Raw genomic sequence first — 57,671 nt, forward strand, 5'->3', positions numbered from 1 at the left:
TAGATTATTAAAGTACGCAAAAGAAAAAGGATTTGTTCAAATTAGCATAGCCGATCCGTTTGCTGATTTAGATAACGTTGGGAATTTACTTAAAGAAAAGTACAACCTGTTAGAAGCGCATGTCGTATTTTCTCCAGTACCAGAATATGCAACGATTACGGAGTATATTAGTAAGTATGCTGCTGAGTATATGGAAAAGACCGTGAAAACTGGTGATATCGTTGGTGTAAGCTGGGGAATGACGATGTATGAAATCGCTAGAAAAATTGTGCCGCAACATGTGAAAGGTGTAGAGGTTGTCCAATTAAAAGGTGGCATTAGTCACTCAAGTGTAAATACATATGCGAATGAGACGATTGCTTTATTTGCAGATGCTTTTCAAACGACGCCAAGAAATCTACCCCTTCCAGTTATATTTGATAATGCAGTGACAAAAGAATTAGTGGAGCAAGATAGACATATTCATCACATTATCGAAATGGGAAAACAAGCGAATATTGCAGTTTTCACTGTTGGAACAGTGCGAGACGAAGCGCTATTATTCCGATTAGGATATTTCGATAAGGATGAAACGAACATTTTGAAAAAACAATCGGTCGGTGACATTTGTTCACGTTTCTTTGATGGAGACGGAAATATTAGTAGCGAAGAAATTAATAAGCGTACAATTGGAATTGAGTTAGAGGAACTTAAATTAAAGAAACGTTCTATTTTAGTTGCAGGTGGTAATAGAAAAGTAAAAGCAATTGATGGTGCGTTACGTGGCGGGTATGCAAATGTATTAATTATCGATCAGCATACGGCGAAGGAATTGTTACATTATCAAAAAGGTTAGAAATAAAAGGCTTTCTCAAAATATTAATTTTGAGAAAGCCTTTTATTTTGTTATGTATAAATGATAGGAGTCCTTCTTGGAACACAAACTTCCTTTTTAAAAATAATTATGGATATTGAGATACATACTACCAGTGTTAACATAAAAGTTTTGATTTCAACTTGTGATGTATATGAATTGTTTCTCAGCTAGAATGCACCGTATCTACTACAAGAAATTCCCTTTTGTAAAAGAGTGAACAAAATTTCAAAAGTGTATTTACATTTGTTCAACTAAGAGTTAGAATGAAGTTGTTAAAAGATATGAGGAGTGAAGATAATGAACATTGCAAAGTTAATTGACCATACAATTTTAAAACCAAATTCTACTAAAGAAGATGTTATGAAAGTAATCGAAGAGGCAAAGCAATACAAATTTGCTTCAGTTTGTATTAATCCTACATGGGTAAAGCTAGCTGCTGAAGAATTAGCTGGACATGATGTAGACGTTTGTACTGTAATCGGTTTCCCATTAGGAGCAAGCACTACTGAAACAAAAGCATTCGAAACAAAAGATGCTATCGCAAAAGGTGCAACTGAAGTTGATATGGTAATCAACGTAGGTGCTTTAAAAGATGGCGACAATGAGTTCGTTGAGAAAGACATTTATGAAGTAGTACAAGCAGCAAAAGGAAAAGCTCTTGTAAAAGTAATCATTGAAACTTGCCTTCTAACAGATGAAGAAAAAGTTCGTGCTTGTGAATTATCAGTAAAAGCTGGTGCTGATTTCGTAAAAACTTCAACTGGATTCTCAACTGGCGGAGCAACTGCAGAAGATATCGCATTAATGCGTAAAACAGTTGGACCAAACGTTGGTGTAAAAGCATCTGGCGGCGTTCGTACACGTGAAGATGCAGACAAAATGGTAGAGGCTGGAGCTTCTCGCGTTGGAGCAAGTGCTAGTGTTGCAATCGTATTAAATGATGCAAAAGGTGCTACAGATAACTACTAATCAATAATGAAGTAAAGGGCAATAGATACACATTTAAAGTAAAGTGTATCTATTGCTTTAACAATTGAAAAAGATGTAAGCGGATACGAATGGGAGGAGACGGCTTATGAAATACTTAATCGGTGTTTTAGGCCTCGTATTGATTTTAGGTATCGCTTGGCTTGTTAGTAATGATAGAAAGAAAGTCAAATATCGCCCAATCATAACGATGGTTATATTACAATTCATTTTGGGGTTTTTATTATTAAATACAAGTGTAGGGAATATATTAATTAGCGGAATAGCAGATGGTTTTGGAGAATTATTAAAATATGCCGCTGATGGTGTGAATTTCGTATTTGGTGGATTAGTAAATCAAAAAGAGTTTTCATTCTTTTTAAGCGTATTAATGCCAATCGTATTTATATCAGCTTTAATAGGTATTTTGCAACACATTAAAGTATTACCTATTATTGTGAAATCTATCGGTCTAGTATTAAGTAAAGTAAATGGAATGGGGAAACTAGAATCATATAACGCGGTAGCTTCTGCGATTTTAGGACAATCTGAAGTGTTTATTTCAGTTAAGAAACAACTAGGATTATTGCCAGAAAAAAGAATGTATACATTATGTGCATCTGCGATGTCTACCGTTTCTATGTCTATCGTTGGATCCTACATGGTGTTATTAAAACCGCAATATGTTGTAACCGCTTTAGTGCTTAACTTATTCGGTGGCTTCATTATTGCTTCTATTATTAACCCGTATGAAGTTACAGAAGAAGAGGATATGTTAGAAGTACAAGAAGAAGAGAAAAAGACCTTCTTTGAAGTATTAGGGGAATACATTATAGATGGGTTTAAAGTTGCGATTACAGTAGCAGCTATGTTAATCGGTTTCGTTGCTCTTATCGCCTTTATTAATGCAGTATTTAAAGGTGTAATCGGTATCTCATTCCAAGAAATTCTTGGTTATGTATTTGCACCATTTGCATTTATTATGGGTGTACCTTGGCATGAAGCAGTTAATGCCGGAAATATTATGGCAACAAAATTAGTATCGAATGAATTTGTCGCTATGACAGATTTAGCACAAGGAAACTTTAATTTCTCAGCTAGAACGACAGCGATTATATCTGTATTCTTAGTATCGTTTGCAAACTTCTCTTCAATTGGGATTATTGCAGGGGCAGTTAAGAGCTTAAATGAAAAACAAGGGAATGTAGTCGCAAGATTTGGTTTGAAATTACTTTTCGGTGCAACATTAGTAAGTTTCTTATCAGCAACAATCGTTGGCTTATTATTTTAACAGATTCATATAATATAAAAAGGAATGGTGATTGTAATGAGAATGGTAGATATTATTGCGAAAAAACGTGATGGAAAAGAATTAACGACTGAAGAAATTAATTTCTTTATTAATGGATATACAGATGGAAGTATTCCTGATTATCAAGCGAGTGCACTTGCAATGGCAATCTTCTTCCAAGATATGACGGATCGTGAACGCGCAGACTTAACAATGGCAATGGTTGAATCTGGAGAAACAATCGACTTATCAGCAATTGAAGGCATTAAAGTAGATAAGCATTCAACTGGCGGTGTTGGTGATACAACAACATTAGTATTAGGACCATTAGTTGCTGCTTTAGATGTACCAGTAGCAAAAATGTCTGGTCGTGGTTTAGGACATACGGGCGGGACAATTGATAAATTAGAAGCAGTGGAAGGATTCCACGTTGAAATTACGAAAGAGCAATTCATTGATATTGTAAACCGTGATAAAGTGGCTGTTATCGGACAAACAGGAAACTTAACACCTGCTGATAAAAAAATCTATGCACTTCGTGATGTAACAGGAACAGTAAACTCGATTCCTCTAATCGCAAGTTCAATTATGAGTAAAAAAATTGCAGCTGGTGCTGATGCGATCGTACTTGATGTGAAAACAGGTGCTGGTGCATTTATGAAAACAGAAGAAGATGCAAAAGAATTAGCTCATGCAATGGTACGTATCGGAAATAATGTTGGACGTCAAACGATGGCAGTAATTTCAGATATGTCACAGCCTCTTGGTTTTGCGATTGGTAACGCTCTAGAAGTGAAGGAAGCAATTGATACTTTAAAAGGTGAAGGTCCAGAAGATTTAACAGAATTAGTACTTGTATTAGGTAGCCAAATGGTTGTACTTGCGAAAAAAGCAAATACATTAGAAGAAGCTCGTGAAATGCTAATTGAAGTTATGAAAAACGGAAAAGCAACTGAGAAATTTAAAGAGTTCTTAAGCAATCAAGGCGGAGACAGCTCGATTGTAGACAATCCAGAAAAAATGCCACAAGCGAAGTATGTAATTGATGTACCTGCAAAAACTTCAGGTGTTATTTCAAACATTGTTGCAGATGAAATCGGTATCGCAGCTATGTTACTTGGTGCAGGTCGTGCAACGAAGGAAGATGAAATTGATTTAGCTGTAGGTTTAATGTTACGTAAAAAAGTTGGCGACGCAGTAAAAGAAGGTGAGCCATTCGTAACGATTTACGCAAATCGTGAAAATGTAGAAGATGTAAAAGCAAAAATTTATGAAAATATTTCTATCTCTGAAACAGCAGTGGCTCCTAAATTGGTTCATACAGTTATTACTGACTAATCATAATTACATTTACTTTGAGGAGGAAATAATATGGATAAGAAAAAATATATTGAAGAAGCAAATAAGATGTTATCAAAAGCGTATATTCCGTATTCAAAATTTCCTGTTGGTGCAGCGTTAGTTACGAAAGAAGGTAAAATCTATACTGGTTGTAATATAGAAAATGCTTCTTACGGTTTATGTAACTGTGCAGAAAGAACGGCAATCTTTAAAGCAGTATCAGAAGGTGAGCGCGACTTTAGTTACTTAGTCATTACAGGAGAAACTGACGGACCGATTTCACCATGTGGCGCTTGTAGACAAGTTATTGCTGAATTTTGTGATCCGAAAATGCCTGTATTACTAACGAATGTAAAAGGTGATGAAAAAGAAGTGACTGTGGAGCAGTTATTGCCTGGTGCCTTCTCAATTGAAGATTTAAAATAAGTTAGAAGGCCATTCCACAATTAATAGTTGTGGAATGGCCTTTTTATTTTCAAGAAATAAAAAACCAAACTAACAATGTAATACTCTGTTCATATTCCGTTCATAAACTTTGCGTAAAATGATTGCAGTGAATATGGAAAGTGACGATATTAATTGTCGTTCTACAGCAGGAGGAATATAATGAAGAAATTATATAATGCAGCATTCATTTACTTAATTATTGGTTTATTATCAGGTGTATTTGCTAGAGAGTATACAAAAGCGCAAGGAATTAAAGGATCCACTATGTTGCAATTAGTGCATACACACGTATTAGTGCTCGGCTTCGTATTCTTTTTGGTCGCTTTGGCTCTATTTAAAGTATTTAATGTCCGTGAAACAAAAAGTTTTCGTGCATGGTTTGTTGTGTATAACATAGGATTAATTTTTACAATCGCTACAATGGTATTTAGAGGTATTTTACAAGTAAACGGAACAGACTTTAACGGTTTAAGCCATATGGCTGGATTAGCTCATGTCATTATAAGTGTCGGGCTTGTTTGGTTTATGATTTTGCTCAAAAAGTCTTTTAAATAGATAGGGGTGGAGAGTATGAGTTTAGCACTTTTATCAAGTATCGTAGCAGTTTGCATGGCCGTTGGAGTAATGTTTCTTCGATTTAAGTCAGCGAAAAAACCGGTAACGAAAAAGAAAATTATATTACCGCCAATCTTTATGAGTACTGGCGCATCGATGTACTTCTTATCAGAGTTTCGGTTAACATCGTTAGAAATAGTAGAGGCAATTAGTATAGGACTTATTTTCTCTATATTTCTTATTAAAACATCTAAGTTCGAAATAAAAGGTGAAGACATATATATGAAACCGTCAAAAGCGTTCATATTTATTTTAGTTGGATTATTAGCTGTACGAGTAGGACTTAAATCATATTTAAGTCAATCGATTGATTTAGCACAATTAAGCGGGATGTTTTTCTTACTTGCCTTTGCGATGATCGTATCGTGGAGAATTGCTATGTATCGCTCGTATACTAAATTAGAAAAGACAATAAAAAGAGCTGGAATTTCTATATAGGAATTTCAGCTCTTTTTATGTTTTATTGAAATTCTTTAGTGCGGAGCTCATTCGCTAAATTTCAAACGGTCTTGGGCATGCTGTAAAGCAAGTGGAGTAATATTTTCTCCGCTAGAATCTACAATTGTTGTATTTAGTAAAATGGAATCTAAACTTCCGCGGAATTCTTTCGTATAGCTTTTTCTTAGTGTTTGTTGCTCTTGTTTTTCTGCACTATTTAATCCTAAAGTTTTTTCTTTTTTTGCTAATTCATTAATACGGAATAAAATGTTTTTCATTTCTTTCACCTCTAAGATTTTTATTTTAAATTAGTAACTTACTAATTTATAGTTATTGTAACCTATCTTTTATAAGGTGTCAATGCCTGTAAAAAATCAACTCTTTATACTGTATATAAAATAGTATGGAGAAACTAAGTAGATAAGTAATACTTGAAATATGAAAATTATTTGTATACAATACCTAAGTAGGGTATAAAAAGGTTCTTTGTATTGACCGCATTTATACAAGCATAATGAAAAGAGATAATAAAAGGAGTATGTAATAATGGATTCAGTAATTTCAAGGAAAGAGACAATTATTTCATATAGCATTGCAGTTCTATTTATATTAGCGATGGTTACAGCAGGTGTTTTATTAAATGATCCAGAAGTAATTTTGCCGGAAATAGCTGCGATGGCAATAGCTTTATGGGCATATCGTGAGCCGGGATGGCTAAGACAACCAGAAAAAATCTTTATTGCGCCGTCAATAACAGCTGTTATTGGTTTTGCAGTGAATCAAATGGATATTTCCTATATAGGAAAAGTTAGCGTAACACTTATATTAATGATGCTATTTTTACGTGTTATTCAATCCAATTTAGCGCCATCTATTGCAACTGGTTTATTACCATTAGTAACAAATGCGACTGAATGGTCATTTGTTATATCGGTCTTCATTTTGACATTCATATTAATGCTAGGTGTTCTTATATTTAAACTGAATAACGGTCTTAAGAGAAAAGTGAAAATACAATATAAATATATGGTAGTATTTCTAATACTAAATTTCGTATGGATAAGTTTATGTTGGATAACTGGTTATGAACAATTAGCGGTCATTCCACCTATTTTAGTCGTTGTGTATGAATCGCTTCAAAAGCCGATGTACAATGAAAAAATGGCATGTAAACAAATACTAGTATTAACTATATCGGCAACTGTTGGAACTTTATTGTACTTAGCAATCGATTCATGGATTGTAGTTACTTTATTAAATATGATATTGATGCTTATTTTGTTAAAAATTGTTGGGGTACGTATTCCAGCAGCTTACGCATTTCCATTACTTCCGCTCGTATTTCCTGATGAAATGATAAAAATGTTACCAGTTGGTTCATTCATTGCGGGGGTATTCTTATTTGGTGCAGTACTACTTTATAAAAAGTGGGAGATGAAGCAAAAGGGAATGCAAATGTAGAGAAGAAAATACAATCTTTAGTTAGCATAATAAATAGACACCCGCGGGTGTCTATTTTCATTAAATGAAATTTAGCTTAATTCATTTAAGTAATTAACAAGTTCTGTTGTTTTAGAAAAGAATGGTGAATGATCAGCTTCCAAAGTAATTATTTTCGTGCAAGGAGTTTCTGTATTCATTCGGCGCTGAAAATCAATCGGAATCGCTCTATCTAGAGTTGTTTCGATATAAATACGATTTACAGTTCCAAAGTTCTCTTCTGATATTTTTAGCTCTTGTTGGAACGGTCCTAGCGGTTGAGGACGCATTTGATTAAAAGATGTTTCTTTAATAGAACCGTCTTCTGTAGCATTTAAAAATGTTTGTTCAATCAACTCTGGTATAAGTTCTGCAGTCAAGTCTTTCTCATTTATAGAGAATTGTGGTCCGGTTTCGCCATTTAATTTACTACCAAGACTTTCACCGTTTTGTGGTAAGAATGCGCAAAGATAAACTAATTTATCGATTTTATTTGGTATATATTCAGCTGCTTGTGTAATAACAATGCCGCCCATACTATGTCCAACGAGAATAACATTTTCATTTTGTTGATGTATCGCATTCGTTACTGCATTAACATAGGAATCTAACGTTACATTCTGAGAAGGAGTCGTATCTTTACCACTTCCAGGTAAGTCTAGTGTAATAACTGTATGTCCGAAAGCCTCTAACTGAGGTTTTACAAATTCCCATGCCCATTCGCCTTGCCATGCTCCATGTACTAAAACGTAAGTACTCATTGAATCAACACTCCTCTAATGTTTATATGCTTATTTTTTCGTAATATTGATGATGTATAATTAGTGTATATGAAGTGGGTTGATAAATATAATGAAGCTTATTTATAGATGATATAAATATCTTTTATATAAGGAGAACAGAATGAACGTTTTTGATTTTAAAGTTTTTAAATACGTGGCTCGTTTGAACAGCATTAGTTTAGCAGCTAAGGAATTACATATGACACAACCAGCAATAACGCATATCATTAACAAATTAGAGAAAAGATATGCTTTAACTTTATTCGAGCGATCTAGACAAGGAACGGTGTTAACTGAAAATGGAAAAGAATTTTTAGTTTGTGTAGATCGACTTCTAATGGAGTATGAAAATCTTGAAGAAACAGCTTTACATTTGAAAAATAAGAGCTTGTATAAGATTGTATTAGCTACATATCCTTCCGTTACTGTATATTGTTTGGCAGAGTGTATCGAATTAGGTAATGTTGATCAAAGTCAGTATGTACTTGCAGTTCGAGAGGGAAGTTATCAAGAAGTGTTAGATTGGTTGTCTTCTGGAAGTGCAGATTTTTCTATTTCTATAAAAGAAAATTTACTACCAGGATTTCATTATGATGTCATTGGTGAAGATCCGTATGTTATGGTTTCTTCTAAGTCAGTTCCATCTGATCTTACAAGAAAAGAGTTGAAAAATTATCCTTTTATAATGCCGCTTTCTGGTTGTAAAGAAGTACTTGAACCATATTTGATGAAAAATGAAATAGTAGTTAATAAAGTGATGGAGTCAGAGTCAATTAGTTCAGCATTAGCACTTACTTTACAAGTTAAAGGAATAACAATCGTTCCATTATCAGGACTTCATAAACAAATTATTCATGACTTTATCGTGCAACCGATAGAAATTAAAATTCCACGACAACTTATTATGCAATGGTCACCTAAAAAAGAGAATGATCCGCTGTTTCTGGCGTTTGTTACGAATTTATTAGTACAATTACAAAATAAAAAAAATTAATAAAATGCTTTTAAAAAAGGTAAGTTTGATTCACTTGAACTTACCTTTTTGATTTACAACCAATATAAGGATGTATTATAAAGTCCGATTAAAATGAGAAGTACACCAGCTATACGCTGAATGCTTTTTCCTATTTTTCGGCTCTTTTTGAGTAATGCCCCATTTAATCCAAGATAGGAGATGATGAACATTAGTATAACGATAGGCAGAGCAGTTCCTATCGAAAAGAATGTCGGAAACAAGTACCCATAATTAGATGATAAAGATAAAGGGATTAACGTTCCGAAAAATAGCACAAACATAGTCGGACAGAAAGCTAAAGAAAAGAAGAACCCAAGTAAAAATGAGCTGACTTCATTTTGTTTTCGTATAAATTTGATAGGGAAGATGGAAGAGAAGAAATTTCTTCCTGTTATAATACCTGATAATATTAGACCCATTAAAATTAATAAAGGCCCGATCAGTTTGCGTAACCACGGGAAATACAAAGTTAATATTTGTTGAATCTCTTTTCCTAACACCCATACTAATAGTCCAAGTATCGTAAAAGCTATTAATTTTCCTAAAATGAAAAACAGTATATGTTTCCAGGCATGTCCCTTTTGTAAAGATTGATTGCCATAAAGTGAAACTTTAATCAGTGGGAGTTTTGTTCATCCCCCACTGATTATTAGTTGAACCAATCGGGCATTTACGGGCAGTTGATCTCCCGCCTAACTTCTTTGTCCTATCCGAATTTTGAGGTGGGAGTTTTACTGCCCGTTAATGCGGGATAAAGTGTAATAGCACTAATGTTTCCTGTTAATTGGCAAGGAGCAAGGGTACCTACTATGCCTAATAAAAACGCAAATAAAAAAGGCGTTGATTTCGTAGCATTCGCGACATCCATTAAAGGAGACATGAGTTGATAACTCCATTCACTAATTGTTGAAAATACGTTATATTCACCTTTCTAACTAGTTATATTGTAATGACCCCTCTTTAGTAATCTGTTTCCACGTTTTACCGCTATCCGTAGAAAGGAATACATTCGCTTTCATTGTAGCAAATACCATTTCAGATGAATTTTGAGGGTTTTGTGAAATATACATGATGGTATCCTTAGAATCTAAAGATGGAATTTGTATATTTGTTTCTTCATTTGTAGCAATTGATTTTTTCGTTATCATTTGCTCATTTTGCTTATTGATAGAGGCATAAATAACATCTTCATTACTTAATGTAACTGCGGTCGATTCAACTGATTTAGAAAATAGTTCAAATGTATTTCCATAATCCGTAGATAAATACACGCCATCTTTAGCACTTACCGCGACTACACTAGATTGATCGGGATGTGCTGAAAAGGAGTGGATAGTACTTGAAAGCCCCTTTAACTTACTACTTTTCCATTCTTGTCCGTTGTCCGTACTGAAATAAAAACCTTGTTGTAATTTAGAATTAGGACGTTCGTTGTATAAATAAATCGCTTCCGTATTATATCCGACGGCAAGGTTATGAAAATCAGATTCTCCATAGAATGCTAGCTTTTCAAGGTTATTGCCACCATCCGAACTTTTCATTAATCCTAAAGGGTTTTTAAAATTTGCACCTGGTTCAGGATGCCCGCTGGCAAAAAATCCATTTTTCGTTGCTTGAAAGCCCATATAATCGTGTAGCTGTGTAGCAGTTTCAAACCATTTGCCATTTTGATAAACTTTTATACCACTATGAGTTGCGATAGAAATCCCTGGCATATTTCCTGCATAGCCAATTCCATGAATGTGCGCGATTTTTCCGGATGTAATTTCTTTATAGAAGTTTTGCGGAATCGTATTTGCTGTTTCTTTATTTTTTGGCTGAGATTGAACTGTTTCTGTTTTTGCTGGTTGTGTTTCTACATTATTAGAGCATCCTGTAATTATAAATATTGAAGTAATGGCTAGTCCTACGTAATGTTTCACGCTTGTAGGCTCCTTTCCTATATGTATGAGATTTTAAGTATATGGAATAAATGTCAAGAAATTGTGGAGTGGTATGCATAATCTCGAGTGGAATAGTAATGAAAATTTTATCCCGTATATATGCGTGGTAAGAAACCCGGTAATGAAAGTTTTATTTTCAAAATAAACACTATTAATTGACGAAAAATTATAACAATAATAGAATGAATTGTATTGGATAATTAGTTTGAAAAACATACATAGAACGCTAGGGGGATTATTATGAAGTCAACATTTTTTGCTCAAAATAGAGAAAGATTAGTGAAAACATTACCAGATGAATCAATTACTATTTTATTTGCTGGACAGGCACCTCATATGTCAGCTGATGCACATTATAAATTTGTGCCGAATCGTAATTTTTACTACTTAACGGGAATCGATGAGCCGAATGTTATTTTCATGTTAAAAAAGTTTGGAAATAGTGTAGAAGAGACTCTTTTCATTGAAAAATCAGATCCAGTACTTGAAAAGTGGGTTGGAAAAACAGTTTCTAAAGAAGAAGCAGAGAAATTATCAGGTATAAAGAAAGTTGTGTATTTAGATAGCTTTGAAAAGACGATGACGAATACACTTTTCGCAGAAAATGTGAAACACGTGAATTTAGACTTGGAACTTCGTGAGTGGAACGGTACTGAGACGAAAACATTAGCGTTTGCTAAACATGTAAGAGAACAGTACCCGCACATAACAATTGGGAATGTATACCCAAACATTTGTGAATTACGAGTGTTTAAAACAGAGGAAGAAATTGAAATCATTAAAGAAGCGATAGCTGTTACTAAAGAGGGCATTTATAACGTGCTGAAGCATGCAAAAGCAGATGTGATGGAATATGAATTAGAAGCTCATTTTGATTTTACGCTTAAATCATCTGGAATTAAACATCATGCGTTTAATACAATTTTGGCGAGCGGTAAAAATGCTACAGTCCTTCATTATGAAGATAATGATGCACAAATTCAAAATGGTGATTTAGTACTGCTCGATTTAGGTGCTCAAAAAGATTACTACAACGCTGATATTAGTTACACATTCCCAGCTAGTGGAACATTCTCTAGTCGCCAAAAACAAATATATAATATCGTGTTAAAAGCATTGAAAGAAACAACTGAACTTATTAAGCCAGGATTAAAGTTTGCTGCATTAAATGAGCATACAAAAAAAGTACTGGCAGAAGAGTGTAAAGCTATTGGTTTAATTCAAGAAGATGAGGAACTATCTAAATATTATTATCACGGCGTGAGTCATTTCCTAGGTTTAGATACTCACGATGTAGGAACATACAAAGAGAGAGTATTAGAAGAAGGTATGGTTATTACGATTGAACCAGGTTTATATATTGAAGAAGAATCAATTGGGATTCGTATTGAAGATGATATTCTTGTAACAAAAGATGGGTTTGAAAACTTGTCAAAAGATATCGTTAGATCAGTTGAAGAGATTGAAGAGTTTATGAGTGAAAATAATGTAAATGTAAAAGAAGATGAAGTTGTTACGAAATAATAATTAGAAGAGGCGCTCAATTTTGGGCGCCTTTTTATTTTGCTCATTTTATATCTCCATATTTTCTTGAAAATTGTCTTCTATAATAATCTTGAAAAAGAAAAAGGAGGGATTTACCATGAAGAGATTTGTATTAACAGCAGTTACAGTCTCCGTAATATCTTTAATTGCTGCATGTTCTGTGACCACAAATACAACAAATGATCATAAAAATATGAACGACAAAAAAACAACACAGACTGAAACGGCTACAAAACCATTGAAAGTTGTAAAAGGGCCAGAAGTTACTTTAGTAGCGAAAGAAGAAAAACAAAAGCTAAGTAGCGGTGTTATTGTTCCAGTCTGGACATTCAATGGTTCATCTCCTGGTCCAGAAATCAGGGTGAAAAAAGGTGAAAAGGTTAAAGTGACATTAAAAAATGAATTATCTGCACCAGTATCTATTCATTGGCATGGATATCCTGTCCAAAATAACATGGATGGAATTCCGGGTGTGACACAAGATGCGGTTGAATCTGGAAAAAGTTTCACCTATGAATTTGAAGCGAACGTACCAGGAACGTATTGGTATCATTCACATCAAGATTCTGTAAATCAACTAGATAGAGGTTTGTATGGTGCTCTTATTGTAGAGGATACAAATGAAAAGTATGATAAAGATTACACATTAATGTTAGATGAATGGGTAACAGATAAAGAAGAAATTAATAAGCAGTTAAAAGAAATGACAAAAGGGCAAACAGAAAAAGTAGATGGTAATAAATCTAAGGATAATGAAAATACGAAAAAGAATGATGATATGAAAGGCATGGATCATGGAAATATGAAGATGGAAGGTCATGATATGAGCGTGTATGACTTATTCACAATCAATGGTAAAAGCGGAGATTTAGTAGAGACATTAAACGTGGATAAGGGCGATAAAGTTCGTCTTCGATTCGTTAATGCTGGTTATCTATCACATGATATACACGTTCATGGCCATGATATAAAAGTAATTGCGACAGATGGCCAACCAATTAATGATCCAAAAGTTATTAAGGATAAAGTAATTTCAATAGCACCGGGTGAACGTTATGATATTGAATTTACTGCTAATAATCCTGGGAAATGGTATGTTGAAGACCATTCAGAAAATAAAGGTGCAAAAGGAATGAAAGCTGTTATTGAATATGAAGGTAGTAAAGAGATGAAAGACAAAGCAAACGAAAAAGAGAAGTTATCAAAATTAGACATGACGAAATATGGTACTAAAAAATTAGGAAGTTTCACGTTAGATCAACAGTATACTGCCACATATAATATGGACTTGAATACGCAAATGAATGGAAATGAAATGGTATATACAATTAACGGAAAGGTATTCCCAGATATTGACCCAATTCCAGTGAAAAAGGGTGACTTAGTAAAAGTAAAATTAGTAAATCGCTCTAAAGCGGACGATCACCCGATGCATTTACACGGTCATTTCTTCCAGGTGTTGAGTAAAGATGGAAAACCGGTAGAAGGTTCTCCAATTGTTAAAGACACTTTGAACTTAAAACCAGGAGAAGAATATGAAGTAGCCTTTGTAGCAGACAATCCGGGTGAATGGATGTTCCACTGTCATGATTTACACCATGCTTCAGCAGGAATGGTAACAGAAGTGAAATATACAGATTACAAATCTGATTATGTTCCAAACCCTAACATTCCTAATCAGCCAGAATAATATGAAGCAGTTATCCTATGGATAGCTGCTTATTCATTTTCGTTGCAAGAGTCAATGTATATGTTGATCATGCCCGGGTGAAGGTGGGGGAGTATGATCTGGGAATGTCACGAATACGGCAACGATAATTACCACACTAATTGATAGTAATAACAAAAAACGCCGTTGAATAAAAGTAGAAAAGGTGTCTGATAAAAGTTGAATCATACATGACATAGTTATTGTTATAGTAAGTAAAAGACTAATAAACAGTATACTATGAGCTTGTTGAGCGTTTAACATTTCTGTAATCATTGCTCCCATCATACTTGCCATTAATCCAGAGAACATTCCTTCTAAAGCAGTAAATAGGTGAAAACGTAGACCGACTAAAAAACCGATAAAACCACTAATCAAAATAGCAAGCAAAGTAGAATATAGTAATTCTCCTTTAAAAAGAATCCCTAAATAAAAACCTATACTTAATCCCGTACTCATACTAAAAGACATAATAAATACCATATACTCCATTAGGGTACCCTTGCGTTTAGGGATATATGATGTAATAAGAATCGAGATACAACAAAGTGTTAAGGCGGTTAATGTGTAAGCGAACATTATGATACCTCCCTGTCCTATCATTCATTTCATCATATGTTCATATGGAGAGTACTTATGCTTATTTATATCTGCAAATTATCTGCACAATTTAAAAAAGGTAAGTTCAATATAATTTTTAAATAATGATGGTTATCTTAGTAGACGATGCTTCATAAGGAATTGTTGTATTTTACATTTTATAGAATATATGAAAGCAAATAGTAGTGAATGGAAAGGACGCTCGATTTTTGGGCGTCTTTTTTGTTTGTGAGCATGCGAAAGAAAGTGTTATATAATGAGTTTCTATTGTGAAGCCATAAAGAATAAGCGTATAATATTATAGGTCTCCCATTCGTGAGACAAACCGCGAATGATAAATAAGATTGTTGTATTATCATCGCTTCTAAACATATAGACAATGAAAGTAACACTGGAATACAGATAGGGAGTTATAAAATGAAATTAATTATTGCCGAGAAACCAGATCAAGGTTTGGCTCTTGTTTCACAGTTTAAATATCGCCGGAAAGATGGGTATTTAGAAGTAGAAGCAAATGAGTTATTTCCAAATGGAGCGTACTGTACATGGGCAATTGGTCATTTGACGCAGTTATGTAATCCAGAACATTATCACGCAGAGTGGAAAAAATGGTCATTAAATACATTACCGATGATTCCAGAGCGTTTTCAGTTTGAGGTAACAAAGTCAAAGTATAAGCAATTTAACGTTGTGAAACAGCTGTTACATAATCCTCAGGTAACAGAAATTATTCATGCGGGCGATGCTGGGCGTGAAGGGGAATTAATCGTACGAAACATTATTAATCTTTGTAACGTGCAAAAGCCAATGAAGCGTCTATGGATTTCGTCTTTAACGAAGCAAGCTATTTATCAAGGATTTAAAAACTTACTTGATGAATCAGATACGATTAATACGTATTATGAAGCATATACAAGATCTTGCGCCGACTGGGTGGTTGGTATGAATGCATCGCGTGTCTTTAGCATTTTGCTAAAGAAAAAGGGAATGAACGATGTATTTTCCGCTGGTCGTGTACAAACGCCAACATTAGCACTCATTGTAAAGCGTGAAAAAGAAATAGAGAACTTTAAGTCAGAGCCGTTTTGGGAAGTGTTCGCAACCTTTAATATAGAAGGAAAGAAGTATGAGGGGAAATGGGAGAAAGATAATGAGTCCCGCTTAAATGATCCTGATTTGGCAAATAAAATTGCAGCGTTTTGTCAAAACAAACCGGCTGTAGTAAAAGAAATGAAAACGGAGCGTAAAGAGTTTCAGCCGCCGTTTTTATTTAATTTATCCGCACTGCAAGCGACAGCAAACAAAGCTTTTAAATTTTCGCCGAAAAAGACGCTTGATATAACACAAGCACTATATCAAAAAGGGATAGTCTCTTATCCACGTTCGGATTCTAACTATGTTACACAAGGAGAAGCAGCGACGTTCCCTGATATTTTACAGAAGTTAAGTCAGTTTGATGAATATAAAGGTTTATTGCCAGCACCAATTGAATCGATTATGAACAATAAGCGTTATGTGAACGAAAAGAAAGTTACAGATCACTACGCAATTATACCGACAGAGCAAGTTACAAATCCAAGCAAACTATCAGGTGATGAGAAGAAAATTTACGATATGATCGTAAGAAGACTTATTGCGGCGCATTATGAAGTAGCAATCTTTGATTACACAACGATTACAACTCTTGTAGACGAACGTGCTGAGTTCATTTCGAAAGGAAAACAACAAATTCAAGAAGGTTGGCGTAAAGTTATTTTCCAAGACGATAAAGATGATGAAACGATTCTTCCAATTGTAGCTGAAGGTGAACAAGGGAAAGTTGTAAAGGTGAAAGTAAAAGAAGGAAAAACACAGCCACCGAAACGTTATACAGAAGGACAACTCATTACATTAATGAAAACGGCCGGTAAGTATTTAGAGAATGAAGAGCTTGAGAAAGTATTGAAGAAAACAGAAGGTTTAGGTACTGAGGCCACTCGTGCTGGTATTATTACGATGCTGAAAGACCGTAAATATATAGATGTACAGAAAAACCAAGTGTACGCAACAGATAAAGGGAAAGTATTAATTACAGCAATCGGTGATAAAATACTGGCTTCACCAGAAATGACAGCAAAATGGGAGCAACGCCTTGCGGAAATTGGAGAAGGTACAGCTTCACCAGCTACATTTATGGAGCAAACGAAGAAGCTATCAGCTAAAATTATTGAAGACGCGGTAGAAATGTCGGAGAAATGGGATTTCACCGGATTACATGTTGAATCGATTGAACGAAAAGGATCGAAATTTACAACAGGTAAAAAGGTCGGGAACTGTAAAAAATGCGATGGCGATGTTATTGACAAGTCCACGTTTTACGGTTGTTCCAACTACAACACAACACAGTGTGACTTTACCATTTCGAAGAAGATATTAAGCAAAGCTATTTCGCAAAAAAACATGACGAAGCTATTAAAAGGTGAGAAGACCGATTTAATTAAAGGCTTTAAAAAAGGCGAGAAAACGTTTGATGCGAAGTTAGAGTGGAAAGATAATAAGATTAATTTTGTGTTTGAGAATTAAGTGGTGTCAACAAATAAAAAAGTGCTTTACTAAATAAAAAAGCTCTTTCACGAGTAAAAGTTTCTGTAACAGGTTAGGTTTGAAAAAATTATTGATAGAAAAGAAAAAGCATGACAATTTTATGTCATGCTTTTTTATTTTATAATTACAGAGTTTTGTATACTAGCACTAAAATTTATTTGAAATAATTGTTTGAAAAGATGGTATGAAATAGTGTTAAGTAGCAATAAAGTTATTTAATTTACAATAAAGTCTTTTAAAATATAAAAAAGTTGTTTAAAGATCCTTCTTTAACTAAACGGCAGGTTAGTTTTAATACAATGTTTGTTTTATCATTTAACCAAAGTGATAGAAGGTCAAAGAAAAGGCAGTAATAAAGAAGTGCCATTCCTAATGTGGACTGACACTTGGTAAGATGCAAAATTCATTATTTGATTTCGGCTGAGGAATTTGATTCATCTATTTTTCCTGTACTTTATTATGATTCCTTAGGCAGCCTTCTCTGTTTTAAATACCCATTGTTGGAGAGTTGGTTGATAATACGGTATCATCCACCCTAAAATTTTGCCGATAAAATAGGCGGCAATTAGTGTGCCGATTCCGATTGAGCCTAATGATTGAATGAAAACTATACAGATTGCACCAGCCACACAAATGTTTATTAAATCGCTCAAAATTTTTGCTTTACCGAATTTTAAATTGAATTTTTCACTAATTGCATAAGTTAACGCATCATACGGCATTAATGGCAGTTTCGCTGTTGTATAGCCCATTAAACCGACCGCTATAACAAATAAACTAACAATCAAATATACACTTCGAGCAAGGAGAGTTTCAGGTGCAGGGAAAAGTTGTACAAGGAAGAGTGTTGCATCCATGAAAAACCCAAATAAAAACGAAATAATGAATTGACTCACAAATTCATTTAACTCCATTCGTTTACTTAATATCACTTGAATAATAATGTATAAAACATTTGCAAGCGCCATTGTCACACCAACCGATAAACCAATCGTTAGCGTACTTGCATATGCTAATGATGACACAGGCGATACACCAAATCCTGCTTGAATCGACATGCTAATGCCAATCGACATAAAAAATAACCCGAGCACGTATAAGATGATGCGCTTCAAGGTTCTGTTCCAATGATTCATAGTATCTCTCACTTTCTAGTTAATATTATCAATATAAAGACTATAGCTATAGAATTAAATATAACGTCAAATTCGACATATGAAAAATATATATATGATAAACTAATCATATCAAAAAACATATGACGGAGAGATACAATGGATTTTCGACAATTATATTACTTTAAAGAAATTGTGAAACAAGGAAGCATTTCTAAAGCAGCAGAAGTGCTCCATATCGCGCAGCCCCCACTTAGCCAATTATTAAAAAAGCTTGAAACTGATCTTGGCACAACTTTAATTCATCGATATCGTCAAAAATGGGAGCTTACAGCAACAGGTGAAATACTATACCAATATGCCAATCAAATGTTAATACAAATTCAAGATGTAAAGCAGCAAATTCAAGAAATTGAACAAGGTATAGGAGGAACAGTAAGTATCGGTGTATCATCTGCATGTTCGAATATACTCATTGACTATGTTAGTACGTTTAGAACACAATACCCTAATGTTAAAATAAATATAGTAACTGGAAATTCAGAAGAATTATTAAAAAGACTAGAACAAAGAGAAATTGATGTTGCCTTACTTTTAAGATTGGGCAATAGTGAACAATATGAGATGAAAATATTAAAAAAACAACCAACCGCTGTGATTATTCCATCAAGTTGGGCAACATCGTTTTCATCACAGCATGTGACGATTGAACAGATTGCCCAGTTCCCATTCATTATGCTAGGAGCAATGGAAGGACTCTCCTTCAATGAAGACCTTTTCAAAGTGTTTGATGAACATCAAGTCAAGCCAAATATCATTATCGAGTGTAAAGATATAAGGATGGTTGTAGCACTTGTTAGTAGAGGACTAGGATTATCCGTTATTCCAAGAATGGATTACACATCATCATTTTTAGAACATACAACGCTTTTTGAATTGAAACAATTTGATTTTCATTTAGAGCCTGTAATAGTAAAATTAAAAGACCAAAGAATTTCCAAAGTAGCATCTCAATTTTGGGAAATGGTTGATTAGGAGATATGAACAAAGCAAAAATAGCCTTCAATCAAGTAATATAGACATCTTACGAAAAATTGAGCCGGGATAAAAAAATTCTTTACTTGAGGAAGTTTCAAAACTGACTGTAGCTATATAAATAAAAGATAAAAAAGTTCTTTACTAATTTGAAAAACGCAGTAATTATACTACTTATTAGTAAAGAACTTTTTATACAAGGACATAAGTGGTTTCAACATATAAAAAAGCTCTTTCCCGAGTGAAATGTTCTGTATTAGGTTTGAAAATATAGATAGAAAAAAGCATGACAATTTTAAGTCATGCTTTTTTATTTTATAATTACAGAGTTTTGTATACTGGCACTAAAATTTATTTGAAATAATTGTTTGAAAAGATGCTATTAAATTGGACGTTTATATCATTTTGATCATTTCTTTTATATAAAGGAAAAATAAGAAATTAGAAAATGGAAACAAGCAATGAAGAGAACAACTGAAAGTAGCTTACACAGATGTTTATAAAAAGTTATAGAGCATTTCTTTGAATGAGGAATGCTTTTTGTTTTTGCTTAGAACGAAAATACACAACAAAAATATTATCTAAAATAATAAAAGTTTATTGCAAAACGATAAAATTTATATTAAAATCAAAATCAGAATAAATAAGTGTGTTGCTTTTTATGGAAAAGGTAACAACGTTATTTTTAAAATTAGGGGAGGTATAACTATGGACATTAACAATTTGATTATTGAAAATATTGATAACCCTCATGAGCTGGAGAGAATGTATAGAAAAGACCCGAAAGCTTTTAAAAAGTCATTCTCACAAGCATGGGCCCAAAACCCTGATTCTCAGGTGCTAGGTGCTTGGTATGAAAGGTTGCATTTCAAGGAGACGGCAAATACAGAAAAACCTTCATTGTTTCAAAAAGGTTTCTTATTCATGGGCATTTTAGCTATTCTGGCAGGGCTAAGCACCAGGATAATCTTCCATTTTGTCGAACAGGGAGCAATTGCTCCGATTAACCTGGCTTTTGGTATAATTCCCTTTATTGCTGCCTATTTTGTTTACAATAATACTCCGAAAAAAAGTATTATTTATTCTCTTGCAGCGTTGTTCCTAATTTCCGGGTTTTATCTTAATATGCTGCCATTAAATTATAAAGACAGTATTATCCTTGCTTATTTACACTTTCCCATATTCTTATGGGTATTGGTAGGGCTTGCATTTACAGGGAATGAATATTCAAAAGGCAGTACAAGATTAGCCTATATTAAATTTAATTTGGAATATTGTATTCTCTACGCCAGCATGGCAGTTAGCGGAATGGTACTAGCAGCATTAACCATGCAGTTATTTAGGTTTGTTGACTTGAATATAGAAGACTTCTATTTTAGTAATGTTGTTTTATTTGGTGCTGCCGCTCTTGCAATTGTGGCTGCATACCTGGTATCAATGAATCTGAAACTTGCTAAGAATATTACACCATATATAGCTAAAATTTTTAGTCCACTTGTCCTGATCACATTGTTGCTCTATCTAATAACGGTTATATGGGTCGGAAAAAATCCATTCTTGGACCGCAATTTCCTGATAGTCTTCAACGGAATACTCCTTGGTGTATTGGCCGTTACCATATTTTCCATTATCGAGAGCGACTCAGACGAGAAAAAGAACATTTCAGATTATATAAATTTTGCCTTAATTGTTCTTGCACTTATCATTGACAGTGTGGCTTTGTCAGCAATCGTGTTCAGACTTTCTTCTTATGGGATTACGCCTAATAGACTTGCTGCTTTAGGAGTAAACATACTTATCTGGGCAAATCTAATTTGGATTATGCTCTCCTATATGCGTTTTCTACAAAACAAATCCGGACCTTCAACTATCCAAGATGCCGTTACTAAGTATTTGCCGGTATACGGATTTTGGGCAGCTTTCGTTATATTTACTTTTCCTATAATTTTTAATTAGAAAGGCTCTGTTAATGTAACGAAAAGTTAATCTTTTATTATATCATTTTTATTAATGAGTAAGAGACGATAAGTATCGTTAATTCTATAATTTCTCGACAATAAAAAACGTCCCGCAGTGGGACGTTTTTTATTATGTATATTGCTTTTTTTTCTTAATAAGCAGCAACATTTGCGAAATGCTAGCAAGCACAGGTAATTCAATTAACGGTCCAATGACCAAGGCAAGTGCAATAAGAGGTTCGTCTGGAAAAGCAGTCACAGCAATTGCGAGTGCAACAGGCGAGTTTCTCGCTAATGTTGTTAAGCTTAGGCTTACAGTGTCTTCATAGGATAAATGCATCATACGTCCTACAAACTGTCCTAGTATAAAGTTAATCATGAAGAACAGTAATACTGGTATAAGTAACAATAAAACAACATTCATATTTTGTAATAAGTACTTACCTTGTGAGGCAAACATCGCTAATATTGCTAAACTTAAAAATGCAATTTGAGCAGAGCTGAAAAACGGAATGAGTTTATTCTCAAGTGTTTCAGTTTTTTTCATTTTATGCATAATGAATTTTGTAGCGTGCGCAAGTAAAAATGGTAAAACAAGTACAATAACAATACTTTCTAATAAAACAGAAATATCAACAGTTTTCATTACACCTGCAAATAAAAACAAATAAATTGGTAGCAATAGTATTTGTAAAATCAAATTTACCGGTAGAATTGATGTAGATAATGCGACGTTACCTTTTGCGATCTCTGTGAAAATTAAATACCAATCTGTACACGGAGTAACCATTAACATAATAAAGCCAACCCAAAGTGCTGGGTGATCTGAAAGAAATAACGCACCTAATCCCCAAGCGAGAAAAGGTGTCCATATAAAGTTAATAACTAGGCTTGTTCCAGCGAATTTTAAGTTACGGAATCCGTTTTTTATATCCTTTAAGGGGATGCTGAGGAATAATCCATAAAGCATTAAAAATAAGAAGGGGACAATAAATTTTTCTGAATACATATGTATTATATTAAATTGTCCTAATGTAACCCCGAATATAACAGCTGCAAGAATGATAAAGGTTTGAATCTTTTCTAAAGTACTCATTAATAAATCCTCTCTATAGATGAATTTCCCTCTCTAGTTGTATTATACAAGGTATTTCACTTATGTGTTTTCGAATTTATCATTTTGACTGAGGAAATATATTTCTTTATTATTTTTAATTCAAGATTTTTTGCTTTTTGAAAAGTTACTTGACTAAAGTAAGTAGGTATACTATACTCACTTACATAAGGTAATTAAATAAATAAAAGTTAAAACTTCGGTTTAGATAATGTATTTAAATGAGATAGTTTCAGCAGGACATGATGAAACCTTTTCTTAGAATAAGATTTTTAACGCTGATGAATAATGAATATGATAAGAAAGTTTAGGTGAAGAGAATGGGATTATTTAGCTCATTATTTGGTAAAAAAGAAGAAAATACAAAAGTAGAGGAGAATAAAACTATGTCAAAAGTATTATTTGTAAAAGCGAACGATCGTCCAGCGGAGCAAGCAATTAGTTCAAAAATGTATGAAACATTTGTAAGTGCTTATAAGGAAGCAAATCCGAATACAGAAATTACGGAGTTAGATTTATTTGCATTAGATCTTCCGTATTACGGAAATATCGCTATTTCAGGTGGATATAAACGTAGTCAAGGAATGGAGATAACAGCTGAAGAAGAGAAGGCAGTTGCTACAGTAGATAAATATTTAAATCAATTTTTAGAGGCTGAAAAGGTTGTATTTGCGTTCCCATTATGGAACTTTACAGTACCAGCACCATTAATTACGTATATTTCATATCTTTCTCAAGCTGGAAAAACGTTTAAATATACAGCGAACGGTCCAGAAGGTTTAGCTGGTGATAAGAAAGTAGTTGTTTTAGGCGCTCGTGGTTCAGATTACTCTTCTGAACAAATGGCTCCTATGGAAATGGCTGTTAATTACGTTACAAACGTACTTGGGTTCTGGGGAATTACCAATCCAGAGACAGTTGTAATTGAAGGACACAATCAATATCCAGATCGCTCACAGCAAATTGTTGAAGAAGGTTTAGAGAACGTTAAGAAAGTAGCGGCGAAATTTTAAATAATGATAGTAAATGTAAAAACCAACATGGATGACCATGTTGGTTTTTTAGTCTATTCCCTATGTTAAAAAATGTATATTTATAAAATAAAAGAAAAGTTTGAAAATAGTATTGCAAAATATTATATATCAAACTATAATGAGTTCAAGAATAGTTGATACTTAAATTAAATATTCAGAAAATTCAATTAGTTAAAATTGGAAAATGAGATAAGGAAATTTGAATGGGGGGTTATATTATGGCGAATAAAGTACCGTTTTCGTTCATAGTAGTTATTGGATTAATGTTATTTGCACTATTTTTTGGAGCAGGAAATTTAATTTTCCCAGCTATGCTAGGTCAATCGGCAGGAGAGAATGTATGGATTGCTAACGCTGGATTTTTAGTAACAGGAGTAGGTTTACCATTACTAGGTGTATTAGCATTTGGTTTTTCAGGTAAAGATGATTTACAGTCATTAGCAAGTCGTGCTCACCCAGTGTTTGGGATTGTGTTTACAACAGTTTTATACTTAGCAATCGGTCCGTTATTTGCAATACCAAGAACAGGAAATGTTTCTTATGAAATTGGTCTTAAGCCTTTTATGCCAGAGGGATTAGGTTCTACACCTTTAATTCTTTTCACAATTATATTCTTTAGCATCACTTGTTTTTTTTCGCTAAATCCTGCGAAAATTGTCGATATTGTTGGAAAAATATTAACACCAATTAAATTGACATTCATCGGTATTTTAGTAATCGTTGCTTTTATTCATCCGATTGGAGATATGCAAGCACCAGTGGAAGCTTATACATCACATGCATTCTTTAAAGGATTCCAAGAAGGATACTTAACGATGGACACGCTTGCATCATTCGTATTCGGAATCATCATCATTAATGCAATTAAAGAAAAAGGTGCGAAAACGAAAACACAAATTATGGTTGTTTGTGCAAAAGCAACACTGATCGCTGCATCTATTTTAGCAATTATTTATACAGCTCTTTCTTATATGGGAGCTTCAAGCGTTGCGAAGCTTGGACATTTAGAAAACGGCGGAGAAGTATTAGCAAAAGTTTCTAACTACTATTTCGGATCATATGGCGGAGTATTATTAGGGTTAATGATTACAGTTGCTTGTTTAACAACAAGTGTGGGACTTGTATCAGCATGCTCTTCATTCTTCCATAAGTTATTTCCAAATGTTCCTTACAAAGCAATTGCAATTACGTTATGTGTGTTTAGTGCTATTGTTGCAAATGTTGGATTAACGCAATTAATCGCAGTTTCTGTTCCAGTATTAACAGCAATTTATCCACTAGCAATCGTGTTGATTTTCTTAACATTCTTCCACTCATTATTCAAAGGAAGAGCTGAAGTTTATCAAGTGAGTTTAATCGTAACGTTTATCATCAGCTTATTTGATGGATTAAGTGCAGCTGGAGTTAATATTGAAGTAGTAAGCCGTGTGTTCACTAAATTCCTTCCGATGCAGGAAGTAGGATTAGGCTGGATCTTCCCAGCGATTATCGGTGGATTTATCGGATATGGCATTAGCATTTTAAAAGCGAAAAATCAAGTTCAACCAGCAGCTAGTGCGAATAAGAAAATAGGTTGAATTTAAAAAGTTATAGAATTTGATTCTATAACTTTTTTTGTTACTATTAATAATGAGAAAAAATAAAGTAGTAGGGGAAATGAAATGAAAAAAACAATTGATCATATCGGCATCGCAGTTCGTGATATAGATAGTACGATACATTTTTATAAAAAGGTTTTATCAGGAACTTTAATAGATCGATACGTAAGTGAAGCACCCGGTGTTGAAAGCGAAGTAGCTATTCTTGAAGTTGATGGTGATAGAATCGAATTACTTGCGCCAACGAATAATACAACTTCTCCGATAGCACGATTTATAAAGCAAAAAGGGAAAGGTGTCCATCATGTTGCGTATCGTGTAGATGATTTAGATGTAGCTTTAGAAGAGTTAAAAGAACAAGGTATTCGAACGTTAGAGCATACCCTTCGAATTAATAAACATGGTAGACGATTAATTTATCTTAACCCAGCGGATACAGAGGGAACAATCATTGAGTATTGTGATTATCCGGAAGAGAAGTAAAGGAAGTTTATCCTTGAGAAAAGGTGTTACGTAATAACGTAACACCTTTTTAATTTGTGTATTTCTCTTTATATGGGAGTTTATTTCACATTTTTTTCACAAATGATTCACGATAACTTTTCTTCTTTAGAAACTTACATAAATATATTTTATGCTATAATGATAATCAACTTTAAAAATATTAGTAATATCTATGAAGGTAGCTACTATTATATTGGAAGTATAGAGGTGAGGAATAAATAGAGAGTGATACTAAATAGATCCTTATACTTAATCAGATTAATATTTTATCAAGAAATAAAACTTGGGAAGTAAAAAGTAATGAAAGTGTAGTGACGAAAAAGAAAGAAGTGAAATGATTGTGAAAGTAATGCGAAGGTTAGGGGCATGGCTATTAATAGCGTGCGTGTTTATCATATTGATACCAAAAAGCACATCTGCTCATGCGTATGTTGTGAAATCAAACCCTACTGAAAATGAAACGTTGAAGAAAGCACCATCTATTGTGAAAATTGAATTCGATGAGGACATACAAGTTTCAAGTTTTAATACATTGTTCGTAAGAGATACCTCAGGTAAAAGAGTAGATTTAAAAGATGCTCATATTGATAAGAAAAACAAAAAATTATTAGAAGCTGGGTTAAAAGAGAATCTCAAAAATGGTCTTTACTCTATTCAGTGGAAAGCTATTTCAGCTGACGGGCATCCGATTCAAGGAGTTATTCCATTCCGGATTGGATTAGCAGAAGCGGGAACAGACGATATACAAGTAGAAGAGATGGGCTATGTTCCGCAAATCGATATGATCATGGAACGTGGGGTTCTATATACAAGTTTCTCACTATTTTTAGGAGTTCTATTCTTTAATCTTATTATGTATAAAGGGAATGCAACCCCAGTTCAATCAAGGAGTAAGAGAATAATATGGATATCATTATTTGGGATATTTATTAGTTTACTATTCAATCTACCATTGCAGGCGAAAATAAATGCTGATGTTTCATGGTTAGAAGCATTCGATCCTATATTATTAAAAGAAACATTACAGCTATCTGTTTTTGGTTATGTATGGATAACTCAAATGGCTCTTATTAGTACGCTTATAATTGTTACATATTTTGCGGTGAAGCGTGAGAAGCTTTCGTCGTTTAAAGTATGGAGCATTCCAATTGTATTATTTATTGGGTTACTTGTTATGAAAGCCTTCAATAGTCATGCATATGGATTAAAGTTTAAAGAAATTGCTGTCGTTATGGACTTTCTACATTTATTCGCAGCTTCGTTATGGATTGGGGGGCTATCATCGATTGTTCTTCTTTTACGTAAAGCGGATGACAAGTGGACTATGTATTGGGATGCGATTAAGCGTTTTTCACCGTGGGCAACAGGTGCTGTCATAGTGATTTTATTAACGGGTCTTTTTAACAGTACATTTTTTATTCCCACGATCCATTCCCTATTTGATACGAAGTATGGATTGGCCTTATTAGCAAAGATATTTTTATTCGTGTGTATGGGGATATTGGGAATTATTCATTATGTGAAAGGGAGAATGCGAGCGCAGCAAAGGTTAGGAGCTACGGTGAAAGTAGAGTTTATCATTGGAATTATCGTTTTTGTAATCGTAGCGTTTATGACAAATGTACAAACGCCGCCGATGCCTCCTACGGGACCTTTTACAGAGAGTAAACAATTAGATAATGGATATGAACTTACTTTACATGTAAGTCCTAATAAGGTAGGACAGAATACATTTCATATTACTTTGAAGGATGAGAATGGACAGCCTGTTACTGATATGGAACAAATTGTATTGACGACTCAATCTTTAGATATGAATATGGGCAAAGGTTCATTTAAAGTTTCGGCAGTGTCACCGGGAGAATATGAAGCGGAAGGAATGTATATTAACATGACAGGAAACTGGAATATACATGTTCATGGATTAACAAAATCTCTTGATAGCTTCGATACAGATTATAAATTTATTGTAGGTGGCAGATAAAGTGAAACTTTAATCAGTGGGGGATTGTTCATCCCCCCACTGATTATTAGCCTTCACCAATCGGGCTTTTACGGGCAGTTGATCTCCCACCTAACTTCTTTGTTCCAGCCGAATTTTGAGGTGGGAGTATTACTGCCCGTTAATGCGGGATAAAGAGAAGTTACAGAGGAAAAGGAGTTATAAGAAAATGAAACGTATAAAAAAATTAGGAACAACAATGATAGTGACAATAATTGCAATGGGAATTTTTTCGTTACCTGTAAGTGCTCATGTGACTGTAAAACCAGCAACGTCTGACGTTAGCTCTTGGGAGACGTATACAATAAAGGTACCTGTTGAAAAGAATATGGCAACAACAAAAGTCACACTAAAAATACCATCTGGAGTTGAGTTTCAACAGTACGAGCCAGTGCCAGGGTGGAAAGTGGAAGAACAAAAAGATGCAGCTGGAAAAGTTAAAACTGTAATATGGGAAGCGACAGGGGAAGGGATTTTATCTGGTCAGTTCCAACGATTTACTTTCGTTGCTAAAAACCCAGATAAAGAACAAAAAATAGCTTGGGATGCATATCAACAATATAAAGACGGAGAAATTGTTGAATGGACAGGCGATGAGAAAGCTGAAAAACCGCATTCAGTTACTACAATTGCAAAAGGTACGTCCTTAACTGGAGAACATGGAGAAGTATCTAGTGTGGAAAAAAATGAAGGTACAAGTAATATATCAACAATAGCAATTGTGTTATCAGTTTTAGCGATTGTATCTTCGGTGGGTACGTTTGTTTTTGTAGTACGTCGTAAAAAGTAAGGTATAAGAAAGAGCCTACAAGCAGTAGGCTCTTTTTCACGTTTATTTATTTCACTTCAACTTGCTGCCTTACAGCAAGTGCTTTCGGCTTTATATTTACAAAACAAATGCTTACGATAATAAATAAAAGTCCGATGAATAAGCTAATTGTAATGGCCTCATGTAAGAAAATAGAGCTTACAATAATAGCGATAAGAGGGATAAGGAACGTATAAGCCCCAACTTTACTTGCCTCACCAGCTCCTACAAGTGTAAAGTAAGCGAGCCATCCCATTGCAATAACAAAGACTGAGATGAATAGTAGTACACTTACAAATGGTATACTCCAAGCGATGTTAGACCAGCTTTCAAATTCTGAACCAAATCCGATTAAGCAAAGTCCGCCAATAATAAGCTGAAGTGTTACCATCCAAATGGCATTAACGCGGTGTCCAGTTTTCTTAATAAATACTGTGCCGAGTGCCCAGCCGATAGCACAGCCTAAAGCAAGTAGAACACCGATAATAGAAATATGTCCAGTTAAACTACTAGAACTAATAACCCCAACACCAATAAATCCAAGAATAAGTCCGAAAATTTTCAAGCCATACATTGCCTCTTCAAGCCAAATCCATGAGAAAATGCCGAGTAAGACAGGTTGGAGAAATACGATTGCGGAGAAGAGTCCGGCGGGCATGTATTGAAGTCCGACAGTTTGTAGTCCGTAAAACAAAATAATATTGAGTAAAGATGAAATAAAGTATAAATGCCAAGTTTCCTTTAAATTTAATTGTTTGTATTTCGGTAATGCGAAAATAAGTAAGATAAAACCTCCTATTAAAGTTCTAATCCCTGCAAAGAGTACGGGTGGTGTGTAATGCAGAGCAAATTTAGATAACGGCCAATTAATTCCCCACATAATAACGAGAAATGTAAGGATTATTGTCGCTTTAGTTCGAGAAAGCTGTGTCACTGTAAGACCTCCTTGTTGTAATTCATTTCCCTATGATATGATATCGAGTGTAATAAATAAAATGAATCTTTTTTATGGGGAGTATAAGTAATTAGTTATGACCATTACACAACTTCAAGTTTTAATTAAAACGGTTGAATTAGGAAGTTTTACGAAGGCTGCTGGGATGTTGAATATGACGCAACCAGCTGTAAGTCATGCAATTTCAAGCATTGAGTCAGAATTAGGGGTTACCATTCTTATACGTGATAAACGAAAAGGGCTAATCGTTACAGAGGTGGGAAACCGAATTCTTGTACATATTAGAGAAATTTTGAACGGTGTGGAGAAGATTGAGCAAGAAGTTGCGATGGAGAAGGGGCATGAAGTTGGAACGATTCGAATCGGGAGTTTTCCGAGTGCTTCAGCATATTTCTTACCTAAAATGATTAATATCTTTCGTGAAAAGTATCCGAATTTAGAATTAGTTCTTTGCGAAGGTACACTTAAAGAAGTAGAAGATTGGCTATTATCACGAGTAATTGATATCGGAATTGTTATTTTGCCTAATAAAGATATGGAGATCGTGCCCTTAACGAAGGGGAAAATGGTTGTTGTCTTAAGAGAGGATCATCCTTTGTGTAAGAAGAAATCTATTACAATAAGTGATTTAGAGAATGAACCAATCATATTATGTAAGGGTGGATATGAACCTCCCATTATTGATATGTTTAAACAAGCGAACGTACCACTTCGGGCTGAATATGTAATTTCGACAGTTACAACAGCTTTAAATATGATTCAAGAAGGATTGGGAATCGCAATTTTGGCTGAGTTATCTTTAACGAGTTTACCAAAGAATATACAAACGAGAGAATTGGAACCACAAGTATGGAGAGAAATTGCTTTAGCTGTTCCTTCATTAAAGGATTCTTCACTCGCTGTACAGCTATTTATTGAAGAATTCCAAGAGTTATTTGCAGAATCAAAAGAGGTGTCTCATATATCATAATGGGACACTTTTTTAATTTGCTTATAAAAAATCTATAAAAAGGATTGACTTATTTTTTGGTTGTAACTATAATGATTACATCGGGTGGTGATTACGATGAAAATTAGTAGCCGCTTTTCTATAGCTGTTCATATTTTATCTATTTTAAAAAACAATCCATCTTCAGTTTGCACTTCGGACTATATGGCCGAAAGTGTAAATACAAATCCGGTAGTCATTCGTAAAATAATGTCTTACTTGAAACAATCTGGATTTGTTTACGTAAATCGCGGACCAGGTGGCGCGGGATTATTAAAGGATTTACACGAAATCACATTGTTAGATGTGTATCATGCAGTGAATGTAGTAGAAGAAGACAAACTATTTCATTTTCACGAGCAACCGAATCCAGATTGCCCAATTGGAGCGAATATTCAAGCGGTTTTAGAAGTTATTTTAATTCAAGCACAATCCGCGATGGAAGAAGTTTTGAGAAATATTACGATGGGGCAGTTATTTGAATCTTTACAACAAAAAATGAATGCATAATATGATAATCGCAAGTCTCTAAAAGAGAATGCATATTTTTTTCTTAAAATTGTAACTGTAATGGTTACATCTGAAAATAAAAAGAAGGTAAGGTGCAAATAATATGGCTGTGAAAATGAAAGTATACTCAGATTTTATATGTCCGTTTTGCTTTTTAGCAAAAGGTCCATTAGATGAAGTAGCGAAAGAGAAAGATGTGGAAATCGAATGGATGCCATTTGAATTGCGTCCAAGTCCATATTCTAAAATAGATCCTTGGAACGAGCCAGATAAGTTAGGTTCATGGGATTCTTTCATTCTTCCTACTGCAAAAAAATTAGGGGTTGAAATGCGTCTGCCACGTGTTTCACCGCATCCATATACACATTTAGCTTTTGAAGGATGTGAATTTGCGAAAGAACGTGGACTAGGAAATGAGTATCATCACCGCGTATTCACCGCATTTTTCCAAGAAGAACAAAACATTGAAGATATTGATGTGTTAACAAAACTAGCGGTAGAAGTAGGGCTTCCTGAAGCTGAATTTAAAGATGCTTTAGTAACTCGAAAATATAAAGAAAAACATCAAGAAGCAATTCAGCATGCATATGATGAAGCGAATATTATGGCGGTACCAACTGTCATGATTGGTGATGAAGTCATTCAAGGGCTTGCTAGTAAAGAAACGTTACAAAGAGTAATTGATAAAGAAATCGAAAAGGATAAAACAAATTCATTTGAAGGTATGCAATGTAATACGGATGGATATTGCTAATTCGTTTTGCATGAAAGAATCAAGTTGATTTGTTTAAATAAAAATAATAAAACATATATTTGGAGGAATTAAAATGTCAGCAACTACAACAAACTTAAAAGAAGCAATCGTGAACCGTCGTTCAATTCGTAAAGTAACAAAAAACGCTACAATTACAAAGGAAAGAATTGAAGAAGTTTTAAAAACAGCTTTACACGCACCAACATCTTTTAATATGCAAAGTGGCCGTATGGTTGTATTAATGGATGGAGAGCATGAAAAGTTTTGGGATATCGTAAAAGAAACGCTTAGATCACGCGTACCAGCAGAAAACTTTGAAGCGACTGTAGAAAGACTAAAAGGTTTCCATACAGGTGTAGGTACAGTTTTATTCTTTGAAGATCAAGCAACTGTAGAAAAAATGCAAGAAAATGCACCGTTATATAAAGATCAATTCCCATTCTGGTCTCATCAAGGTAATGCAATGTTACAACATACTGTGTGGATGCTATTATCTGCTGAAGGAATTGGCGCATCACTGCAACATTACAACCCAATCGTAGATGCTGAAGTAAAAGAAACTTGGAACATTCCAGCAGAGTGGAGCTTAGTAGGTCAAATGCCATTTGGTGAACCAAATGAACAGCCAGCAGAAAGAACATTCTTACCTACTGAAGATGTAGTGAAATTTTATTAAGAAATACAATTCAAGATCAAAATTAAAAAAAGTTAGATAAATTAAAGGACAGTACATATTAGTCAAATATAATATGTACTGTCCTTTCTTATTTAATATTCACGCCCAATTTTGGAAAATCTTATTGAAGATAAGAATCCTTTTAGCTTAATAATGAAAGGGTTACTGCGAGAACAATTTCTTTAATATTGATGGATGTCTTCTCCTACAATTAAAAATCTATTATGTTTATTTTTTTGAAATGACAGTAAACATCCCCGTCATGTTTGGTGAGTAATCTTTAAAATCATATTTTTCATAGAAAGATTCTTTACCTTGCGATGCAAACAAACCGACAAACGCCTTATCAGAGGCATTCTGATTTAAGTATTCAACCAAGATATGCATTATTTTTTTCCCAATACCATTTTTCTGATAATCTGGATGAACCACTATATCTTGAATATAGAAATAGATAGCCCCATCACCAACAATTCTCCCCATGCCCACAATTTGTTCATTATCTTTGACTGTGATGCAGTGGATAGAATTCTTTAGTGATGTTTCCACCACTTCAAAATTCATATAATTAGTCCATCCAACAGACTCGCACAAATATTTGTACTCTTCCAATGTTGGAATGTTATTTTTAAACTCATATTTCTTCAAAATATATCCTCCAAGTCCTCAATTTCAACAAATAAATAAATTCGACATTTTTTTATCTATTCCTCTTATGCAACTAAACTCCCTTTAGCTATTTAATTTAGTACAGCTTATTTGTGTTAATTTATAAGAGTTTAGGGAAGAAATATAAGAAATGATCTGGTGAAAAAGGAAGTGGAAATATGAGTGATGAGAAAAAATATACAGTGGTAGGTACTGATGTCGAGGAAGTAAAGCGTTTAAACAAAAATTCAGGTTTAACGTATAACCAAGTGAAGGAATTGTTAGCGAAGCAAATGCAAAAAAGAAATGATTAGATTGAAATAATTAAGCTTTTCATTTAGCATTTTTCTAGAGAGAGTTAAGTAATAGATAACTCTCTTTTTTCAATATGAAAAATCTACTAAGGAGCAACAGTCTAAAAATAGACGTTCTCCTAAAATATAGAGTTGAAAAATAGTTTTTAGAAAAGTATTAGATGAAAAATCCGACATTAGAAAAGAAAAAAAGGATTCTTCCTAATTAGTAAGAAAGATTGTCTATAGAAGTTCATAAAATGTAATATATTCAATTTCCATCCATTGAAGGGGGAGGTTAATTTTTAATGAATGAAGTGAAAAATTTCTTTCGAAGTAGAGGGTTTCAACGGTTTCTCGTTTTAATAATATTAGTGCTTGTATTGTATGGATTAAAAAGTATGATTAATTTAATATTAATTACGTTTATTCTCACGTTTTTGATGGATCGATTTCAAAAGTTTATTTCAAAAAAATTGAAAGTAAATAGGAAAGTGGTTATTGCTGGTTTATATATTGTATTAGTGACGTTTATTGTAACTACACTATATAAATATTTGCCTGTACTAACGATACAAATTTCACAATTAATTTATCAATTTAAATTGTTTTTTCAGAACCCACCTGATAACGAGATAATTAAATATGCACTTTCGACAATTAATGGAATGGAAGTATCGAAATATATCGAACAAGGTGTAGATGTCATATATCAATCGATAGCAAACATAGGAAAAGTCAGTTTACAAATACTACTTTCTCTTATTTTAAGCTTATTTTTCTTATTAGAAAAAGAACGCATTATAGCATTTACTTCGAAATTTAAAGATAGTAAGCTGAAAATTTTTTATGAGGAGATTGCATATTTTGGTGAAAGATTTGCAAGATCGTTCGGAAAAGTAATTGAAGCACAGTTTTTAATTGCGGTTGTCAATTGTGTGCTCACTGTAATTGCACTTGTCATTTTAGGATTTCCGCAGCTTCTTGTATTGGCTGTCATGGTCTTTCTACTCGGTTTGATTCCAGTTGCTGGTGTTATCATTTCATTGTTTCCACTTTGTATCATTGCCTATAACGTCGGCGGGGTTATGTATGTTGTTTACATACTAGTGTTCATTACAGTAATCCACGCTCTTGAAAGTTATTTATTAAATCCAAAATTTATGTCTGCAAAAACGAATTTACCTGTTTTTTATACATTTATGATTCTTATTTTCTCAGAACATTTCCTTGGAATATGGGGGCTTATTATTGGGATTCCAATCTTTATCTTTTTATTAGATGTACTTGATGTAAATAATGATGAACCGATTAATGATACTAAGTGATAGAAAATGACCGATGTTTTCTCTTGATGAAAACATCGGTCATTTGTTATTTTTTCTTTGGAGGAGGTAGTTTAACGAAGGTATTTGCAATTAAAGCTATAATAACAGCAGCAAAAATAAAGACTGCGATTACACCAACTCCCATACCTGCCCATCCTCCTATAAGGAAGATACTTATCGGTATTGCTAACAAGCTTAAAATAAGTAGAATCAATCCGAGATTCTTATCATATTTTTTAGTTGGAAATAGCGTTCTGATGATTAAGAAGAGGAAAAGTATTAAGGATGCTACAGCTAGCAAGAGGATTACAAGCGTCCAAGAATCATTCATGAAATCACTCCTTTTTATAGATAATATTACCGTTTAAATTGAGGGGGAACTATAAAAATATAAAAAAGCAATCCAATATAAATCGGATTGCTTTTTTGATTGAAAAATATGATTAAAGAACAGGAGCCATTGTTTCTTTCAATACTTGAACAGAGTGATCGAATTTTAATTCTTCCTCTTCACTTAGTTCAACTTCTAAAATTTCACGAACACCGCCGCGGTTTAAAACAGCAGGTACGCCGATATAAACATCTTGTTGGCCGTATTGACCTTCAAGATATGCTGATACAGTTAATACGCTGTTTTCATTGCTTAAGATTGCTTTCGTAACACGTAAAAGTGACATGCCGATGCCGTAGTATGTAGCACCTTTTCGTTCAATAATGTGATAAGCTGCATCACGAACGTTTACGAAAATATCATCTAAATCTTTTTGGTTATATGTGTTGTCTTTTTCAAGAAGCGTTTGTAGTTTTTGAATACCAATTGATACGTGACTCCACACCGGAAGTTCTGTATCACCGTGCTCTCCGATAATATAAGCGTGAATGTTATGAGGTCCAATATCGAAGTACTCACCTAGCATATAGCGGAAACGAGCAGAATCAAGAGTTGTACCAGAACCGATTACGCGTTCTTTCGGTAATCCAGATTCTTTCCAAGTTACGTAAGTTAAAATATCTACAGGGTTTGTTGCGATTAAGAAGATACCGTCAAAGCCGCTATCCATAATGCTCCGAACAATTTGCTTGAAAATTTTAGCGTTTTTCTCAACTAAATCTAAGCGTGTTTCACCTGGCTTTTGTGGTAATCCAGCTGTAATTACAACAAGATCTGCGTCTTTACAATCTTCATAACTACCTTTCCAAACCTTTGTTGGAGCTGGTGCGAAAGGAACGGCATGGCTTAAGTCCATTGCTTCTCCTTCAGCTTTTGCTTCATTTACATCAACTAAAACAAATTCTTCAGCTACAGCTTGGTTAATCATACAGTAAGCATAACTACATCCAACTGCTCCTGTTCCTACTAATACAACACGGTTAATACCTTTTTTCATTTCAAAATTCCTCGCTATTTCATAAATTTTATTATGTAAGATAATACGTCTTACTTCTATAGTTTTATATCTATTTTATTACATTTTATAAAAGATATTCAAGTGATTGAAAATGTATCCACTCAATTACTTGAATGAAACATAGGAATCCTGTTAAACGAATATAATTCAGTAAAATCCTTCGTAAAAGGGGAATTGGCATGGGGAATCCATTATCGATGGAAAAAATGCTTCAAATTGTTCATGAAGGGCTTGCCAAAACGAATACCCCCAAGCGGATTACAGTTGCCGGTGCGGGGATATCTGGTTTAGTTGCAGCATCTTTATTAAAAGAGGCTGGACACGAGGTAACGATTATAGAAGCAAATAACAGAATAGGTGGCAGGGTGTATACGATTCGTGAACCATTTAGTGCAGGATTATATTTTAACGCAGGTCCTATGCGTATTCCGGATACTCATGATTTAACTTTAGCCTACATTCGTAAATTTAAACTACCGTTAAACCTTTTTATTAATAAAACTTCTTCAGATATAATTTATACGAATAACAAAAGAACGAGATTGGATGTGTTTGAAAAGGATCCAAGTGTACTTGGATATCCAGTTTTAGATAAAGAAAGAGAGAAAACGGCAGAAGGGTTAATGTTAGAGGTATTGGAACCGATACTTAATTATATTAAGAAAGATCCTGATAAAAACTGGATTATTGTTGAAAAAAAGTATAAAACATATTCGCTCGGTTCATTTTTAACTGAGTATTATTCAGATGGGGCAATAGATATGATCGGAGTACTTCTTGATATGGAAGCATACATGGGAATGTCTTTAATTGAAGTATTACGCGAAATGATCTTTTTCACTTCAACGACGAAATATTATGAGATAACGGGCGGGATGGATGCATTACCAAATTCATTTTTACCAGAGCTAAAGGATAATATTTTTATGTCATATAAAGTAGAAAAAATTATACAGGAAGATAATAAAGTAATGCTGCAAGTAACACATGAGCAAACGTTAAATTCATTTATAGTAACTGGTGACATCGCTATTGTCACAATTCCATTTTCAGCTTTGCGATTTGTAGAAGTCCAGCCATATCATTTATTCTCGTATTATAAAAGGCGGGCAATTCGCGAATTAAATTATATAGCTTCAACTAAAATTGCGATAGAGTTTAAAAGTAGGTTTTGGGAAAGAGCAGGACAATATGGTGGTAAGTCCATTACAGATTTACCTATCCGCTTTACATATTATCCGAGCTACGGCATTCATGCATCAGGATCAGCGATTATTTTAGCCAGTTATACGTGGGCAGATGAGGCATTAACATGGGATAGTCTCTCGCATAGAGAACGTATTCGTTATGCGTTGAAAAATTTAGCGCAAATATATGGAAACGTGGTTTATAGTGAGTATGTTGCAGGAGAATCTTTTAGCTGGAGTCAAAATCCGTATTCTTGCGGAGCATTTACAGCTTTTGAACCAGGGCAAGAGCTTGAAGTATTTCCATATATTACGCCGCCAGCTGGCAGGGTGCACTTTGCAGGAGAACATACGACGTTAACACATGGATGGATGCAAGGAGCGATTGAGTCTGGAATTAGAGTTGCTCATGAAGTGAATGAAAATGAAACGATAATCTAGCAGTTTTGTTTACAAATAGGTATTCTTTTAATAAAATGATAAATATAAATCGTAATAATTACGCTTTGAAGAAATTTGAAGTAGAGAAATGGATGGTCGGTCGAATGAATAAAGTAGAAATTCATATATTAGGTGGTTTTTTAGGTAGCGGAAAATCAACATTGCTGCAAAATTTATTATTAGCAGAAAAGAAGAAAAATCGAAAAGTTGCCGTGTTAATGAATGAAATCGGTGAATACTCGGTAGATACAGATATTATTGGAAAAGAGAATGTGTTAAGGGAACTCCTGAAAGGATGTATTTGTTGTACGTTGAAAGAAGAGCTTGAAATACAATTACATTCTTTATATCAACAAGAAAGACCAGATGTAATTTATATAGAAACAACAGGCGTCGCACATCCAATTGAAGTGTTAGATGCATGTGTATCACCAATTTTAGCTCCTTTCCTTGAAGTGAAGTCCATAGTAGTCGTATTAGATGCAGTAAGATGGTTAAACCGAAGTATATTAAGTGCAAATGTACAACAGCTATTACATGAGCAAATGAAATATGGAAGTCATATTCTTATTAATAAATCAGATTTATTAACAGATGAAGATAAAAATAAAGTATTTGAAGATGTAAAAGCAATAAATAATCATGCGAAATTGTTTGAAACAAAGTATTGTAATATATCTTTAAATGATATAGAAGAAGCTGAATTTGTGAGTGATGGAGAACACGAGACACTTCATGTTAAACAGCATTTACATATACAGACAATGACGTATCAATTTACGAAATCGATTGATCAAGACAAATTATATGAATGGCTTTCGAATTTACCAGATAGTATTTATCGTGTGAAAGGTTTTGTGAAATTCCATGGAGATAAATACCCTCACTTATTCCAATATTCGTTTGGGGTACCAACTTTACTGGAACAAGACTTCGGTTTCCCGACAAACTTGGTGGTAATAGGGGAAGGGTTAGATAAGAAACAATTGGCTGAAGGGTTAGAGAAAGTGGAACTTAGCTCTAATTAAGATTAAAAGACTAACTTAAAGATAAGTTAGTCTTTTTTGTATGTAGAAAAATACTTGGCGGATTTTGTCTAATAAAAATAATTGTAAAATTCGAAAATATATTTATAATCAAATCTAAGAGGTGATTCAGGTGTCAGAAAAAATAATAATGGATGTAAAAAATCTAACAACAAAAGGACTGGAAACGAGAGAGAAATTATTGTGTGCTGCAGAAGAGGTGTTTGGTAGTAAAGGATATTATGAGGCTTCTATCGTGAATATTACGCAAGCAGCAAAGGTAGCGCACGGAACTTTCTATAATTACTTTCCAGCTAAAAAAGATATATTTGATGAATTGATTCGTAGATTGAACCGTGAGTTACGCTTAATTATTAAAGAAGAAATGAAGGGGATATCAAGTTATGAAGAGGCGCAAAGAAGAGGTTTTCAGGCATTTTTTCGATGGGTAAAAGATCGTCCTAATCTATATAACATTGTACAACAGGCGGTAGTTGTTGATGATGATTTATATAGATGGTACTATGCAAAGCTCGCAAATGGATTTTTAAAAAGTTTGTCGGCTGGTATGGAAGCGGGAGAGTTTAAACAACTTGATAAAGAAACAATTGCGTATTGTCTTATGTCAATTGGTCAATTTCTAGGAATGCGCTGGGGGTATTGGGAAGAGAAGGATGTTCCGGAGAAGGTATTTGAGGCAGCGATGTCATTAATATTTGAAGGATTGAGAAAAAGATAAGGGAGTGGTAAATATGGAAGGCATTGCTTATTGGATTGAAAAACGAGCATATTTACATCCAGATCGCATTGCCGTTATTACGGAAGAAGAGGAAATAACATATAAACAGTTACATGAGTATGTGAGTAAAGTAGCAGCATATTTAATTTGCGATTTAAATATGAAAAAAGGAGAAAGGGTAGCTATTTTATCACAAAACAGCTTGGAATATATTGTCCTTTTATTTGCTATAGCGAAAGTAGAATGCATTGCTGTTCCACTGAATATAAGGTTAACAGAAAATGAACTTATATTTCAGTTGAAAGATAGTGGAACCACGGTTTTATTTGTAGAGGAAACATTTCAAAATATGGCACTTTCAATGGAGAAGGAATCATATGTACAAAGAGTTCTTTCGATAAAAAATTTAAAGCGAATAGAAAATAGAAACAACCACTATTTTGAGGATATAAATGAAAACGCATCCTTTATTATATGTTACACTTCGGGAACAACAGGAACACCGAAAGGAGCTGTACTTACACAAAAAAATATGTTTTGGAATGCGCTCAATAATACATTTGCGATTGACCTAACTATTCATGATCGCTCCATTGTATTATTGCCTTTATTTCATATTGGTGGGATTGGTTTATTCGCATTCCCAACTTTATTTGCAGGTGGAATAATCATTATTCCAAGAAAATTTGAGCCAATCACAGCGCTTTCCATGATAGAAAAACATAAAGTGACTGTAGTGATGGGAGTGCCTACAATTCATCAAGCATTAATTAATTGTTCAAAGTTTGAAAGTACGAATTTACAATCAGTACGTTGGTTTTATAATGGCGGTGCTCCGTGTCCAGAAGAGTTGATAAGAGAATTTATAGATAGAGGATTTTTATTCGGTCAAGGTTTTGGTATGACTGAAACATCACCAACAGTATTCATGCTTTCAGAAGAAGATGCAAGACGTAAAGTAGGCTCAATTGGAAAACCTGTTCTATTTTGTGATTATGTACTTATCGATGGAAATAAAAATAAAGTTGAAGTTGGTGAAGTTGGAGAGTTAATTATAAGAGGGCCAAATGTAATGAAAGAGTATTGGAATCGGCCAGATGCAACAGAAGAAACTATTCAAGGTGGTTGGTTACATACTGGTGATTTAGCTAAAGTTGATGAAGATGGTTTTGTATACATTGTCGGTAGAAAAAAAGAAATGATAATTTCAGGTGGTGAAAATATTTATCCACTTGAAGTAGAACAAGTCATTAATAGGCTTTCGGATGTATGTGAGGTAGCGGTCGTTGGTACACAACATTTACAGTGGGGAGAGATACCAATCGCTTTTGTTGTGAAAAAGAGTAGCAGTGTCTTAACTGAAAAAGAAGTAATTGAACATTGTCTTCTATTTCTAGCAAAATATAAAATTCCAAAAGAAATTGTATTTCTAGAGGAATTACCTAAAAATGCAACTGGTAAAATTCAAAAAGTACAGTTAGCTAATCAATTGAAAAGTAGGTGAAGGGATGACCAAATATAGCGCTGGGCAACAAGCATCTTGTAGTAAAACAATAACAGAAACAGATTTTGTACTATTTGCAGGTTTAAGTGGGGATTTTAACCCAATCCATATTGATCATGAGTATGCGAAACAAACTAGATTTAATCAAAGAATAGCACATGGTTTATTAACTTCTAGTCTATTATCACAATTGTTAGGAGTACATTTGCCAGGAAAGGGTTCTGTTTATATGGAACAAACTATTAAATTTACAACACCAGTTTTTATAGGAGATACGATTACAGCTACGGCTACAGTACAAGAGTTTATTATCGAAAAGAGAGTAATAAAATTGTTAACAGAGTGTCATAATCAAAAAGGAGATTTAGTTTTAACAGGTGTAGCTACTATGATGGTGCCAAAAGAAGGAGGAGTAGTCTAATGAATATCGGGATTGAAGCGACAGGAGTATTCTTCCCAAAAGGCGTAGAGACAGCTGCAGACCTATCTAAAAAAACAGGTATCCCTGAGAATATTATTATAGAAAAATTTGGGCTATATGAAAAGCATGTCGCAGACGAAACGATGCATGCATCAGATTTAGCTATTGCTGCTGCAAAGCCAATATTACTACAAGTTAATCCTCAATCTATTGATGTAGTCATTTATTTTGGCAGTCCACATAAAGATTACCACGTATGGTCTAGTGCCCCAAAAATTCAGCATGAACTTGGATTGAAGAATGCTTATGCTTTTGAAATTATGAATGTTAGTTCTTGCTTTCCAATTGCTCTCAAAGTCGCAAAAGATATGCTCTACTCTGATAAATCAATTGAAAACATATTATTAGTAGGTGGATGTAAAGAATCTCAAATTGTAGATTATGATAATCCACGCTCACGTTTCATGTTTAATTTCGCTGATGGCGGAAGTGCAGCCTTAGTAAAAAAAGGCGCTAGCAACGGTGAAATATTAGGAAGTGCTATTATAACGGATGGTTCATTTCATGAAGATGTACGTATTCCAGCAGGTGGATCGAAACAAATTGCTAGCTATGATACGGTTGAGAATCGACAACATTATATCGATGTAATAGATCCTATTAGTATGAAAGAACGTTTAGATCTGGTTTCAACTCCTAATTTTGAAAAGGTTATTCGGGAGGCGCTAAGAAAAAGTGGATTAACTCCCAAAGATATTAAAGTATTATTACCACTGCATACAAAACGTTCTATGTTAATAGAATTGTTACAAGGATTGGGATTAGTAGAAGAACAAGTTGTATATTTAGATCATCATGGGCATATGTCAGCGCTGGATCCGTGTATCGGTCTTCACATTGCAAATGAGCAAGGGAAATTACAGCCTGGAGATATTGCAGTAGCGGTTAGTGCAGGTACTGGGTATACTTGGGCAGCTACTGTGATTAGGTGGTAGTAAGCATGGATTTTATAAAAAAATTATATGTTGTTTTTTCATTGTTACTGTGAGTCTAGGAATGTTTACTTCTGTAGGAAGTGCCTCAGCTGTAAAATATGTGAAATCATGGGGGAGTGAGCTAGATACTTCTAAGTTATTAAGGACGCCTGTGGCAATGGCAAGGGATGCAAAAGGATTCTTGTATGTTGTTGATATGGGAAATAATAGGGTTGTGAAAATAGATAAGAATGGAGAAGTTGTTGACGCTATAGGAACTTTAGGTGAAGGTCCGGGGCAGTTTAATATGCCATTTGGTATTGCTGTTGATAAAGAAGGTAATATTTTAGTTGCGGATACAGCGAATTATCGTATTCAAAAATTTAATGAGCAGTTTCAATTTATTAAAAGTTGGGGCACGAAAGGTCAAGGAAATGAGCAGTTCTCGTTTCCTAGGGAAATTGCAGTAGATAGCCAAGGAAATATAATAATTACAGATGGTTTACTCCAAAGAATTCAATTTTTTAAGAAAGCAAATTAATACTGGAGACTCAAAATACTTGTTAGAAAGGATAGAAGTTTAATAGTGTGGGAATGCTTGTATATATAGGAATTAAATATTTATATCAAATTGTAAAGGTATTCAATGGAAATCGGAGAAAATACATTAATATTAACAACCTGGTTTATTTTTGTTTAAAGAAAAAGTCATAATTACAGATGGGGTACTTTGGCGTGTTTGATTCTATCAGAAAGTAAAGTATGGGGGGAATCACGATGTCGATGAAAAAACGTAAATGGCTCAAAATGATGTTGACTGGTTGTGTTTTAGGTTCATTGTTAGTAACGGCAGCTTGTTCAGGAAAGAAGACAAGTACAGAAGATGAAAAAACGATTAAGGTAGGGGTTCTTGCTTCGTTAACAGGTCCATTAGAATCATATGGAAAACAAACGGTAAATGGATTTGAATTAGGGTTAGACTATGCAACTGGTGGAACAGGGAAAGTAGAAGGAAAGAAGATTAAGTTTGTTGTAGAAGATACAGAAACGAAAGCAGATGTAGCAGTTAAAAAAGCTACAAAGTTATTAGAAGAGGAGAAAGTTGACTTTTTAGTCGGATCATCTAGTTCAAGTGATACATTAGCGGTTTTACCACTAGCTGAAGAATATGAAAAAATAATGGTTGTAGAACCAGCTGTTGCTGATAGTATTACCGGGAAGAACTGGAATAAATATATTTTTAGGACTGGTAGAAATTCATCTCAAGATGCAATCGCTGGTGCTGCGGCAATTGCTAAAAAAGATGTGAAAATAGCAACGCTAGCACAAGATAATGCTTACGGTCGTGAGGGGATTGCTGCATTTAAAGCTGGAGCGAAGAAATTAGGTGCAAATATTGTAAACGAGCAATACGCGGATACGAATGCAACTGATTTCACTGCGAATATTCAAAATATTATTAGCTCAAAACCAGATTATCTATTTATCGTTTGGGCAGGTGCGAATTCACCATGGAAACAGTTGAAAGATATGAATGTAGAAGCGCAAGGTATTAAAATTTCTACTGGTGCACCTGATATACCAGCATTAAAAACGATGGATGCGCTAATAGGGATGCAAGGGTTTTCCGTTTATTATCACTCACTTCCAAAGAATAAGGTGAACGATTGGTTAGTAGAAGAACATAAAAAACGATTTAATGGTGCTGTTCCAGATTTATTTACAGCAGGAGGAATGTCAGCAGCAATTTCTATCGTCGAAGCTGTAAAGAAAACGAAGGGCGATACAGATGTAGATACACTTATTAAGAAAATGGAAGGGATGGAATTTGAGACACCGAAAGGAAAGATGAAATTTAGAGAGAAGGATCATCAAGCATTACAAACTCTATATTCTATAACTCTGAAAAAGCAAGATGGTGTTGATTATCCAGTACCAGTGTTAGAGAGAGAATTAACGATGAAAGAGACAGAACCATCAATTCAGAATAAATAGACTGAATTTTCTGTTGTTTTTGTATAAAGAGGGGATACCCTCTTTATACTTATTTCTTTCATAAACATGGTTTTCAGTGGGAGGGATTTCATGACACATTTGTTAGAGACGAAAAATCTTTGTGTATCTTTTGGGGATCATCATGTTATTAAGGATGTTAATTTAACGGTACAAAAAGGAAAGCTCATTTCAATTATTGGACCGAATGGTGCTGGAAAGACAACACTGTTCAATTTACTAAGTGGGCAAATTTCTCCGACGAAAGGTGAAGTTTATTTTAAAGGGCAGGATATTACAAAATTATCAATTTCAGATCGAACGCGTTTGGGCATTGGTCGTTCTTTTCAGTTGACAAATATTTTTCCAGAGCTAACAGTACTTGAAAATGTACGTCTAAGTGTTCAATCGTTTGTTCAGGATTATTACAGTTTCTTTCCGAATGCAGCCAAGTTAAAGCAGCAAACTGGAGAAGCGAGACGTCTTTTGAAGACAGTACTCCTTCACGAGAAAGGGGACGTATTAGCTAAGGATTTAGCTCACGGAGAAAAAAGAAAGTTAGAGCTTGCTATGTTGTTAGCATTAAAGACAGATGTATTACTACTAGATGAGCCGACAGCAGGTATTTCAGTTGAGGAAGTTCCGGCTATATTACAAGTAATCGAAAATATTAAAAAGAATCCTGAGAGCACAATCGTACTTATCGAACACAAAATGGATATGGTGCTAGATTTATCAGATCATCTTATCGTTTTATTTCATGGCGAGTTATTGGCTGAAGGATTGCCGGAAGAAATGATGAAAGACGAGCGAGTACAAAGTGCTTATTTAGGGGGATTATATAGTGGCACTACTACAAGTGAATAATATAGAGACGTATTTAGATCAGTTTCATATTTTACAAGGAGTGTCCCTTTCGGTTGAGAAGGGAACGATTACAGTATTGTTTGGAAGAAATGGTGCTGGAAAAACAACAACATTGCGCTCAGTTATGGGATTTCACCGGATAGCAAATGGAGAAGTTTATTATGATAACACAAAAGTAAATGGATTATCTACACATTTAATTTCAAGAAAAGGTATAGGTTATGTACCAGAAAATCAAGGTATTTTTCATGATTTAACAGTAGAAGAGACATTCGCACTTGCTAGGGGAAAAAATGGGGAAGAATCTGAAGAGAAGATAGAATGGATGCTCGAACTATTTCCGGATTTAAAGCAATTTTGGTATAAAAAAAGTGGACTATTAAGTGGGGGACAAAAGCAAATGTTGGCAATTTCAAGAGCATTTATTAATAGTGATGGACTATTGCTTATTGATGAGCCGAGTAAAGGGCTATCTCCAATAATGATAGAAAAATTAATGGTAGCTATTTTGAAAATGAAGGAAAAAACGACTGTTTTACTTGTTGAACAAAATTTTATGATGGCTAGTCAAATCGGTGATTATTTTTACATTATGGATAATGGGCGTATTGTGCATAACGGTTTCATGGAGGAACTGCGAGAGGATAAGGAAACATGTCATAAATATTTAGGTATTTCTTAACATTGATACGGGGGGATAGAATGTGGATGTGCTAATTAACTTATTTGTAAACGGCGTTTCGACAGGGATGCTTATTTTTTTATTAGCGTCTGGTCTATCACTTATTTTCGGTTTAATGAGCGTACTAAATTTTGCGCATGGCGGTTTGTTTGCATGGGGAGCATTTACAGGCGTTTGGTTATTCAATATGACAGGTAGTTATTTATTAGCGCTAATTGGCGCAGTCGCTATGGGGATGTTTCTCGGTTTCATCTTAGAAAGATTTCTTATCAGGCCAGTGTATGGAAACCATGTTCGGCAGCTTCTCGTTACACTCGGAGGAATGCTCGTTCTTAGCGAGTGCATCAAAATATTTTGGGGCCCTAATCCAATTGCTGCAAAATTACCGTTATGGCTTCAAGGAAGTTTTACATTTGGAGGAGTTATCTTAATAAAATATCGCCTATTCGTTATTTTAGTTGGGATACTAATTTACATCGCTTTACTATTATTGCTGAAAAAAACAAAGATAGGACTTATGATTCGCGCGGGTGTAATGGATAAAGAGATGGTTCAAGCTCTCGGTATTAACGTAAAAGCGATATTCTCATTTGTCTTTTTATTAGGAGCAGGAATGGCAGCATTAGGTGGTTTCCTACTTGCACCATATTCAGGCGTTATTTTCGCCGAGATGGGCATGCAGTATGCGATTTTAGCTTTTATAGTAGTAATAATTGGAGGGTTAGGTAGTGTACAAGGTTCAGCTCTAGCTTCTTTAATCGTCGGATTAGCCGGTGCTTTTACAGCGTATTTTATACCAGATTTATCTCTTGCAATTAATATGTTAATGTTACTATTTTTCTTAATAGTGAAGCCGACGGGACTCGTTGGTGAAAAGGGGTGACATGGTGAACAGCATATCGGGTCGAATTAAAGTATACTTCGGAGTTTTTATGCTCATTTGTTTAAGTGTATTTCCATTCGTAAATGATTCACGGAGCTTGTTAATTTTGTTCACTCAAATTTTCATCTTTGCTATTTTCGCTATGAGTTTTGATGTTCTCCTTGGATATACGGGTATTGTTTCATTCGGTCATTGTATGTTCTTTGGAATAGGGGCGTATGGTGTGGCACTCTTATTTGATCGGCAAGGGGTGTCTATAGTGAACTTTTTTATAGGAATAGCAGCCGCTATTATTGTATCAGCTATCGTTAGTTATATAATCGGTATGCTTTCATTACGTTTGAAAAGTCATTTTTATGCAATGTTAACGCTCGCTATTTCTCAGCTGTTTTTTGTACTTGCTGAAAAATGGCGTTCGCTGACTCACGGAGGAGATGGATTTACATTTCGTGTACCAGATATATTCCGTGATCGTTTTACGTATTATTACGTAACACTTATATGTTTAATCAGCATCTTCATTTTGTTACGTCTTTTCACAAAGTCTTCTATTGGAAAAGTATTAAATGCAATTTCACAAAATGAACAACGTGTTGAAGCGCTTGGATATAAAGTTCTCCATTATAAAATTATCGCAAGTGTAGTGGCAGGAGTAGTAGCGGCAATTAGCGGTGGTTTATTCGTTATCACATTGCGTTTTGTAAATACGACGGTATTTTCAATTGAAATGACGCTAAACGCATTATTGATGACAATGATCGGGGGAGTAGGAACGTTAATCGGAGCAATTGCTGGAGCTGGGATTATTGAATCACTGAAATACTATTTATCAGAACTAGCGACGGAGTATCCGATTTTTGAAAGATGGACGATTATACTTGGTTTATTATATATTATCGTGCTACTAGTTTTTCCAAAAGGATTAGTTGGAACGATTAAGAAGTTGAAGAATTTTAAAAGGGGTAAGAAGGAGAAGAGTGCAGGGGTGGAGCAGAACATGTAAAAAATGGGTGGAAAAGGTTTTAAGTGAAGTTATAGTATGAAACCCCCTCCTTTAGATAAGTTAAAGGAGGGATTTTTCATTTCTAGAAAGAGAAGTCTGGCTTATGTAATTCATGAAATTGATATTTTTTAAAAAAGTCAATTGTTTTAATTGAATAGTTCAATGGGAATCTTTTTTTCTAATTCTCGATGCGTAAAAAAATTAATAGATAGGTTTTCTATTGGCATATCTTCAATTGGTGCTAATTTATCATTTCTAATCGGTAAAAAGGCTATCCCGTTCCCCTCAGCGATGAATTCTTCAATAAGTGAATAAGAGTCTAATTGTTGAAGTTGACGCTGAGATAGATTGTTATCTTTTAGAAATTGTATTGTCCGATTTCTAAAAGGGCACTTCGTATCGTTACTAACGAAAAAAAGTTCCTTTGAATAGTCGATGTAACACTTTTCTTTTGCTTTTAATAAGCCAATAGAAATTGTTGTACTGAATACTTTTTTAAATGCTGAATCTAGATTATCTTCATAACTTATGATCATATCGACTTTTTGCTTTTGTAGCAGTTTTTGCAAATGACTACTACTTTCTATGTATATTTGATAATTCCTGAAATTTTCTTTAATACGCGTACTCAAATAATTAGTTAAAATAGATTGTGACGTCGCTATTCGATAAGATGTACAACTCATTTTAATTTCATTTTTTGCTTCTTCTAATAAAGTTAATATTTTGCTAGTGTAATCTAATAAAATTTCACCTGAAGGTAACAGTGAAACCCCTTTGTTATCTCTATGTAGTAAAGCTGTTTCTAATTCTTGTTCTAATTTTTTGATTCGCTCAGTTACATTTGGTTGAACATAACCTAACTCTTTAGCAGCTTTACTAATAGAGCCCTCATTCGCTACAGTTTTAAATATGATAAGATCATTTATTTCCATTCATTTCAGCCCCTTATACGGTATCATTATAAATGATAGCAAGCATAATTTATACCTATTTTACACCGATCCAACATCGATTTATCATTATGTATATAATATCGAAAGTGAGTGATAAACATGATTGGAATGCAATATAAGGTCATATTGCCAAAGGATTATGAGATGGAGATTATTAGGCAAAGGGTAAAGGCTAATGGGTATAAAACAGATGGTTTTCAAGAACTGAATTTTAAAGCCTATTTAATTGCTGAGGCGGGTAAGAATGGGAATTTCTATAATTGTTATGCACCTTTATATATTTGGAATAGTCATGAAGGGATGAATAAATTTATCTTTGAAGGATATTACGATAATATTTTACAATCATTTGGATGGCAACAAATAAATATAGGTGTTCCTTTAGTTGTTAATCTAAGTGATGATTTTAAGAAAAGTAGATATGTTGTTGAATGTGAAGGAAGTATCTCTCAAAGTAAATCATTGATTGGTACTCAATTAAATACAATGAACGAAAATGTACAAAATACAGAAAAGTGTTTAGGTAATGTAATAGTTTATAATCCAGATAAATGGGGTTATAGTCAATTCAATTTTTATAATGAGAAGCCTGAAATAGATGTAATGGACAATGTTACAATATATGAGATTTTACACATTTCACAATAAAATCTTCTTGAATGCCAAAATAAGAAAAAGGAATGAGAATATATGCCTTTTGTAAACGTTTATTATCCTGAAAATATATTAAATAAAGAAACGTTGAAAAAGATAAGTGAATGTATTCATCTGTCATTAATTGATCATTTTAACATCCCTGAAAATGATTATTTTCAAATGTTTTTACCTTATCGACTAAACGAATTTTTTTATAATCCATATTATTTGTTAGAGCAAGAAGAAAAGAGAACAGAGAACATAATGCATGTTTCTATTACATGTGGACCAGGAAGAACGATAAAGCAGAAAAGAGAGTTATATCAATCGATATCACATAAAATATCTGAATGTTCAAACATTGGTAGCGCTGATATTTTTATTACACTAAATGAGACAGCTGCTGAAAACTGGTCATTTGGTCAAGGGCTGGCACAACTAGTGAAGAGGAAGGGGGAGTAAAATGATGAATGAACCAATTGAATTTTATATTCAAAAGAAAATGAGAGAAATGGCACCTGCATTTGCTCATTATAGTGAAGAGATATTGTTTGAAGAAGTGTGGCGGGATGCCACTTTAACATTAAGAGAAAGAAGCTTATGTACATTGTCGGCACTAATCAGTCTTGGTAATACAGAACAATTACCATTTCATCTGAAGCTAGCTAAACAAAATGGGATGATGGAGAATGAATTAGTTGCATTAATAACACATATGGCTTTTTACGTTGGTTGGCCAAAAGCTGTGGCAGCTTTAAATATAGCAATGAATGAAATGGAAAGTTAAGAATAATGATTTTGGGAGGTATTTTTAACATATTTCTACTTGCATTACTATCACTTGAGTGGTAAAGTGATAGTGAGATCAACGCTAGGAAGTGATGAAACATGCGTGAAAATACGATAGGATCGTTAATATGGTTACGCCTAATACGATTTACGAACCAAAGTAATCAGATGTCAAATGAGTTTTTGAAACGTTTTGATTTGACGACAGCTCAATTTGATGTACTTATGCAAATACGGATTTATCAGCCACTTACACAAATGGAGTTAGCTGAAAAAGTTACTGTGACGCAAGGTGGTATTTCTAGAATGTTAACACGCCTTGAAAAAGAAGAGTATATAGTACGTAAACAAGATTGGAAAACGAAAATGATTAGCCTTACTGAGAAGGGTGAAGCAGTGTTAGAAAGAGCATTGCCAGAGCAACTTGCATTCCAATCATCCTTTTTTGATGATGTATTAGATGAGGAAGAACAGAAAATACTATACGCGTTAATGACAAAAGTTCATAAGCATAGTGAAAAAAAAGAATTACCACATGAGTAATTTTTTTTACACCATCAATTGACTAATCAAGTGATAGTTAGAGGAGGAAATATTATGTATACAATTCCAGGGCATCACCACATTTCTATGGTGACAAAAAATGCGAAAACAAATAATGATTTTTATCAAAAAGTATTAGGATTACGCCGAGTGAAAAAGACAGTCAATCAAGATAATCCATTTATGTATCATTTGTTTTATGGCGATTTAACAGGGAGTGCTGGAACTGAATTATCATTTTTTGAAATGCCGAATGTAGGAAGAACAATCCGTGGTACAAATGCAATAACACAAATAGGCTTGCTCGTACCTTCAATAGAAAGTCTTACATTTTGGAAGAGACGTTTTGAGTCGCTCCAGGTGGCGCATGGGGAAATTACAACTTACGCCGGAAGAGATGCACTGCACTTTGAAGATCCAGATGGCCTACGGTTAGTGCTGTTAAATAATAACGGTGAAGAGGTGCCTGAATATTGGACTGCATGGGATGAATCTTCTGTAGAGCAGAATCATCGTATTTTAGGTATGGGAACAGTTGAAATGACAGTGCGCAGTTTAAATAAATTATCAAAAACATTAACAGGCTTGTTTAGTTATAAAGAAGTATCTCGTTCAGACGATGAGGGGATTTATCAATCTATTGCTGGTCAATCTTTTGGAGAAATTTTGGTGAAACAGCAAGAGGGAGAGAGTGAAAGACCTGGAAAAGGAAGTATTCATCATTTAGCTATTCGTGTAAAAAATGATGAAGAACTGAGTTATTGGAATGAAGCGGTGAAAGATAAAGGGTTCCAATCAACAGGCATTATCGATCGCTTTTATTTTAAAAGTTTATATTTCCGTGAGTCAAATGGCATTTTATTTGAGATTGCAACGGATGGACCAGGATTTACAGTAGATTCAGCAGTTGAAAAATTAGGAAAAGAACTGGATTTACCACCATTTTTAGAAGAGAGAAGAAAAGAGATTGAAGAGAAATTAATGTCACTTGATTAAAGAGGAGAGAGCAACTATGGAAAAATACCGTATTGATACAAGTAAAGGAATTGAATTTGGATTATATTCAATTGGAGATCATATTTTAAATCCGCATAATGGTTCGAAAATAAGTGCAGAAAAAAGAATTCATGAACTAATTGAAACAGCCAAGTTAGCAGATGAAGCTGGAATTGATGTGTTTGCTGTCGGTGAAAGTCATCAAGCGCATTTTACAACGCAAGCTCATACAGTTATTTTAGGAGCTATTGCACAAGCTACGAAAAATATTAAAATCGCGAGTTCTGCAACAGTATTAAGTACGTCAGATCCGGTTCGTGTATATGAGGATTTTGCTACAATTGATTTAATTTCTAATGGTCGTGCTGAAATCGTTGCTGGTCGTGGATCTCGTATTGGGGGATATAGTTTACTTGGTTACGATGTAAATTATTATGAAGAACTATTTGAAGAGAAGATGGATCTTTTATTAAAAATAAATAAAGAAGAAAGTGTAACATGGAAAGGGCAGTTTAGAACGCCACTTGAACATGCGGCAATTATACCGAGAGCTAAAAATAACAATATGCCAATTTGGCGTGCTGTCGGAGGGCCACCTGCTAGTGCGATTAAGGCAGGGCACGCAGGTGTACCAATGATGCTTACGCCACTTGGTGGCCCAGCTATTAATTTTAAAGTTTCGGTTGATGCATATCGTGAAGCTGCTCAGCAAAGTGGTTTTGATCCAGCAACATTACCAATTGCGACAACAAGTTTATTTTATACAGCAGAAAATTCACAAGATGCACTTAATGAATATTATCCTCATATTAATGCTGGTATGCTTGCACTACGCGGTGGTGGGTATCCGAAACAACAATTTACTAATGCAGTAGACCACCGTGACGCGTTAATGATTGGTAGCCCGCAACAAATTATTGAAAAAATGCTTTACCAATATGAATTATTTGGACAGCAACGTTTTATGGCACAAATTGATTTTGGCGGTGTACCATTTGATAAGATTGAGAAAAATATTGAATTAATTGCTACCGAAATTATGCCGGCTGTTAGAAAATATACAACAAAATAATGATAAAAGTACCGAGAATATAATCTATTCTCGGTACTTTTTTATTTAGTCAGTTCGGAAAAATGACGAAAAAATGAATTTTTAGTCTAAAAAAGGAAAGGGTTTTTCTATTTGTGAATAACAATATTATTGATTTGAATTTTGGAAATACATTTTTCTCTTGACAAAAATCTAGCGTATTTCCGGATTTGATTCGAGGACATTTTTCAAGAGGAAAGTCAAGCGTATGAAGAGAAAAACGTAATAATAATTGATATAAGAGTATGTTATATGTTTGAAAAATACGTTTTTAAAATGTTAGAAATCTAATTCAAAAAAATTACAAAAGACATATTTCAGACAAAATCCTGTCAATAATACGTCAAAAATCACCTGAATTTATTATGTAAGTATATTATACAATTCGATTAGCGAATAAAACACTACTGAAATAGTGAAAAGGTAAATCGTATGAAGAAAGTTCTTTTGTAATTATCTAAAAAACTGACAATCTATATTTTCAGAAAGTACATAAACGAATTTATCTTTTTGTATTTCCAAATGATTGAATTGTTCGTTATGAAGTGAATTCATACAATTCAATCGATATTACGATATAAAAAATTATGAAGGAAGTGACTTTAGCATGGAAACGCTCGAATTGGCACGAATACAATTTGCATCTACAACGATTTTTCATTACTTTTTCGTTCCGCTATCTATTGGTTTAGCTTTTATCATTGCGTTAATGCAAACGTTGTATGTGGTAAAGGGACAAGAAGTTTATAAGAAAATGACAAAGTTTTGGACACAAATATTCCTTGTTAACTTTGCAGTAGGTGTTGTAACAGGTATTTTACAAGAATTTCAGTTTGGTATGAACTGGTCAACATATTCACGTTTTGTTGGTGATGTTTTCGGACCGTCATTGGCAATTGAAGGTTTATTAGCATTTTTCATTGAGTCCACATTCCTAGGTTTATGGGTATTCGGTGAGGATAAACTGCCGAAGCGAGTTCACCTTTTATGTATTTGGCTCCTTTCAATAGGAACAATGTTATCAGCATTTTGGATTTTAACTGCAAGTGCATTTATGCAGTCCCCGGTAGGATATGAAATGGCTGCAGATGGACGTGCGCAGATGAATGATTTCTTGGCGATTATTCAAAATCCACAACTATGGGTGCAATTCCCGCATACAATTACAGCGGCACTTGCAACAGGCGCATTCTTTATTGCTGGTGTTAGTGCATGGAAAATTGCAAAACAACAAGAGACTGAGGTGTTTAAGAAGTCTTTCAGAGTTTCTATCGTTGTTGGAACAATTTCAACAGCATTGGTATTATTTTTCGGTCATGCACAAGCACAAAATTTAATTAAGACACATCCGATGAAAATGGCAGCAGCTGAAGCATTATGGAATACGAGTGAGGATCCAGCGCCATTTACAGTATTTGCAAAAATTGATACAGAGAAGAAAGAAAATTCGTTTGAAATTCAAATCCCTTATATGCTAAGTCTATTGTCATACGATAAATTTAGCGGTCAAGTTGAAGGGATGAATCAAATTCAAAAACAATATGAAGAAAAATATGGACCTGGAGATTATATTCCGCCAGTACATACTATGTTCTGGAGTTTTAGAGCGATGGTAATGAGTGGAACACTCATGCTTCTTCTAGGAGTATACGGCTGGTTCTTATCAAGAAAAGATCGTTTAGCTGAAAAAACTTGGTATTTAAAATTAATGGTATATGCAATTGCACTTCCGTTTATCGGAAATACAGTAGGTTGGATTATGACTGAAATGGGACGTCAGCCTTGGGTTGTCTTTGGTGTTATGAAAACAGAAGATGCTGTATCTCCAAACGTTTCATTTGGAGAAGTATTATTCTCTCTTGTTTCATTCACATCACTATATGTAATTATTGGAGGCATTACGGTTTACTTATTCGTTCGTATCATTAAAGGGCATGCGAATAAGAAAGTGAAAAAGGATTATCAAAGCCATGATCCATTTGATAAGGAGGAAGAGTATGTTATCTCTTAATGAGTTATGGTTTCTAATTATTTCAACCTTATTCGTTGGATTCTTTGTACTTGAAGGTTTCGATTTTGGTGTAGGAATCGTTTCAAGGTTTTTAGGAAAGAATGATTTGGAAAAGCGTATATATTTAAATACAATTGGACCGTTTTGGCACGCAAATGAAGTATGGCTTGTTTGCGCTGGTGGCGCTATGTTTGCGGCATTTCCGCACTGGTATGCAACTTTATTTAGTGGGTTCTACATTCCGTTTGTGTTTATGCTTCTTGCTTTAATTATAAGAGGCGTTTCCTTTAAATTCCGTGCGAAAATAGAAAACCATAAGTGGAAAAGTTTCTGGGATTGGGGCATGTTTATTGGAAGTATGTTACCTCCTATACTTTGGGGAGTTGCAATCGCAAACTTTATGACAGGTGTACCAATTGATGAAAGTAAAAATATGGTAGGCGGATTCATGAAATTACTTCACCCATTTGCGTTACTTGGGGGAGTTATGTTTCTTCTTCTATGTATTGTTCATGGTTTGCAATTCCTTACTATACGTACAACAGGAAAATTACGAGAACGCGCACGTATTGCCGCGACAAAGATTGCACCTTTTGCATTAATAACACTTCTTGTTTTTGCAGCTGTAGGGTTATGGAAAACAGATATTTTCACCGCACATGGTTCAGAGTGGCTAATGGTTCCAATTGGAGCTTTTGTAGCGCTATTTGTTTCTACTTTATTAAATAAAAGAAGAAGAGATGGTTGGGCCTTCTTTATGACAAGTTTAACAATCATTTTGCTAAGTGCAAGTGTGTTCATCGGTATGTTCCCGCGTGTCATGATTAGCTCATTAGGAGCGGTAAATGATTTGACAATTTATAATGCAGCATCAGGACCTTATGCATTAAAACTGATGAGCTATTTCTCTCTTGCTATTTTACCGTTTGTTATCGGTAGTCAAATATGGAGTTTCTATGTATTTAGACAACCTGTTAAGTCAGACAAAGATTTGGAGTACTAATGAAAAGAAAAAGAGGACTTCCGTCGTATCCTGGTAGCCGAGTTTTATATGTAACTTTAAGTCTTATTAGCATTTTAGAGGCGTGTAGTATCATTGCGCAGACAGTGTTTTTAGCACGAGCAATCACATTTTTATTTCAAGGAGAAACAGTGCAAGCTGTGCTAAATGAAACTGTTTATTTTGGAATCATGTTTGCAGCACGCCAAATGTTGGTGCGAGCATCGCAAATATTGGTTGAGCGTTTCGCTGAAAAAACAGGATTGGCATTACGTAAACAGTTAATAGAAGCATATTTTACATTAGGGCCGAGATTTGTCCAAACGAATGGGACTGGCCATCTGGTTACTTTATCGATAGAAGGTATTGAGAAATTTAAAACTTATATTGAATTAACAATTCCTAAAATGATTAGAAGTAGTATCGTACCAGGACTAATTGTTCTATATGTTTTTACACTGGACATTAAGTCTGGAATCATTTTAGTTGTAACGATTCCAATTGTGATTATATTTATGATCCTTCTAGGATTAGCAGCGCAGAAAATGGCGGATAGCCAATATGAAACATATCGTGTACTTTCTAATCATTTCGTAGATACGTTAAAAGGATTAGAAACATTAAAGTATTTAGGGAAAAGTAAACAGCACGAAGGAAAGATTGAAAAAGTAAGTAAACGATATAGAAAAGCAACGATGCGTACTTTGCGAGTTGCTTTTCTTTCTTCTTTTGCATTAGATTTCTTTACGAGTTTATCAATTGCATTTGTAGCAGTTGGATTAGGGATACGGTTAATAGATGGGACAATTATACTGTTACCAGCTCTTACGATTTTAATTTTAGCGCCGGAATATTTTCTGCCGATAAAACAAGTTGGAGCGAATTATCATGCTACATTAGATGGACAACTTGCAATGGAGCAAATAGAAGAAATTTTACAGAAACAAAAAGAAATAGAAAAGAAAGATTCAAATGTAGATATAGTATGGAATTCTTCTAGTAGTTTGAAATTACAAGATGTAAAAGTAAATAATGATGAATCTGAAAAGGCTATATTAGAGGGAATTGATTTTACTTGGCAAGGTAACGGTGCTATAGGCATTATTGGTGAAAGTGGGGCAGGGAAATCAACGTTAATCGATGTGTTAGCAGGATTTCTCCCTCCTTCGGGTGGGAAGATGTTAGTAAATGGTGTGGAAATTGATGAATCTACTCGAGAAGATTGGCAAAAAAATATTGCTTATATTCCGCAACAACCTTATATTTTTCCACTTTCGTTAAAAGATAATATTTGTTTCTATGAAACGAATACACCTGATGAAGAGGTTGAGAGAGTTATAAATGAAGTGGGCCTTCGTTCGCTCGTTGCATCATTACCACATGGGATGTACGAAAGGATTGGAGAAGGTGGACGTATGCTTAGTGGCGGACAAGAACAACGTGTCGCTATGGCACGTGCACTTTTAAGTAAAAAGCCAATCATTTTATTAGATGAACCTACAGCACATCTTGATATTGAAACTGAATTTGAAATAAAGCAATCGATGTTACGTCTGTTTGAAGGTAAGTTAGTATTTCTTGCAACGCATCGTCT

The 57,671-nt window shown here is 34.2% G+C and carries 56 protein-coding genes and 2 pseudogenes (2 of these 58 running past the window's edge); 46 read left to right on the plus strand and 12 right to left on the minus strand.

Translation table 11 applies throughout. The annotated features are described in order from the left end of the window. The 7 genes from MHB76_RS09085 to MHB76_RS09115 form a co-directional block, all read left to right on the plus strand. On the plus strand, positions 1-835 hold the 3' portion of the coding sequence (locus tag MHB76_RS09085) for a sugar-binding transcriptional regulator (protein ID WP_002202408.1). It extends 113 nt beyond the left edge of the window; 835 of the gene's 948 nt are visible here — the last part of the coding sequence; the start codon falls outside the window, past its left edge; it ends in the stop codon at positions 833-835. Positions 836-1,153: 318 nt separating this feature from the next. Further along, positions 1,154-1,825 carry a deoxyribose-phosphate aldolase gene (gene deoC / locus MHB76_RS09090; protein WP_002012110.1) on the plus strand — a complete coding sequence of 224 codons (672 nt, stop codon included), beginning with the start codon at positions 1,154-1,156 and terminating at the stop codon, positions 1,823-1,825. A 106-nt stretch (positions 1,826-1,931) separates the two neighbouring features. Further along, positions 1,932-3,113, plus strand: coding sequence for a NupC/NupG family nucleoside CNT transporter (locus tag MHB76_RS09095; protein ID WP_340986258.1), 1,182 nt, complete (start codon positions 1,932-1,934; stop codon positions 3,111-3,113). Between the two features lie 36 nt (positions 3,114-3,149). Next, entirely contained in the window at positions 3,150-4,451 is a 1,302-nt protein-coding gene (locus tag MHB76_RS09100) for a pyrimidine-nucleoside phosphorylase (RefSeq protein ID WP_002158325.1), read from the plus strand. Positions 4,452-4,484: 33 nt separating this feature from the next. Beyond that, positions 4,485-4,880: a cytidine deaminase gene (locus MHB76_RS09105; protein ID WP_000358532.1), complete on the plus strand. Its 396-nt coding sequence runs from the start codon at positions 4,485-4,487 to the stop codon at positions 4,878-4,880. Positions 4,881-5,060: 180 nt separating this feature from the next. Further along, a complete protein-coding gene (locus MHB76_RS09110) occupies positions 5,061-5,456 on the plus strand; it encodes a DUF2871 domain-containing protein (RefSeq protein ID WP_002158323.1) in 396 nt (131 codons plus the stop codon). Between the two features lie 15 nt (positions 5,457-5,471). Next, the gene (locus tag MHB76_RS09115; RefSeq protein WP_016104524.1) at positions 5,472-5,954 is read left to right on the plus strand and encodes a CcdC family protein; all 483 of its coding nucleotides are present in this window, start codon (positions 5,472-5,474) and stop codon (positions 5,952-5,954) included. Positions 5,955-6,001: 47 nt separating this feature from the next. Here MHB76_RS09115 and MHB76_RS09120 read toward each other — a convergent pair whose 3' ends face one another. After that, complete coding sequence (locus MHB76_RS09120) at positions 6,002-6,232, minus strand: DUF896 domain-containing protein (protein ID WP_078173154.1); 231 nt, start codon at positions 6,230-6,232, stop codon at positions 6,002-6,004. 268 nt (positions 6,233-6,500) lie between these two features. On the opposite strand from MHB76_RS09120, the gene MHB76_RS09125 reads away from it, so the two are divergent. Continuing rightward, positions 6,501-7,415: a hypothetical protein gene (locus tag MHB76_RS09125; RefSeq protein WP_078173155.1), complete on the plus strand. Its 915-nt coding sequence runs from the start codon at positions 6,501-6,503 to the stop codon at positions 7,413-7,415. A 71-nt stretch (positions 7,416-7,486) separates the two neighbouring features. Here MHB76_RS09125 and MHB76_RS09130 read toward each other — a convergent pair whose 3' ends face one another. Beyond that, the gene (locus MHB76_RS09130) at positions 7,487-8,194 is read right to left on the minus strand and encodes an alpha/beta fold hydrolase (protein WP_078173156.1); all 708 of its coding nucleotides are present in this window, start codon (positions 8,192-8,194) and stop codon (positions 7,487-7,489) included. Positions 8,195-8,336: 142 nt separating this feature from the next. On the opposite strand from MHB76_RS09130, the gene MHB76_RS09135 reads away from it, so the two are divergent. Beyond that, positions 8,337-9,209 carry a LysR family transcriptional regulator gene (locus MHB76_RS09135; protein WP_016104528.1) on the plus strand — a complete coding sequence of 291 codons (873 nt, stop codon included), beginning with the start codon at positions 8,337-8,339 and terminating at the stop codon, positions 9,207-9,209. A 53-nt stretch (positions 9,210-9,262) separates the two neighbouring features. Here the strand turns inward: MHB76_RS09135 and MHB76_RS09140 are convergent. Further along, a pseudogene (locus tag MHB76_RS09140) lies at positions 9,263-10,110 on the minus strand (urease accessory protein UreH domain-containing protein). A gap of 55 nt (positions 10,111-10,165) precedes the next feature. Further along, positions 10,166-11,152: a F510_1955 family glycosylhydrolase gene (locus MHB76_RS09145; RefSeq protein ID WP_078173158.1), complete on the minus strand. Its 987-nt coding sequence runs from the start codon at positions 11,150-11,152 to the stop codon at positions 10,166-10,168. A 261-nt stretch (positions 11,153-11,413) separates the two neighbouring features. Here MHB76_RS09145 and MHB76_RS09150 point away from each other — a divergent pair, with 261 nt between their 5' ends. Beyond that, complete coding sequence (locus tag MHB76_RS09150; protein WP_002202405.1) at positions 11,414-12,697, plus strand: aminopeptidase P family protein; 1,284 nt, start codon at positions 11,414-11,416, stop codon at positions 12,695-12,697. A gap of 118 nt (positions 12,698-12,815) precedes the next feature. After that, on the plus strand, positions 12,816-14,408 hold the full coding sequence (locus MHB76_RS09155) for a multicopper oxidase family protein (protein ID WP_078173159.1): 1,593 nt from the start codon (positions 12,816-12,818) through the stop codon (positions 14,406-14,408). A gap of 51 nt (positions 14,409-14,459) precedes the next feature. Here the strand turns inward: MHB76_RS09155 and MHB76_RS09160 are convergent, their stop codons facing one another. Then, positions 14,460-15,005, minus strand: coding sequence for a hypothetical protein (locus tag MHB76_RS09160; protein ID WP_078173160.1), 546 nt, complete (start codon positions 15,003-15,005; stop codon positions 14,460-14,462). A gap of 438 nt (positions 15,006-15,443) precedes the next feature. On the opposite strand from MHB76_RS09160, the gene topB reads away from it, so the two are divergent. Next, entirely contained in the window at positions 15,444-17,588 is a 2,145-nt protein-coding gene (gene topB, locus MHB76_RS09165; RefSeq protein WP_016104534.1) for a DNA topoisomerase III, read from the plus strand. A 488-nt stretch (positions 17,589-18,076) separates the two neighbouring features. Here the strand turns inward: topB and MHB76_RS09170 are convergent, their stop codons facing one another. Beyond that, positions 18,077-18,745, minus strand: coding sequence for a YczE/YyaS/YitT family protein (locus MHB76_RS09170; protein WP_002200884.1), 669 nt, complete (start codon positions 18,743-18,745; stop codon positions 18,077-18,079). A 138-nt stretch (positions 18,746-18,883) separates the two neighbouring features. Between MHB76_RS09170 and MHB76_RS09175 the strand changes: the two genes are divergently transcribed. Both MHB76_RS09175 and MHB76_RS09180 read left to right on the plus strand, forming a co-directional pair. Next, the gene (locus MHB76_RS09175; protein ID WP_340986265.1) at positions 18,884-19,759 is read left to right on the plus strand and encodes a LysR family transcriptional regulator; all 876 of its coding nucleotides are present in this window, start codon (positions 18,884-18,886) and stop codon (positions 19,757-19,759) included. Positions 19,760-20,467: 708 nt separating this feature from the next. Then, positions 20,468-21,715 carry a DUF4153 domain-containing protein gene (locus tag MHB76_RS09180; protein ID WP_078173161.1) on the plus strand — a complete coding sequence of 416 codons (1,248 nt, stop codon included), beginning with the start codon at positions 20,468-20,470 and terminating at the stop codon, positions 21,713-21,715. A gap of 132 nt (positions 21,716-21,847) precedes the next feature. Here MHB76_RS09180 and MHB76_RS09185 read toward each other — a convergent pair whose 3' ends face one another. Continuing rightward, positions 21,848-22,813, minus strand: coding sequence for an arsenic resistance protein (locus tag MHB76_RS09185; protein ID WP_078173162.1), 966 nt, complete (start codon positions 22,811-22,813; stop codon positions 21,848-21,850). 338 nt (positions 22,814-23,151) lie between these two features. Between MHB76_RS09185 and MHB76_RS09190 the strand changes: the two genes are divergently transcribed. The 5 genes from MHB76_RS09190 (at position 23,152) to MHB76_RS09210 (ending at position 28,759) form a co-directional block, all read left to right on the plus strand. After that, positions 23,152-23,844, plus strand: a complete 693-nt coding sequence (locus MHB76_RS09190; RefSeq protein WP_002168630.1) for an FMN-dependent NADH-azoreductase — start codon at positions 23,152-23,154, stop codon at positions 23,842-23,844. Positions 23,845-24,083: 239 nt separating this feature from the next. Beyond that, positions 24,084-25,442 carry a branched-chain amino acid transport system II carrier protein gene (gene brnQ / locus MHB76_RS09195; RefSeq protein ID WP_002158307.1) on the plus strand — a complete coding sequence of 453 codons (1,359 nt, stop codon included), beginning with the start codon at positions 24,084-24,086 and terminating at the stop codon, positions 25,440-25,442. Positions 25,443-25,526: 84 nt separating this feature from the next. Beyond that, positions 25,527-25,946, plus strand: a complete 420-nt coding sequence (locus tag MHB76_RS09200) for a VOC family protein (RefSeq protein WP_002202379.1) — start codon at positions 25,527-25,529, stop codon at positions 25,944-25,946. Between the two features lie 355 nt (positions 25,947-26,301). After that, positions 26,302-27,951, plus strand: a complete 1,650-nt coding sequence (locus tag MHB76_RS09205) for a copper resistance CopC/CopD family protein (RefSeq protein WP_078173164.1) — start codon at positions 26,302-26,304, stop codon at positions 27,949-27,951. A gap of 187 nt (positions 27,952-28,138) precedes the next feature. Continuing rightward, positions 28,139-28,759 (plus strand): YcnI family copper-binding membrane protein, encoded by a 621-nt coding sequence (locus MHB76_RS09210; protein WP_078173165.1) that lies wholly within the window; start codon positions 28,139-28,141, stop codon positions 28,757-28,759. A gap of 46 nt (positions 28,760-28,805) precedes the next feature. On the opposite strand, the gene MHB76_RS09215 is transcribed toward MHB76_RS09210, so the two are convergent. Beyond that, positions 28,806-29,711, minus strand: coding sequence for a DMT family transporter (locus MHB76_RS09215; protein WP_002158303.1), 906 nt, complete (start codon positions 29,709-29,711; stop codon positions 28,806-28,808). Positions 29,712-29,808: 97 nt separating this feature from the next. Here MHB76_RS09215 and MHB76_RS09220 point away from each other — a divergent pair, with 97 nt between their 5' ends. From MHB76_RS09220 to MHB76_RS09235, 4 genes are all read left to right on the plus strand, one after another. Continuing rightward, positions 29,809-30,702: a LysR family transcriptional regulator gene (locus MHB76_RS09220; RefSeq protein WP_078173166.1), complete on the plus strand. Its 894-nt coding sequence runs from the start codon at positions 29,809-29,811 to the stop codon at positions 30,700-30,702. Positions 30,703-30,798: 96 nt separating this feature from the next. Further along, entirely contained in the window at positions 30,799-31,230 is a 432-nt protein-coding gene (locus tag MHB76_RS09225; RefSeq protein ID WP_002148752.1) for an Rrf2 family transcriptional regulator, read from the plus strand. A 103-nt stretch (positions 31,231-31,333) separates the two neighbouring features. Then, complete coding sequence (locus MHB76_RS09230) at positions 31,334-31,984, plus strand: DsbA family oxidoreductase (protein WP_078173167.1); 651 nt, start codon at positions 31,334-31,336, stop codon at positions 31,982-31,984. 73 nt (positions 31,985-32,057) lie between these two features. Beyond that, a complete protein-coding gene (locus tag MHB76_RS09235) occupies positions 32,058-32,660 on the plus strand; it encodes a nitroreductase family protein (RefSeq protein WP_078173168.1) in 603 nt (200 codons plus the stop codon). Positions 32,661-32,888: 228 nt separating this feature from the next. Here MHB76_RS09235 and MHB76_RS09240 read toward each other — a convergent pair whose 3' ends face one another. After that, positions 32,889-33,308 (minus strand): GNAT family N-acetyltransferase, encoded by a 420-nt coding sequence (locus MHB76_RS09240; protein ID WP_078173169.1) that lies wholly within the window; start codon positions 33,306-33,308, stop codon positions 32,889-32,891. A gap of 179 nt (positions 33,309-33,487) precedes the next feature. Here MHB76_RS09240 and MHB76_RS09245 point away from each other — a divergent pair, with 179 nt between their 5' ends. Together MHB76_RS09245 and MHB76_RS09250 are read left to right on the plus strand one after the other, a co-directional pair. Beyond that, on the plus strand, positions 33,488-33,622 hold the full coding sequence (locus MHB76_RS09245) for a hypothetical protein (RefSeq protein WP_002118339.1): 135 nt from the start codon (positions 33,488-33,490) through the stop codon (positions 33,620-33,622). Between the two features lie 287 nt (positions 33,623-33,909). Continuing rightward, the gene (locus MHB76_RS09250; protein ID WP_002158297.1) at positions 33,910-34,929 is read left to right on the plus strand and encodes an AI-2E family transporter; all 1,020 of its coding nucleotides are present in this window, start codon (positions 33,910-33,912) and stop codon (positions 34,927-34,929) included. A gap of 46 nt (positions 34,930-34,975) precedes the next feature. Here MHB76_RS09250 and MHB76_RS09255 read toward each other — a convergent pair whose 3' ends face one another. Next, the gene (locus MHB76_RS09255; protein WP_078173170.1) at positions 34,976-35,260 is read right to left on the minus strand and encodes a YesK family protein; all 285 of its coding nucleotides are present in this window, start codon (positions 35,258-35,260) and stop codon (positions 34,976-34,978) included. A gap of 112 nt (positions 35,261-35,372) precedes the next feature. After that, positions 35,373-36,317 carry an L-lactate dehydrogenase gene (locus tag MHB76_RS09260; RefSeq protein ID WP_002012312.1) on the minus strand — a complete coding sequence of 315 codons (945 nt, stop codon included), beginning with the start codon at positions 36,315-36,317 and terminating at the stop codon, positions 35,373-35,375. A gap of 200 nt (positions 36,318-36,517) precedes the next feature. On the opposite strand from MHB76_RS09260, the gene MHB76_RS09265 reads away from it, so the two are divergent. The 12 genes and pseudogenes from MHB76_RS09265 (at position 36,518) to MHB76_RS09320 (ending at position 48,056) form a co-directional block, all read left to right on the plus strand. Then, a complete protein-coding gene (locus MHB76_RS09265) occupies positions 36,518-37,966 on the plus strand; it encodes a flavin monoamine oxidase family protein (protein ID WP_078173171.1) in 1,449 nt (482 codons plus the stop codon). Positions 37,967-38,070: 104 nt separating this feature from the next. Further along, the gene (locus MHB76_RS09270; protein ID WP_176107942.1) at positions 38,071-38,994 is read left to right on the plus strand and encodes a CobW family GTP-binding protein; all 924 of its coding nucleotides are present in this window, start codon (positions 38,071-38,073) and stop codon (positions 38,992-38,994) included. A 130-nt stretch (positions 38,995-39,124) separates the two neighbouring features. Next, on the plus strand, positions 39,125-39,730 hold the full coding sequence (locus tag MHB76_RS09275) for a TetR/AcrR family transcriptional regulator (RefSeq protein WP_002158292.1): 606 nt from the start codon (positions 39,125-39,127) through the stop codon (positions 39,728-39,730). A 13-nt stretch (positions 39,731-39,743) separates the two neighbouring features. After that, the gene (locus MHB76_RS09280; RefSeq protein ID WP_070139138.1) at positions 39,744-41,234 is read left to right on the plus strand and encodes an o-succinylbenzoate--CoA ligase; all 1,491 of its coding nucleotides are present in this window, start codon (positions 39,744-39,746) and stop codon (positions 41,232-41,234) included. A gap of 4 nt (positions 41,235-41,238) precedes the next feature. After that, positions 41,239-41,655 carry a MaoC family dehydratase gene (locus tag MHB76_RS09285; protein ID WP_002158290.1) on the plus strand — a complete coding sequence of 139 codons (417 nt, stop codon included), beginning with the start codon at positions 41,239-41,241 and terminating at the stop codon, positions 41,653-41,655. Then, positions 41,655-42,650 carry a 3-oxoacyl-ACP synthase gene (locus MHB76_RS09290; RefSeq protein ID WP_002158289.1) on the plus strand — a complete coding sequence of 332 codons (996 nt, stop codon included), beginning with the start codon at positions 41,655-41,657 and terminating at the stop codon, positions 42,648-42,650. The genes MHB76_RS09285 and MHB76_RS09290 overlap by 1 nt, the downstream gene beginning before the upstream one ends. A gap of 61 nt (positions 42,651-42,711) precedes the next feature. Beyond that, positions 42,712-43,149: pseudogene (locus MHB76_RS09295) on the plus strand (6-bladed beta-propeller); the annotation flags it as partial. Positions 43,150-43,406: 257 nt separating this feature from the next. Beyond that, positions 43,407-44,624, plus strand: a complete 1,218-nt coding sequence (locus MHB76_RS09300) for a substrate-binding domain-containing protein (protein ID WP_016104548.1) — start codon at positions 43,407-43,409, stop codon at positions 44,622-44,624. 90 nt (positions 44,625-44,714) lie between these two features. Beyond that, positions 44,715-45,488: an ABC transporter ATP-binding protein gene (locus MHB76_RS09305; RefSeq protein ID WP_002135736.1), complete on the plus strand. Its 774-nt coding sequence runs from the start codon at positions 44,715-44,717 to the stop codon at positions 45,486-45,488. Beyond that, the gene (locus MHB76_RS09310) at positions 45,466-46,170 is read left to right on the plus strand and encodes a branched-chain amino acid ABC transporter ATP-binding protein (protein WP_002158286.1); all 705 of its coding nucleotides are present in this window, start codon (positions 45,466-45,468) and stop codon (positions 46,168-46,170) included. Before MHB76_RS09305 ends, MHB76_RS09310 begins: the two co-directional genes overlap by 23 nt. 22 nt (positions 46,171-46,192) lie before the next feature. After that, on the plus strand, positions 46,193-47,053 hold the full coding sequence (locus tag MHB76_RS09315) for a branched-chain amino acid ABC transporter permease (protein WP_078173174.1): 861 nt from the start codon (positions 46,193-46,195) through the stop codon (positions 47,051-47,053). 49 nt (positions 47,054-47,102) lie between these two features. Continuing rightward, the gene (locus MHB76_RS09320) at positions 47,103-48,056 is read left to right on the plus strand and encodes a branched-chain amino acid ABC transporter permease (protein ID WP_002158284.1); all 954 of its coding nucleotides are present in this window, start codon (positions 47,103-47,105) and stop codon (positions 48,054-48,056) included. Between the two features lie 146 nt (positions 48,057-48,202). On the opposite strand, the gene MHB76_RS09325 is transcribed toward MHB76_RS09320, so the two are convergent. After that, the gene (locus tag MHB76_RS09325) at positions 48,203-48,991 is read right to left on the minus strand and encodes a LysR family transcriptional regulator (protein WP_078173175.1); all 789 of its coding nucleotides are present in this window, start codon (positions 48,989-48,991) and stop codon (positions 48,203-48,205) included. A gap of 120 nt (positions 48,992-49,111) precedes the next feature. Between MHB76_RS09325 and MHB76_RS09330 the strand changes: the two genes are divergently transcribed. The 9 genes from MHB76_RS09330 to cydD form a co-directional block, all read left to right on the plus strand. Then, positions 49,112-49,660 (plus strand): DUF4865 family protein, encoded by a 549-nt coding sequence (locus MHB76_RS09330; RefSeq protein WP_199709094.1) that lies wholly within the window; start codon positions 49,112-49,114, stop codon positions 49,658-49,660. Positions 49,661-49,702: 42 nt separating this feature from the next. Beyond that, entirely contained in the window at positions 49,703-50,110 is a 408-nt protein-coding gene (locus MHB76_RS09335; protein ID WP_078173176.1) for a tautomerase family protein, read from the plus strand. A 1-nt stretch (position 50,111) separates the two neighbouring features. Then, positions 50,112-50,435, plus strand: a complete 324-nt coding sequence (locus MHB76_RS09340) for a carboxymuconolactone decarboxylase family protein (protein WP_002200858.1) — start codon at positions 50,112-50,114, stop codon at positions 50,433-50,435. 101 nt (positions 50,436-50,536) lie between these two features. Next, a complete protein-coding gene (locus MHB76_RS09345; protein WP_002148721.1) occupies positions 50,537-50,980 on the plus strand; it encodes a MarR family winged helix-turn-helix transcriptional regulator in 444 nt (147 codons plus the stop codon). Between the two features lie 54 nt (positions 50,981-51,034). Beyond that, positions 51,035-51,976: a ring-cleaving dioxygenase gene (locus MHB76_RS09350; protein WP_078173177.1), complete on the plus strand. Its 942-nt coding sequence runs from the start codon at positions 51,035-51,037 to the stop codon at positions 51,974-51,976. A gap of 16 nt (positions 51,977-51,992) precedes the next feature. Beyond that, on the plus strand, positions 51,993-53,048 hold the full coding sequence (locus MHB76_RS09355; protein WP_078173178.1) for an LLM class flavin-dependent oxidoreductase: 1,056 nt from the start codon (positions 51,993-51,995) through the stop codon (positions 53,046-53,048). A 625-nt stretch (positions 53,049-53,673) separates the two neighbouring features. Then, positions 53,674-55,077 (plus strand): cytochrome ubiquinol oxidase subunit I, encoded by a 1,404-nt coding sequence (gene cydA / locus MHB76_RS09360; RefSeq protein WP_340986279.1) that lies wholly within the window; start codon positions 53,674-53,676, stop codon positions 55,075-55,077. Next, the gene (cydB, locus tag MHB76_RS09365; RefSeq protein ID WP_002126907.1) at positions 55,064-56,080 is read left to right on the plus strand and encodes a cytochrome d ubiquinol oxidase subunit II; all 1,017 of its coding nucleotides are present in this window, start codon (positions 55,064-55,066) and stop codon (positions 56,078-56,080) included. The genes cydA and cydB overlap by 14 nt, the downstream gene beginning before the upstream one ends. Continuing rightward, positions 56,080-57,671, plus strand: the 5' portion of a protein-coding gene (gene cydD, locus MHB76_RS09370) for a thiol reductant ABC exporter subunit CydD (RefSeq protein WP_078173180.1). 130 nt of this gene lie beyond the right edge of the window; 1,592 of the gene's 1,722 nt are visible here — the first part of the coding sequence; its start codon is at positions 56,080-56,082; its stop codon lies beyond the right edge, outside the window. The genes cydB and cydD overlap by 1 nt, the downstream gene beginning before the upstream one ends.

This window comes from Bacillus sp. FSL M7-1345 (assembly GCF_038006985.1).
GTDB classification, from domain to species: Bacteria; Bacillota; Bacilli; order Bacillales; family Bacillaceae_G; genus Bacillus_A; species Bacillus_A cereus_U.

What these genes read in the sequence shown, in the direction of transcription:
- deoC (WP_002012110.1), top strand. Translation starts at nt 1,154, where the DNA reads ATGAACATTGCAAAGTTAATTGACCATACAATTTTAAAACCAAATTCT.
- MHB76_RS09095 (WP_340986258.1), top strand. Translation starts at nt 1,932, where the DNA reads ATGAAATACTTAATCGGTGTTTTAGGCCTCGTATTGATTTTAGGTATC.
- MHB76_RS09100 (WP_002158325.1), top strand. Translation starts at nt 3,150, where the DNA reads ATGAGAATGGTAGATATTATTGCGAAAAAACGTGATGGAAAAGAATTA.
- MHB76_RS09105 (WP_000358532.1), top strand. Translation starts at nt 4,485, where the DNA reads ATGGATAAGAAAAAATATATTGAAGAAGCAAATAAGATGTTATCAAAA.
- MHB76_RS09110 (WP_002158323.1), top strand. Translation starts at nt 5,061, where the DNA reads ATGAAGAAATTATATAATGCAGCATTCATTTACTTAATTATTGGTTTA.
- MHB76_RS09115 (WP_016104524.1), top strand. Translation starts at nt 5,472, where the DNA reads ATGAGTTTAGCACTTTTATCAAGTATCGTAGCAGTTTGCATGGCCGTT.
- MHB76_RS09120 (WP_078173154.1), bottom strand. Translation starts at nt 6,232, where the DNA reads ATGAAAAACATTTTATTCCGTATTAATGAATTAGCAAAAAAAGAAAAA.
- MHB76_RS09125 (WP_078173155.1), top strand. Translation starts at nt 6,501, where the DNA reads ATGGATTCAGTAATTTCAAGGAAAGAGACAATTATTTCATATAGCATT.
- MHB76_RS09130 (WP_078173156.1), bottom strand. Translation starts at nt 8,194, where the DNA reads ATGAGTACTTACGTTTTAGTACATGGAGCATGGCAAGGCGAATGGGCA.
- MHB76_RS09135 (WP_016104528.1), top strand. Translation starts at nt 8,337, where the DNA reads ATGAACGTTTTTGATTTTAAAGTTTTTAAATACGTGGCTCGTTTGAAC.
- MHB76_RS09150 (WP_002202405.1), top strand. Translation starts at nt 11,414, where the DNA reads ATGAAGTCAACATTTTTTGCTCAAAATAGAGAAAGATTAGTGAAAACA.
- MHB76_RS09155 (WP_078173159.1), top strand. Translation starts at nt 12,816, where the DNA reads ATGAAGAGATTTGTATTAACAGCAGTTACAGTCTCCGTAATATCTTTA.
- MHB76_RS09160 (WP_078173160.1), bottom strand. Translation starts at nt 15,005, where the DNA reads ATGTTCGCTTACACATTAACCGCCTTAACACTTTGTTGTATCTCGATT.
- topB (WP_016104534.1), top strand. Translation starts at nt 15,444, where the DNA reads ATGAAATTAATTATTGCCGAGAAACCAGATCAAGGTTTGGCTCTTGTT.
- MHB76_RS09170 (WP_002200884.1), bottom strand. Translation starts at nt 18,745, where the DNA reads ATGAATCATTGGAACAGAACCTTGAAGCGCATCATCTTATACGTGCTC.
- MHB76_RS09175 (WP_340986265.1), top strand. Translation starts at nt 18,884, where the DNA reads ATGGATTTTCGACAATTATATTACTTTAAAGAAATTGTGAAACAAGGA.
- MHB76_RS09180 (WP_078173161.1), top strand. Translation starts at nt 20,468, where the DNA reads ATGGACATTAACAATTTGATTATTGAAAATATTGATAACCCTCATGAG.
- MHB76_RS09185 (WP_078173162.1), bottom strand. Translation starts at nt 22,813, where the DNA reads ATGAGTACTTTAGAAAAGATTCAAACCTTTATCATTCTTGCAGCTGTT.
- MHB76_RS09190 (WP_002168630.1), top strand. Translation starts at nt 23,152, where the DNA reads ATGGGATTATTTAGCTCATTATTTGGTAAAAAAGAAGAAAATACAAAA.
- brnQ (WP_002158307.1), top strand. Translation starts at nt 24,084, where the DNA reads ATGGCGAATAAAGTACCGTTTTCGTTCATAGTAGTTATTGGATTAATG.
- MHB76_RS09200 (WP_002202379.1), top strand. Translation starts at nt 25,527, where the DNA reads ATGAAAAAAACAATTGATCATATCGGCATCGCAGTTCGTGATATAGAT.
- MHB76_RS09205 (WP_078173164.1), top strand. Translation starts at nt 26,302, where the DNA reads ATGATTGTGAAAGTAATGCGAAGGTTAGGGGCATGGCTATTAATAGCG.
- MHB76_RS09210 (WP_078173165.1), top strand. Translation starts at nt 28,139, where the DNA reads ATGAAACGTATAAAAAAATTAGGAACAACAATGATAGTGACAATAATT.
- MHB76_RS09220 (WP_078173166.1), top strand. Translation starts at nt 29,809, where the DNA reads ATGACCATTACACAACTTCAAGTTTTAATTAAAACGGTTGAATTAGGA.
- MHB76_RS09225 (WP_002148752.1), top strand. Translation starts at nt 30,799, where the DNA reads ATGAAAATTAGTAGCCGCTTTTCTATAGCTGTTCATATTTTATCTATT.
- MHB76_RS09230 (WP_078173167.1), top strand. Translation starts at nt 31,334, where the DNA reads ATGGCTGTGAAAATGAAAGTATACTCAGATTTTATATGTCCGTTTTGC.
- MHB76_RS09235 (WP_078173168.1), top strand. Translation starts at nt 32,058, where the DNA reads ATGTCAGCAACTACAACAAACTTAAAAGAAGCAATCGTGAACCGTCGT.
- MHB76_RS09245 (WP_002118339.1), top strand. Translation starts at nt 33,488, where the DNA reads ATGAGTGATGAGAAAAAATATACAGTGGTAGGTACTGATGTCGAGGAA.
- MHB76_RS09250 (WP_002158297.1), top strand. Translation starts at nt 33,910, where the DNA reads ATGAATGAAGTGAAAAATTTCTTTCGAAGTAGAGGGTTTCAACGGTTT.
- MHB76_RS09255 (WP_078173170.1), bottom strand. Translation starts at nt 35,260, where the DNA reads ATGAATGATTCTTGGACGCTTGTAATCCTCTTGCTAGCTGTAGCATCC.
- MHB76_RS09260 (WP_002012312.1), bottom strand. Translation starts at nt 36,317, where the DNA reads ATGAAAAAAGGTATTAACCGTGTTGTATTAGTAGGAACAGGAGCAGTT.
- MHB76_RS09265 (WP_078173171.1), top strand. Translation starts at nt 36,518, where the DNA reads ATGGGGAATCCATTATCGATGGAAAAAATGCTTCAAATTGTTCATGAA.
- MHB76_RS09270 (WP_176107942.1), top strand. Translation starts at nt 38,071, where the DNA reads ATGAATAAAGTAGAAATTCATATATTAGGTGGTTTTTTAGGTAGCGGA.
- MHB76_RS09280 (WP_070139138.1), top strand. Translation starts at nt 39,744, where the DNA reads ATGGAAGGCATTGCTTATTGGATTGAAAAACGAGCATATTTACATCCA.
- MHB76_RS09285 (WP_002158290.1), top strand. Translation starts at nt 41,239, where the DNA reads ATGACCAAATATAGCGCTGGGCAACAAGCATCTTGTAGTAAAACAATA.
- MHB76_RS09290 (WP_002158289.1), top strand. Translation starts at nt 41,655, where the DNA reads ATGAATATCGGGATTGAAGCGACAGGAGTATTCTTCCCAAAAGGCGTA.
- MHB76_RS09300 (WP_016104548.1), top strand. Translation starts at nt 43,407, where the DNA reads ATGTCGATGAAAAAACGTAAATGGCTCAAAATGATGTTGACTGGTTGT.
- MHB76_RS09305 (WP_002135736.1), top strand. Translation starts at nt 44,715, where the DNA reads ATGACACATTTGTTAGAGACGAAAAATCTTTGTGTATCTTTTGGGGAT.
- MHB76_RS09320 (WP_002158284.1), top strand. Translation starts at nt 47,103, where the DNA reads ATGCTCATTTGTTTAAGTGTATTTCCATTCGTAAATGATTCACGGAGC.
- MHB76_RS09325 (WP_078173175.1), bottom strand. Translation starts at nt 48,991, where the DNA reads ATGGAAATAAATGATCTTATCATATTTAAAACTGTAGCGAATGAGGGC.
- MHB76_RS09330 (WP_199709094.1), top strand. Translation starts at nt 49,112, where the DNA reads ATGATTGGAATGCAATATAAGGTCATATTGCCAAAGGATTATGAGATG.
- MHB76_RS09335 (WP_078173176.1), top strand. Translation starts at nt 49,703, where the DNA reads ATGCCTTTTGTAAACGTTTATTATCCTGAAAATATATTAAATAAAGAA.
- MHB76_RS09340 (WP_002200858.1), top strand. Translation starts at nt 50,112, where the DNA reads ATGATGAATGAACCAATTGAATTTTATATTCAAAAGAAAATGAGAGAA.
- MHB76_RS09345 (WP_002148721.1), top strand. Translation starts at nt 50,537, where the DNA reads ATGCGTGAAAATACGATAGGATCGTTAATATGGTTACGCCTAATACGA.
- MHB76_RS09350 (WP_078173177.1), top strand. Translation starts at nt 51,035, where the DNA reads ATGTATACAATTCCAGGGCATCACCACATTTCTATGGTGACAAAAAAT.
- MHB76_RS09355 (WP_078173178.1), top strand. Translation starts at nt 51,993, where the DNA reads ATGGAAAAATACCGTATTGATACAAGTAAAGGAATTGAATTTGGATTA.
- cydA (WP_340986279.1), top strand. Translation starts at nt 53,674, where the DNA reads ATGGAAACGCTCGAATTGGCACGAATACAATTTGCATCTACAACGATT.
- cydB (WP_002126907.1), top strand. Translation starts at nt 55,064, where the DNA reads ATGTTATCTCTTAATGAGTTATGGTTTCTAATTATTTCAACCTTATTC.